This window comes from Pseudochelatococcus lubricantis, from assembly GCF_011762225.1.
Classification (GTDB): domain Bacteria; phylum Pseudomonadota; class Alphaproteobacteria; order Rhizobiales; family Beijerinckiaceae; genus Pseudochelatococcus; species Pseudochelatococcus lubricantis.
The window spans coordinates 1-57671 of the sequence record NZ_JAASQI010000002.1; the positions used below are offsets into that span (position 1 = coordinate 1).

Genomic DNA, 57671 nt, shown 5'->3' on the forward strand with positions numbered 1-57671 from the left:
ACGACAAGCTCATAGCAAACTTCATGGGCTTCGTCATGCTCGCCGCAATTCATATCCAATTGCGATAAAACTTAATTCCTCACTACGACCTAGAGCGTTTTCAAGCAAAGTGGAGATCAGTTTGCGTGAAGAAAGCGCGTAATATCAAAAACTTATAGCATTTCGGCGTTTCAATGAAATGTCGAAATGCTATAGCGGCCGTTACTTCGCCTGCGCCGCGGTGTCAGGCACCAGCTCCGTCTCGATGACGAGCTTCACGTCGTCGCCGATCTGGGGAACGAGGAAGTTCAGCCCCCATTCGCTGCGGCGGATCGTTCCGGTGGCGGAGAAGCCGAGCGTCGCGAGCTTCGAGACGGGGTGCGCGGCCATCGAGCCGTTGAAGGTGACGTCGAGCGTTGCCGGGCGGGTCTCGCCACGGAAGGTCAACTCGCCCTCGACGGTGCCGGTCTTGTCGCCGGTGACGCGGATCGTCCTGGAGACGAAGCGGATCGGCTTGCCGGCGAGGAAATCAGCGTCGCCGCCGACCTTGGCATCGAAGTTCTCCTTCTCAGGCCACGGGTAATCGGTGCGGACCGAGAGCGGATCGATGTCGACGGTGAGCACCGAGGCTTCGGGTTTCTTCGGATCCCATTCAAGGCGTGTGTCCACCTTGACGAACCGGGCGGTGTAGTTCGACAGCCCCAGATGGTTGAGCGACCAGGTAAGGCTCGTGTGCGACGGGTCGTTCCTGTAGACGCCGGCGGGCGCCCCGGCGTCGGGTCCCGCGGCGAGGGCGGCCGTCGCCGGGAGAATGAGGGCGGCGCAGAATGCTGCGATGCGGAGCATGGTGTGTTTCCTTTGCTGCGGTTGTCGGGCGGCGCGATGCGGCACGGGTGATAAAGGGCACGAAAGGCCAAAATATCAAGCGACCAAAATGTCGAGCAGCGTCGTGCGCCGCGGCATGACAGGCAGCGGGAAATGCATCACACCAGAACCGCCGCGACGGGGCGGCGTGGCGAGAACGGCAGCGAAGGGCCGTAGCCGAAGCGCATCACGATATCGGGCCGCAGTCCGCTCTCGCCCGCGAGCGCGGCGAGTTCCGGCCGCAGCCGTGCGACTTCGACCGCCTGGTTGACGAAGGCGTGGCGCAGGCCGAGGCCGGTTGCCGTGAGTGCGAACCGCTGGCAGGCGCGGCCCACGGCGATCCAGTGCGCCCGGTCCTCCCCCTCGGCGAGGAAGACCGCGACCCCGGCCGAGGAATCCATCTGGCGCGCGTATTTGTCGCGTTCACCGGCAGCGGTGAAGAACAGGTCGAGAGCGATGCCGCCGAGCGGCTCCGGCAGGACCGGGTTGCCGGTCGTCGCCGAGAACAGCCCGTCGCCGGAGGCCATGGCGGCACGTGGGCTGAAGCGCAGCCAGTGCTTCAGCTCTGCGATGAAGGCCGGATCGGCCATCTGCGCGTCGTTGCCGGCGATGACGAGGTCGCGCAGGCGGTCGATCTGCGTCCTCTCCGTGAAAAGGACGAGGCGCACGCCCGGCATGTCGGCCGCTGCGCGCAGCTTGTCGAGATCGGCGGCCGCCAGCGGCCGCCCGTCATAGTCGGCGCGCGTCGACTGGCGCGCCGGAATTGCGGCCAGCAACGGGTCGGGCCGCGCCTGAGCTGTGGAAAAAGCGTAGCGCACGCTCTCGCCTTCAACCGACAGCGCGCCGGGGCGCCCGCTCGCCGTCGCCGCGATCAGCAGGTTTTCGGCCGCGCAGCCGAGGCTGACGAACAGGTGATGATCGTCCGGATCGACCGCCGGCGTCCGGCGTGAGGGATCGGGCAGAATGTCGATGGTGCCGCCGTCTGCGTGGAAGCGCCACGGCTGGGTGTTGTGGCTGTTGGCGGCAAGCGTCGCGTAGCGGATGAGATCGAGGATCTGCGGCTCCGGCGCCAGCGCGGCGCGCAGGCGGCTCGCGTAGGCCTCGTAGCCGGCCATCGAGCCGACGGAGGATCGCCAGCCGTAGACGCCGAGGCCGGTAAGCAGGAGCGTGCCGCCGGCGACAGTGAGCAGGTTGCGTCTGTTCATGCGGCGGCCTCCTCGATGCCGGGAGCGTTTACGGCACCAGCACCGCCGCGCCCTGGAAGCGGCCGTGGCGCAGGTCGTCCAGCGCCTCGTTGGCGCGGGTCAGCGGGTAGACGGCGGTCTCGGCCCTGACGCCGGCCTTCGGCGCGAGGGCGAGGAACTCCGTGGCGTCGGCGCGGGTGAGGTTGGCGACCGAGACGATCTGCCGCTCTTCCCAGAGGATGCTGTAGGGGAAGGAGGGAATGTCGCTCATGTGGATGCCTCCGCAGACAACGCGCCCGCCCTTCCTCACCGCCCGCAGCGCCGTCGGCACCAGCGCGCCGACGGGCGCGAAGATGATGGCGGCGTCGAGCAGCACGGGCGGCGGCTCCTCCGACGCGCCCGCCCACGCCGCGCCGAGGCGTAGTGCCAGCGCCTGCGCGCCGGTGTCACCGGCGCGGGTGAAGGCGTAGACCTCGCGTCCCTGCCACTGCAGAACCTGCGCCAGCAGATGCGCCGCCGCGCCGAAGCCGTAGAGGCCGATGCGCTTGCCGTCTCCGGCCATTTTCAGCGACCGCCAGCCGATCAGTCCGGCGCACATCAGCGGCGCGGCGGCGATCGGATCGTCGAAGCCGTCCAGCGGGAAGGCATAGGCCGCGTCGGCGATGACGTGCGTGGCGAAGCCGCCGTCGCGGGTGAAGCCCGTGAATTCGGGCGCGTCGCAAAGGTTTTCGCGGTCCTGCGCGCAGTAGGGGCAATGGCCGCAGGTGTGGCCGAGCCACGGCACGCCGACCCGTGTTCCCGCCGCCGGCCCCTCGACGCCCGGCCCCAGCGCGTCGACGCGGCCGACGATCTCATGTCCGGGCACGACGGGCAGCTTGCCCTCCGGCAACTCGCCGTCCACCACATGAAGATCGGTGCGGCAGACGGCGCAGGCCTCGATCCGGACGCGGATTTCGCCGGCGCCGGGTGCGGGCAGGGGGCGCTGTTCGAGAACGAGCGGCGCGCCGGTGCTGTGCAGAACCATGGCGCTCATTGTGCCGTCGGTCGCCGCTGCCGGGTCAGATTGTCGCTGTGCGGTCATCATCCGTCCCTCCGGTCCTGCGCATGGACGAGTACCGGCGCGCATCCTGCCACGGCGAGGACAGGGAGCCAATACGCCACGCGCCGGAATGACCGCGACAAAGGGCGCGGAGCACTCCCGCCGGCTTTGGCCACGTCGCGATGTCCACAGGCTTCATCCAGCCTCCGGACTGCCACATTCCGCCGGTGTCTGCTGCGCAAAAGGGCGTCATATGGACCCCGGATGCGACGTCGTGACTCATTTTAAGGCAACCGTCGGCCTGCGTTCCGGGCATACTGTGGCAAAGAAGCGATAGGCGCCTCAAGCAACCCGTGCTTTAATGGCTGAGTTAATACAGAGTCAAAAAGCCAGATTGGATATCTTCTACTTTGCCTTATTGGAGGCGGACCCATGATAAAATTAACCCGCCACTTGCTGGGAGGAGCGGCATGTCTTGCCGCAGTCTCTTCTGCATCGGCCGCCGATCTGCCCGTATCGAAGAGCGCGCCGGTCGAATACGTGCGCGTATGCTCCGCGCATGGTGAGGGCTTTTTCTATGTGCCGGGCACCGATAGCTGCATCAAGATTGGCGGCCGCTTGCGCACGGATTTCGCCTATACGCAGCCCAAGGGCTCTACCGTTACCGAAACCGATGGAAACGGCAACGTGACCGCCGCGTGGCGCGACGGCCGCTATCGCGACGCCACCGGCATGAGGGCGCAGGCGCGCCTGGAGGTGGACGTGCGCACGCCGACAGATTACGGCACGCTGCGTGCCTTCCTGCGCTACGAAATCGAAAAGAACACCGGGATCTTCAGCGATGACGAGAGCGGCGCGCTGGTCGACAGCGCCTATATCCAGTGGGCGGGCGTGACGGCAGGCCGCCTCCAGTCGTTCTTCGATTTCTATGCCTCGGACCTTAACTTCGGCAACGGTTTGCAGGGCACGTTCGGCTCGGATACGATTAACAACCTGCTCGCTTATACGGCGACCTTCGGCGCCGGCTTCTCCGCGACGATCTCGCTCGAAGACCGTGGCACCCGCAATGTCGGCGAGGACTGGTACGACGTCGCCGGCCAGCGCCTGCCGGATGTGGTCGCGAACCTGCATGTGGAGCAGGACTGGGGCTCGGCGCAATTGTCGGGCGCGCTGCGCCAGCTCAACTCGGGCGCGCTCTACGGGCCGTTCGCTCAACGGGTTGATACAACCTATGGCTGGGCCGTTCAGGGCGGCGTGAAATTCTCGTTGCCGACACTCGCCGAGGGTGACGTGCTGTGGCTGCAGGCAGCCTATGCCGACGGTGCGCTCACCTATATCGGCGCGGGCGACATCGAGACGGGGGACTTCCTGTCGATCGCGGCGGACGGCGCCATCGTCAACGGCGATATCAAGACGACGCGCGGCTGGAACGCGACGGCGTCCTTCCTGCACTACTGGACGCCGTCTGTGCGGCAGAGCCTGTGGGGCAGCTATACGGACGTGAGTTACGACAACGCGGTCAAGGCGGACTATGCGGCGCTGCGCAACTTCGATGTCTGGACGGTGGGCTCGAACCTGATCTGGTCGCCGGTGAGTTCCTTCGATATCGGCGTCGAGGTGCTGTATTCGAAGGCCGAGCGGAAGAGCTTCGCCGGCGAGATCATCGACAGCCGCCAGAAGTCGGAAGATCAGGTGCAGGCGCGCCTGCGGCTCCAGCGCGAGTTCTGAGCGTCAGCGGCCGAAACGGGGCCTGATAAAAATAGAGCCCGGATCGTCCTGCTGGACGGTTCGGGCTTTTTGCCAGAACTATAGAGCGCCAGACGTTCCGGTGGAATGAGACCGTGCGCTCTAAAGTTTATATTTTGCCGCAAATTTTCTTAAAATTGATGGATCGACTTGAATGCAAATTGCTCCAGACGGTGTGGTCATGTCATAGAAACGGTGACACTTTCCAGTTTTTATTTTTACGCAACTCCAGCAAAAGTGGCGCCCGCTTTTGCTGGAGTTGCTTTGGAGCAAAATTCCGTCTCAAGTCGAATGCATTTTACTCTGGCGTGGATCAGGCCGCAGCGCCCGGCCCGGTCCTGCGGTCAGGGCTGGTCGTCCTCATCCTCGTCGCGCCGGGTGCTGGAGAAGACGTCACCGAGATTGATCTTGTCGTCCGCGTGCGTCGATTCATCGTCCGCATCGGCATCGTCGTCGCGCTTGAGTGTCTTGAGCTTGGCAAAGACGCTGTCCACGTCGATATCCTCGTCCTCGCGCCGCTTGGACGGCGCGCTGCCGAAGGACGAGGCAAAGCCGGGCTGCTCGTCGGGCGCCGTCGAAACCTCGGTGGGCAGCAGGCTCTGGCCACCATCGACCTGCGGACGTGCAGGCGCATCCTTGGCGGAGCGCGACACCTCGAAATCGAGGTCGATCTGCGAGCACAGGCCGAGCGTCACCGGGTCGGCGGGCGTGAGGTTGGCCGAGTTCCAGTGCGAGCGGTCGCGAATCTGCTCGATCGTCGTCTTGGTGGTGCCGACGAGGCGCATGATCTGCGCATCCTTGAGTTCGGGATGGTTGCGCAGCAGCCACAGGATGGCATTGGGACGGTCCTGGCGGCGCGAAACGGGCGTGTAGCGCGGGCCCCGGCGCCGTTTGGCCTCCGGCAGCTTGACCTTGGGCGCCGACAGGCGCAGCACGTGCGACGGATCGGCCTCGCCACGGCCGATTTCCTCGCGTGTCAACTGGCCGGTAACGGTCGGATCGAGTCCCTTGATGCCGGCGGCGACCTCGCCGTCAGCGATGCCCTTCACCTCAAGCGGATGCAGCTTGCAGAACTCGGCGATCTGCGAAAAGGTCAATGCCGTATTGTCGACGAGCCAAACGGCGGTTGCCTTGGGCATCAGCGGTCCGGTGCTCATAGGGGGCGGCTCCTTGCGTTGTCCATCGCGGCCTGGCGATGGCGCGGATATTCGGTCGTCGGGCGGAAGATGCCGCCTGCCCGATGTCTCACGCGACTTGTCGGCCAGGCAAAATATCCCGCTTTCCGGCCCGGCCTCTCCGGCCGGGGCGGTCAACGACCACCAGATTGATGGGAAGACTTTTCGGAATATAGGGAAGGGCGGCCGAAATGGCAATTGATCGTTCACGCAAAAATGCGGAACGCGCCAAAAACCGCCTTTCCCCCCGCCGCCTTTCCCCCCGCCGCCTTTCCCCCCGCCGCCTTTCCCCCTGCCGCCTTGCCGGCCGCAGCCCCCTCCCGGCCCGGGCTGGCGTCATTCCGCCAGCTTGGCGAGCAGCGTGTCGGAGAACTGGGCGTTGGTGTAGACGTTCTGGACGTCGTCGCCGTCCTCCAGCGCCTCGATGAGGCGCAGCACCTTCTCGCCCGCCTCGTCATCGACGGCGACGTCGTTCTGCGCCTTCCAGATCAGACGGGAGGCGCGCGGTTCGCCGAACGTGGCCTCAAGCGCCTTGGAGACGGCGGCGAGCGATCCCTGCTCGCAGTAGATCTCGTGGGTTTCCTCGTCCGAGACGACGTCGTCAGCGCCGGCCTCGATGGCCGCTTCCAGCACCGTGTCGGCGTCGCCGACGCTGGCGGGGAACTCGATGAAGCCGACGCGGTCGAACATGAACGACACCGCTCCGGTTTCCGCAAGGTTTCCGCCTGCCTTCGTGAAGGAGGAACGCACGTCGGAGGCGGTGCGGTTGCGGTTGTCGGTCATCGCCTCGACGATGAGCGCCGTGCCGCCGGGGCCATAGCCCTCGTAGCGGATTTCCTCGTAGTTCTCGCCGTCGTTGCCGGCTGCCTTCTTGATGGCCCGCTCGATGTTGTCCTTAGGCATGTTCTCGGCGCGTGCGGCGAGGATGGCGGCGCGCAGGCGCGGGTTCATGGTGGGGTCGGGCAAGCCGAGCTTCGCGGAGACGGTGATTTCACGCGCAAGCTTGGCGAAGAGCTTGGAGCGCATCGCGTCCTGCTTGCCCTTGCGGTGCATGATGTTCTTAAACTGCGAATGTCCTGCCACGGGTGCCTCCGGAATGCGGGCGGCTCGGCAGGGCGCGGTCAGCCCGGGCGGCCGGCCCGGATAGTACGGTTGATGCTTGTGTTACTGCGCATAACCGCAAAATTCCGCCCGCGCAACCCGGCCCGGCGGGAATGAAGGCCGCCGGGCCGGGATCGGGCGGTCTGGCGTCAGGCCGCCAATTATCAGGCCGCCAGTTATCAGGCTACCTTGGGGCCGATGGCGAGCGTGAGCGGTTCCAGCCCTTCCACGCTGGCGACGAGGTTGTCGCCGGGGACCAGCGGGCCGACGCCGTGCGGCGTGCCGGTCAGGATGACGTCGCCCGGCGCCAGCTCGAAAAAGGCCGAGAGGCGCGCGATGATTTCCGGAATTTTCCAGATCAGCAGGCCGATGTCCGATTCCTGCGCGACAACGCCGTTGACGGAGAGCGCGATGCGCCCTTGCGTGAGCAGCCCGGTTTCGGAAACAGGGCTCAGCGGCCCCGCGGGGAAGGAGCGGTCGAACGCCTTGGCGATCTCCCAGGGCTTGCCCTCCCGGCTCTGGATGTCGCGGCGCGTCAGGTCGAGACCGACGCCATAGCCCCAGATGTGGCCATTGGCCTCATTCTCCGCTATGTCGTGGCCCGCCTTGCCGATCGCCACGACCAGCTCGACCTCGTGGTGCAGATTGTTCGTCTGCGACGGATAGGGGATGGTCGTGCCCGCGTCCACGACGGCGTCCGCGGGCTTCTGGAAGAAGATCGGCGGATCGCGGTCTGCATGGCCTCCCATCTCGGCCACATGGGCCGCGTAGTTGCGGCCGATGCAGTAGATGCGCCGTACCGGAAACCGCGACCGGCTGTGCGCCACCGCGATGCTCGGCTGCGGGGGCGCGGGGATGACATAGTCGGGCGTATCTGTCTGCGTTTGCGAAGTCATGCCAATTGCCTCATGAAGGACTGCGGGACGCGCATTGTTCACCGCGTGGCGCCCGGATTTCAACCGTGCCGCCGGGCCGTGCGTTCGGCATCGTCGGGCAGGTCGATGCCACGCCGGTAACGCCGGCGAATCGCGCATGGAAGAAGGGCGGTTCCAAGCAGCGGTTCCATGCAAAAGCCCGGCGGCAGGGTGCCGCCGGGCCGGAAGGCCGGGCCTGGCGCGATGCGCCTTACCGATCCTTGAACGCGGGTGCGCGCTTTTCGATGAAGGCGGTCATGCCTTCCTTCTGGTCTTCAAGCGCGAAGAGCGAGTGGAAGACGCGCCGCTCGAACCGCAAGCCTTCCTCCAGCGTCGTCTCCGACGCGCGGTTGACGGCTTCCTTGGCGATCAGCGTCACCGGCAGCGAGTGGAAGGCGATGGTCTTCGCGGTCTTGAGGGCGTCGTCGAGCAATTCCGCCGCCGGCACCACGCGCGCGACGAGACCGGCACGCTCGGCCTCTTGAGCGTCGATGAAGCGGCCGGTGAGGACGAGTTCCATGGCCTTGGCGCGGCCGATGAGCCGGGTGAGGCGCTGGCTGCCGCCCATGCCGGGAATGACGCCGAGCTTGATTTCCGGCTGGCCGAACTTCGCCGTGTCGGCGGCGATGATGAAGTCCGCCATCATGGCAAGCTCGCAGCCGCCGCCCAGCGCGAAGCCCGCGACCGCCGCGATGACCGGCTTGCGAACGGCGGGCAGGCGTTCCCACGCGCCGAACCAGTCGGCGAGGTACATATCGATGTAGCCCTGCGGCTGCATCTCCTTGATGTCGGCGCCCGCAGCGAACGCCTTCTCCGAACCGGTGATGACGATCGCGCCGATGGAGGGGTCGGCGTCGAAAGCCTGCGCGGCGGCGAGCACTTCCTCGGTCAACTGGCGGTTGATGGCGTTGAGCGCCTTCGGGCGGTTGAGCGTGATCAGGCCGACGCGGCCGCGCTCGCCCTCGCCGTGCACTTCGGTGAGAATGGTCTCATAGGTCATGGGGCTTGCTCTCCTTCAATTCCCGCCGCCCGTTCCGCCGCGAAGGAAGCGGATGATGGCGGAGAAATCCTCATTGCCATGGCCCAATTTATCGAACAGGTCAAACAGTTGTGTGGCGTGCGCGCCGAGCGGCGTCGCCGCGCCCGACGACAGCGCCGCGTCCTGAGACAGCTTCATGTCCTTGAGCATCAGCGCCGCCGCGAAGCCGGGCCGGTAGTCGCGGTTGGCGGGCGATGTCGGCACCGGCCCAGGCACGGGGCAGTTGGTGGTCAGCGCCCAGCACTGGCCCGAGGACGTGGAGGCGACGTTGAAGAGCGCCTCGTGGGTCAGCCCCAGCTTTTCGCCGAGCACGAACGCTTCCGCGACGCCGATCATCGAGATGCCGAGGATCATGTTGTTGCAGATCTTGGCGGCTTGCCCGGCGCCCGCTTCTCCGCAATGCACGGCGCGCTTGCCCATGGCGAGCAGGATGGGCTCCGCCCGCGCGAAGGCCGGCTTGCTGCCGCCCGCCATGAACGTCAGCGTCGCCGCCTGCGCGCCGACCGTGCCGCCGGACACCGGCGCGTCGAGCGTGAGATGGCCGCTCGCGGCGAAGAGGCCATGGGCGTTGCGGGCGCTGTCGACGTCGATGGTCGAGCTGTCGATGATCAGCGCCTCCGGTTTGACATGCGCCGCGATCTCGTTCCAGACGCCGAGCACCAGTCTGCCGTTGGGCAGCATGGTGACGATGACGTCCGCCTCCGCCACGGTCTCCGCGGCGGAGGCCGCGATCACGACGCCCGCTTCCTTTGCCGCCTCGCGTGCGGCGGGCGCCACGTCGAAGCCGGTGACCTTGTGATGCGCCTTGACCAGATTGGCCGCCATCGGCCCGCCCATGTTGCCGAGCCCGATAAAGCCGATCGTGCTGCTCATCCGTTCTCTCCCCTGGTTTTCTTGTGACTGTCGTCCATACGCGGCGGCCGGCGTGTTCACCGGCCGCCCGCCAGATTCAGCGCATCGTCGGGATGACGAATTCCGCGCCGTCCTTGATGCCGGACGGCCAGCGGGAGGTCACGGTCTTCGTCTTGGTGTAGAAGCGGATCGAGTCCGGGCCGTGCTGGTTGAGGTCGCCGAAGCCCGAGCGCTTCCAGCCGCCGAAGGTGTGATAGGCGATCGGCACCGGGATCGGCACATTGATGCCGACCATGCCGACGTTGACGCGCGCGGCGAAGTCGCGTGCCGCGTCGCCGTCGCGGGTGAAGATGGCGACGCCGTTGCCGTATTCATGGTCGGAAGGAAGCGCCAGCGCCTCCTCGTAATTGTCGGCGCGGACCACGGAGAGCACGGGGCCGAAGATCTCCTCCTTGTAGATGCTCATCTCCGGCGTGACGTTGTCGAACAGCGAGCCGCCGATGTAGAAGCCGTTCTCATAGCCCTGCAGCTTGAAGCCGCGTCCGTCGACGAGCAGTGACGCGCCCTCCTTCACGCCGGCCTCGATGTACGATTCGACGCGCTCCAGCGCCTGCCGGGTGACCAGCGGGCCGTAGTCGGCGGCTGCGTCCGTCGCCGGGCCGATGCGCAGCTTCTCGACGCGCGGCACGAGCTTTTCCGCGAGCCTGTCCGCCGTTTCCTTGCCGACGGGCACCGCGACGGAGATCGCCATGCAGCGCTCGCCGGCCGAGCCGTAGCCCGCGCCGATCAGCGCGTCGACCGTCTGGTCGAGATTGGCGTCCGGCATGATGATCGCGTGGTTCTTGGCGCCGCCGAAGCACTGCGCGCGTTTGCCGGTTTCGGCGGACCGCGTGTAGATGTACTGCGCGATGGCCGAGGAGCCGACGAAGCCGACAGCCTTGATGTCGCGATCGTCGAGAATGGCGTCGACGGCCTCCTTGTCGCCGTTCACCACATTGAGAACGCCCGCCGGCAGGCCCGCTTCGAGGAAGAGTTCGGCAATGCGCAGCGGCACGGACGGGTCGCGCTCGGACGGCTTCAGGATGAAGGCGTTGCCGCAGGCGAGTGCGGGAGCGGCCTTCCACAGCGGGATCATGGCCGGAAAGTTGAAGGGCGTGATGCCCGCCACCACGCCGAGCGGCTGGCGCATCGAATAGACGTCGATGCCCGTGCCGGCCGATTCCGTGTATTCGCCCTTGAGCAGATGCGGGATGCCGACGGCGAACTCCACGACTTCGAGCCCGCGCTGGATGTCGCCCTTGGCGTCCGGCACCGTCTTGCCGTGCTCGCTGGCAAGCAGTTCGGCGAGAGAGTCGTACTCCTTGTGTGCGAGTTCGAGGAACTTCATCAGCACGCGGGCGCGCTTCTGCGGGTTCTGTGCCGCCCAGCCGAGCTGGGCGGCCTTCGCGTTTTCGATGGCCTCACGCAGTTCGTCGCGGCTCGCCAGCGCCACGCGCGCCTGCACCTCGCCGGTCGACGGATTGTAGACGTCCGCGAAACGCCCGCTGCGGCCGGCCACGCGGCGGCCGCCGATGAAATGTCCGATGTCGCTCATGGTGTCGCTCCCGAATGCGATGCGAAACCGCCGGTTTCGCATTTCTTGTCGTTGCAATTGGTACGGTTTGTTTGGCATGGATTCATGCATGGCGGTACCGGTAAAATTCCTGCATCGTTGTGCATGAATTCCCATAAGGAGACACGCGCTTGGTCCAGCCCTTCAACTGGGATCTGTTGCAGTCCTTCCTCGCCATCGCACGCACGGGGCGGCTCACGCTTGCGGCGAAGCGTCTCGGCGTCGACCACTCCACCCTGAGCCGCAGGCTGTCGGCGCTGGAGGGTGCGCTGGGCGCGACCCTGTTCGAGCGCACCATGGCGGGCTACGCGCTCACCACGCACGGGGAACATCTGCTGCGGCATGCCGAGAGCGTGGAGAGCACAGTGATCGCGCTGCAGTCCGAACTCGCGGACAGCCGTTCCACCGTGTCGGGCGCGGTGCGGATCGGCGCGCCGGACGGCTTCGGCACGGCCTTTCTCGCCCCCGCCGTCGGGCGTCTGTCGCAGGCGCATCCGGAACTCGACATCCAGATCGTGGCGACGCCGCGCAACTTCAGCCTGTCGCAGCGCGAGGCCGATATTGCCATCACGCTCTCGCGCCCCTCGCACGGGCGGCTGCACGCGCGGCTGCTGACGGATTACGCACTCGGGATCTTCGCGGCCGCCAGCCGGCCGGATTTGTGGCGCGACGTGGCGGGCGCCGAGGATTGCGCCGCGAAGCCCTTCATCAGCTATATCGATGACATGATCTTCACGCCGGAACTCGACTACCTGTCCTCTATCGCGCGTGACATCACGCCGCGCATCAGGAGTTCCAACCTGATCGCGCAATATCAGGCGACGGTCGCGGGCGCGGGGCTTTGCGTGCTGCCCTGCTTCCTGGCGGCGGGCGACAGCCGCCTCGTGCGCGTGCTGCCGGACCTGCAGTTGACGCGCAGCTTCTGGCTGTTGGTGCACAGCGACATGCGCGACCTCGCGCGCATCCGCGTCACCGCCGATTTTATCGCCGACGAGGTGCGCCGCGCGAAATCGCTGTTCCTGCCCACGTCAGACTGACGCGGCGCCCGCGCGTTTCTGCCGGCGGTAGGCGCCCGGCGTCAGCTCCGTCCATTTGTGGAAGGCGCGGTGGAAGGCGCTCGGCTCCGCGAAGCCGAGGTCGGCGGCGATGTCGCCTATCCGCCTGTCCGTCGAGACGAGTGCGGCGAAGGCCCGGTCGCGGCGGATTTCGTCCCTCATTTCCGCGTAGCTCTCCCCCTCGCGGCGTAGGCGGCGGCGCAGGGTGGAAGGCGGCACGCGCAGGAGCTTCGCCATGCCCTCGAAATCAGGCCACAGCGCTGGCGCCATCTCGTGCAGGCGGGCGCGCACCTCGGCGTTGATGCCGGAATCGTAGCGGTAGCGGATGAGGATATTCGCCGGCGCGCGGCGCAGGAACTCCTTCAGCGCCGCCTCCGTGCGGTTGACCGGCAGGCGCAGGAAGCGCGCGTCGAAGACAAGGAGGCTCGCCGGGCAGCCGAAGGTGACAGGCGCGCCGAAAAACAGGCGGTAGTCGGCGCCGCCGCTCACCGGCTCCGGCCCGCGAAAATCCACGCGGCGCAACGGCAGCCTGCGCCCGGCCAGCCAGCACGCAAGGCCGTGCAGCATGATCCAGTACGCGCGATAGGCGAAGGCGGAGCGGGCGGGAGACGTCTCGTGCAGGGTGATCGTGGCGAGGCCTTTCTCCACGGTGAGTTCCCCGCGCGGCTCGTCGATGACCAGCGTGAGGAAGCGCAGCGCGCGGCGCAGGGCGCGCTCCAGATTGGGACTGTCGAGCACCGCCCGGCCGATCATGGTGAAGCTGCCCGGCCGCATGGCCCGCGCGCCGAAGCCGAAATACTCGTCCTGCAGGGCGGCCGCGATGCCGAGCCACAGCGCGCCGTACTGGTCCGCCGTGACCTGCCCGTCCGGGCGCGACAACTCCTCCGGCGCGATCCCCGCTGCGGCGAGCACCGGGGCGACATCGAGGCTGCGCTCGCGCATCGGCTCCAGCGCTTCCAGCACGAAGCCCACCGTGATCATCCGCCGCGGCGCCTGGCTTCCCGTCTGCATCCCGTCTCCAGCCATGCAATGTGGCAAAACCGATCACATCATTCCATCAGGTTCAGTCATTGAATGCCACATCGTTGCGCGATAGCACAGTGGCAATCAGAAGTTTTACGTGTGACTATTCCCGGCGGCACACGTCGAACAATAAACACCATACGATGGGAGGCCAGTATCGTGGTTCAGCAAACCAGCCCCTTTGAGTGCGATTACGCGCAGGCCTACGCGGCTTTCGATCTGGACGCGGAGGCCGCTACGCTGGCGGGGAGTCTCGCCGGCGGCATCAACGCCTGCGTCGAGACGATCGACCGCTACGCCGATACCGGCCGCGTCGCCTTCTACTGGGAAAGCCAGGACGGGCGCTCGGCGCAATACACCTTCGCGGAATTGCAGGCGCTGTCGGCGCGGTTCGCCAATTTCCTGACGGCGCACGGCATCGGGGCCGGCGACGTGGTGGCGGGCCTGCTGCCGCGCACGCCCGATCTGCTGGTCACCATCCTTGGCGCCTGGCGGGCGGGCGCCGTCTATCAGCCGTTGTTCACCGCCTTCGGCCCCAAGGCGATCGAGCACCGCCTGCGCACCAGCGGCGCGAAGCTCGTCGTCACCGACAAGGCGAACCGGGCGAAGCTCGACGAGGTCGAGGGGCTCGCGTTCAAGATCGCGCAGGCGTCTTCCGACGCGCCGCTTCCCGAGGGCGACATCGACCTCGGGACGGAGCTGGACCGGCAATCGGAGACCTTCGCGCCGGTGCAGCGTCGCGGCAGCGATCTCTTCCTGCTGATGTCCACGTCGGGCACCACCGGCCTGCCCAAAGGCGTGCCGGTGCCGCTCGATGCGTTGCTGAGCTTTGCCGACTATATGCGCGAGTCGGTCGACCTGCGGCCCGACGACGTATTCTGGAACATCGCCGATCCGGGATGGGCCTATGGCCTTTACTACGCCGTCACCGGGCCGCTTCTCCTCGGCCATGCCACGATGTTCTACGATGGCGGCTTCACGGTGAAGGACACCTACCGCGTCATCAAGAAGCATGGCGTCACCAATCTCGCGGGATCCCCCACCGCCTTCCGCCTGCTGATCGCGGCGGGGCCGGAAGAGGCGGCGGTCGTCAAGGGCCAGTTGCGCGCCGTCAGCAGCGCGGGCGAGCCGCTCAACCCCGAGGTGATCCGCTGGTTCGCCGAGCATCTCGACGCTCCGATCTACGATCACTACGGCCAGACGGAACTCGGCATGGTGGTCTGCAACCATCATCGCCTCAAGCACACCGTGCATCCGGGCTCCGCCGGGGTGCCGCTGCCGGGATACCGGGTCGCCATCCTCGACGAGAACCACAAGGAGCTGCCGCCGCACACGCCGGGCGTTCTCGCGGTCGATATCGCGCGCTCGCCGCTGCTGTGGTTCACCGGCTACCTCAACCAGCCTACCCCTTCCATCGTCGACGGCTACTATCTCACCGGCGACGTGATGGAAATGTCCGAGGACGGCAGCGTCGCCTTCGTCGGCCGCTCTGACGATGTGATCACGTCCTCGGGCTACCGTATCGGCCCGTTCGACGTGGAAAGCGCTCTTATCGAGCATCCCGCGGTTGTGGAAACGGCCGTCGTCGGCAAGCCGGACCCGGAGCGCACGGAGATCGTCAAGGCATTCGTGGTGCTGTCGGACAAGTATGCGCCGTCGGACGAGCTGGCGGAGGAGCTGCGCCAGTATGTGCGCAAGCGCCTCTCGGCCCACGCCTATCCGCGCGAGATCGAATTCGTCAATGAGTTGCCGAAAACGCCGAGCGGCAAGCTGCAGCGCTTCATCCTGCGCAATCAGGAGATCGCCAGGGCGAAAGAAAAACAGGGCGCGTGAGCGAAAAGGGAAATCGACATGCAGATCAGCGATCGGGTTTTTCTGGTCACCGGCGGCGCATCCGGGCTCGGCGCGTCCGTCGCGCGCCATCTCGCCGCGCGGGAGGGCAAGGTGGTGATTGCCGATGTCAGCGACGCTGCGGGTGCCGCCATCGTGGCGGAACTCGGCAACAACGCCCGCTTCGCGCGCACCGACGTGACCGACGCGGCGCAGGCGCAGGCCGCGGTACAGCTTGCCGTCGACGCTTTCGGCCGCCTCGACGCTCTCGTGAGCTGCGCGGGCGTGGCGCCCAGCGAGCGGGTCGTCGGCCGGCAGGGGCCGCATGCGCTGGAGAGCTTCGCCCGCGTCGTCAGCATCAACCTGATCGGCACCTTCAACGTGCTGCGGCTTGCGGCGGAGGCCATCGCCCGCAACGAGCCGGGCGAGGACGGCGAGCGCGGCGTGATCGTCAACACCGCTTCCGTCGCGGCCTTCGACGGGCAGATCGGGCAGGCGGCCTATGCGGCCTCCAAGGCCGGCGTCGCCGGCCTCACGCTGCCCGTGGCGCGTGAACTGGCGCGCTTCGGCATCCGCGTCGCCACCATCGCGCCCGGTGTGTTCGAGACGCCGATGATGGCAGCGATGTCCGAGGAGGTGCGCACCTCGCTGGGCAACACGGTGCCGTTTCCGCAGCGCCTCGGCAAGCCGGACGAATTCGCGGCCCTCGTGCAGCACATCATCGAGAACCGCTATCTGAACGGCGAGGTCATCCGCCTCGACGGCGCGCTGCGCATGGCAGCGAAGTGACGGCATAACGCCGGAGCGCATTCCTGCCAGATGGAAGCATCCGATTGACGGGAATTCGCTCGGAATCCAAGGAATTGGAGCATGTCAGCGTTTCCGTGAAACAATGGCATGCTTCCGGGCAGACTCGGGAGGAACAGTCATGACAACACAGGATCCGGTCGTCATCGCGGGCTACGCACGCACGCCGATGGGCGGTTTTCAAGGCGATTTCAAGGATGTGACGGCCTCGCAGCTCGGCGCCGAGGCGATCCGCGCGGCGTTGTCGCGCGCCGGCGTGGGCGGGGAAACGGTCGAGGAAGTCGTCTTCGGCTGCGTTCTTCCGGCCGGGCAGGGGCAGGCGCCCGCCCGCCAGGCGACGCTCGGCGCGGGCCTGCCGCTGTCGACGGGCGCGACCACCGTCAACAAGATGTGCGGCTCGGGCATGAAGGCCGCCATGTTCGCCCACGACCTCATCCTCGCCGGCAGCGCGACGGTGGCGGTTGCCGGCGGCATGGAGAGCATGAGCAACGCGCCCTATCTGCTCGACCGCGCCCGCGCCGGCTACCGCATGGGCCACGGCAAGGTCATCGACCACATGTTCCTCGACGGTCTTGAGGACGCCTACGACAGGGGGCGCCTGATGGGCACCTTCGCGGAAGACTGCGCGGAGGCCTACCAGTTCACGCGCGAGGCGCAGGATGCGTTCGCCATCGGCTCGCTGACGAAGGCGCAGAAGGCCATTACCGATGGCCTGTTCCGCGACGAGATCGTGCCCGTGACGGTGAAGGCCGGCAAGGCGGAGCGCCTCGTTTCGGACGATGAACAGCCGCCGAAGGCGAAGCTCGACAAGATTCCGACGCTGCGTGCCGCTTTCCGCGAGGGCGGCACGGTGACGGCGGCGAACTCCTCCTCCATTTCGGACGGGGCGGCGGCGCTGGTGCTGCTGCGTCTGTCGGAAGCGGAAAAGCGTGGCCTGACGCCGCTCGCCGCCATTCGCGGCCACAGCACCCACGCGCATGCGCCGAACCTGTTTCCGACCGCGCCCATCGGCGCCATCGAAAAGCTCTTCGAGCGCACCGGCTGGTCGAAGGACGACGTCGACCTTTACGAGATCAACGAGGCGTTCGCGGTCGTCGCCATGGCGGCGATCCACGACCTCGGTCTCGATCCCGACAAGGTCAACATTCACGGCGGCGCCTGTGCGCTCGGCCATCCCATCGGCGCCTCGGGCGCGCGCGTGATCGTCACCCTGCTCGGCGCGCTGAAGACGCGCGGCCTGAAGCGCGGGGTCGCGTCGCTGTGCATCGGCGGCGGCGAGGCGACGGCGATCGCGGTCGAACGGCTGAACTGACGCCGGAGAAGGGGGAGAACATCATGATCCTGACGGAAGACCAACTCGCCATTCAGGAGGCCGCGCGCAGCTTCGCGCAGGAGCGGCTGAAGCCCTTCGCGGAGGAATGGGACCGCAAGCACGAGTTTCCGCGCGATGCGATCCGGGAACTCGGGGAACTCGGCTTCCTCGGCATGCTGCTGCCGGAGGAATACGGCGGTTCCGACACCGGGCAGGTGGCGTATGCGCTCGCCGTGGAGGAAATCGCCGCCGGCTGCGGGCCGATTTCCACCATCATGAGCGTGCATTCGTCCGTGGGCTGCATGCCGATCTACCGTTATGGCACGGAGGAGCAGAAGCAGCGCTTCCTGCCTGCGCTGGCGAGCGGCGAGGCCATCGGCGGCTTCGCGCTCACCGAGCCTCAGGCGGGCTCCGACGCCAGCGCGCTGAAGACGCGCGCCGTGAAGGACGGCGAATACTATGTGATCAACGGTTCAAAGCAGTTCATCACCTCGGGCAGGAACGGCAGGACGATCATCGTCTTCGCGGTGACGAATCCGGAGGCGGGCAAGAAGGGCATCAGCGCCTTCATCGTGCCCACCGACACCCCCGGCTACGAAGTCGTGCGGGTGGAGCTGAAGCTCGGCCAGCATCTGTCCGACACGTGCCAGCTCGCCTTCAACGACATGCGCATCCACGAGAGCCTGCTGCTCGGCAAGGAAGGGCAGGGCTACGCCATCGCCCTGTCCAATCTGGAGGGCGGGCGCATCGGCATCGCCGCGCAGTCGGTCGGCATGGCGCGGGCGGCCTTCGAGGCGGCACGCGACTATGCGCGCGACCGGGTGGCCTTCGGCAAGCCGATCATCGAGCATCAGGCCGTCGCTTTCCGCCTGGCAGACATGGCGACGCGGATCGAGGCGGCGCGCCAGCTCGTGCTCTCGGCCGCGGCGCTGAAGGAGGCGGGCCTGCCTTGCCTGAAACAGGCGAGCATGGCCAAACTCTTCGCCTCGGAAATCGCGGAAAGGGTCTGCTCGGACGCCATCCAGATCCACGGCGGATATGGCTATCTGGCGGATTTCCCGGTCGAGCGCATTTACCGCGATGTGCGCGTATGCCAGATATACGAGGGCACGAGCGACGTGCAGCGCATCGTTATCGCCCGCGACCTGTGAGGAGACCGGCATGAACGGACCGTTGACCGGGGTGAGGATCGTCGAGATGGTCGGCCTCGGGCCGGGGCCGTTCGCCGCGATGATGCTGGCGGACATGGGTGCGGACGTGATCCGCATCCATCCGAAGAACGCGCGCCCGGCGCTGTCGTTCCTCAATGGACCCTACGACCTGCTGGCGCGCGGGCGGCCCTCCATCGCCATCGATGCGAAGTCGGAGGCGGGGCGGGAGGCGCTGTTCGCCTTGATCGGAGGGGCTGATGCGCTGATCGAGGGCTTTCGCCCGGGCGTCATGGAGCGCCTCGGGCTGGGGCCGGATGTGGTGCTCGCGCACAACCCGCGCCTCGTCTACGGCCGCATGACGGGCTGGGGACAGACGGGCAGGCTCGCGAAAACGGCCGGGCATGACATCAACTATCTGGCGCTCACCGGCGCGCTCAACGCCATCGGCGCGCAGGGCGGGCCGCCCGCCATCCCGCTCAATCTCGTGGCCGATCTGGGCGGCGGCGGCATGTATCTCGCCTTCGGCGTCGTCTGCGCGCTGCTGGAGGCGCGCGGGTCCGGCCAGGGGCAGGTCGTGGATGCGGCCATGGTCGACGGTGTGGCGGCCCTTTCCGCCATGATCTTCGGCATGCGCCAGGCCGGGCTGTGGAGCGGCGGGCGCGGCGAGAACCAGCTTGACGGCGGCGCGCATTATTACGGCGTCTACGAATGCGCGGACGGGAAGTGGCTCAGTATCGGCGCTATCGAGCCGCAGTTCTATGCGAAGTTTCTGGAGCTGGCCGGGCTGAGGATCGAAGACTTCGCCGAGCAGGATAACCAGGAGCTGTGGCCCGTCTACCGCGAGAAGATCGCCGCCTGCATCCGCGAGAAGACGCGGGACGAATGGGCGGCGATCTACGACGGCACGGATTGCTGCGTGGCGCCGGTGCTGGACTGGGAAGAGGCGCCTGCGTATCCCCATTACAGGGACCGCGAAACTTTCGTTGAAATTGAAGGGGTTACGCAGCCCGCGCCCGCGCCGCGCTTCAGCCGGACGCCGGGCAGGGTGTCCGGCCCTCCGTCCCGCCCGGTGGACGGCGCGGGACCGGAGGGGGAAGAGCTTCTCAGGCGATGGGGCGTGCCGGAAGAGCGGATCGCGGCGCTGCGTGAAAACGCGGGCGCCTGACGCCCCGGCGGCCATCGCAAAAAATTTGCCGGCGAAGCCTCCCGCTCAGAGAAAGTTCGCCGGCTTTTCTTTTTACTTGTAGTCGCGCTCGTCAGCGATCACCTTGCCGTCGCCCGGCAGCTCGCCGGGCGCAACGATCTCGACCGTTCCGCGCACCTTGGTGATGTTCTGCAGCGTCGCCGCCAGCGCGGCGATCAGCGCCTTCGCTTCGGCCGGGTTGGTGACGGGCGATTCGGCGCGCAGCGTCATGTGGTCGGCCTCGTCGGCGCGGGTGACGACGAGGCGCAGCCGGCCGAGTTCCGGATGCACGCGGCCGACCTCGGCGATCTGCTCGGGGCGAATGAACATGCCCTTGACCTTGGTCGTCTGGTCCGCCCGCCCGAGCCAGCCCCGGATGCGCTGGCCGGTGCGCCCGCAAGGGCTGATGCCGGGCAGGATGGCGGAGAGGTCGCCCAGCGCGAGGCGGATGATCGGATGCAGCGGGTCGAGCGCCGTCACCAGCACCTCGCCGATCTCGCCTTCCGGAACCGGGTCTCCGGTGCCGGGGCGCACGATCTCGACGATCAGCCCCTCGTTGACGATCAGCCCCTCGCGGGCGGAGGTCTCATAGGCGACGACGCCGCATTCGGCGGTGGCATAGGCCTGATAGGCCTCGACGCCGCGCTCTGCGATCTCCTTCTGCAGCGATGGCGGGAAGGCCGCGCCCGACACCACTGCCTTGCGGATGGAGGAAATGTCCGCGCCCTTGTCGCGGGCGGTATCGAGCAGGATCTTCAGGAAGTCCGGCGTGCCGGTGTAGCCGGCGGGGCGATAGGCCTCGATGAGCTGGAGCTGGGCCTCGGTGTTGCCCGGCCCGGCCGGGATCACCGGGCAATCGAGCGCGTTCGCGCCGGAGTCGAAGATGAAGCCGCCGGGTGTGAGATGGTAGGAGAAGGTGTTGAGCACGATCTCACCCTCGCGGAAGCCCGCCGCATAGAGGGCGCGCGCTGCCCGCCAGGCGTCGCGGCCGTTGACCTCCGGCTCGAAGATCGGGCCGGGGGAAGCGAACAGGCGGCTGTAGACCGGCGAAGGCGGCGCGAGCAGGCCGCCGAAGGGCGGGTTCGCGGCATGGAGGGACGGCAGGTTGGACTTGCGCAGCACCGGCAGGCGGGCGAGCGCCGCGCGGTCCCTGATCTCGGTCGAATCGATGCCCGCGAGCCGCTCGGCCCAGGCAGGCAGTTCCCGCGCCGCGTCGAGCACGGCGGGAAGGTTGGCGAATAGATCGGCTTCCCGCTCCGCGGGATCGCGGGTCTCGATCTGGTGATTGAAGGCGGTCATGCCGTTTCTCCGGTTTTTTTGAACACGGGATTTTCCGGGAGTCGGCGCCCGATGGCGCCGGCGGTCGCTTGCTCAGGAAAGCCAGCGCTTCCTGCGCTTGTAACTTTTCACCTCGCGGAAGGATTTGCGGTCGCCGCCGCCGACGCCGAGATAGAACTCCTTCACGTCCTCGTTCTCGCGCAGCGCCGCCGCCTCGCCATCCATGACGATGCGGCCCGTCTCCATGATGTAGCCATAGGTGGCGTAGCGCAGAGCGATGTTGGTGTTCTGCTCGGCGAGGAGGAAGGAAACGCCTTCCTTCGTGTTAAGCTCGCGCACGATCTCGAAGATTTCCTCCACCACCTGCGGCGCCAGGCCCATGGAAGGTTCGTCGAGCAGGATCATGGAAGGCTTCGACATCATGGCGCGGCCGATGGCGCACATCTGCTGCTCGCCGCCCGATGTGTAGCCGGCCTGTGAGTTCTTGCGCTGGCGCAGGCGGGGAAAGTAGTCGTAGACCTTCTCCATGTCGCGCTTCACGGCGGCCCAGCCGTCTCGGCGGGTGAAGGCGCCGGTGAGCAGGTTTTCCTCGATGGACAGATGGCCGAAGCAGTGGCGGCCCTCCATCACCTGAATGCAGCCGCGCCGCACCAGCTCGTTGGGCGACAGCTGGTCGACACGGTCGTCCTTGAACTGGATGGAGCCCTTGGTGACCTCGCCGCGTTCGGCATGAAGCAGGTTCGAGATGGCCTTGAGCGTTGTCGTCTTGCCCGCGCCATTCGCGCCGAGCAACGCCACGATGCCGCCCTTGGGCACGGTCAGCGACACGCCCTTGAGCACGAGGATGACGTGGTCGTAGATGACCTCGATGTTGTTCACCGACAGGATGCCGTCGCCTGCCGGCTCCGGCGCGGGGATGCTTGCGGGATTGAGGCTCATTGAAAAACCCTCCGTCCCTCTCCCGCAAAGGGAGAGGGACCTGCAAAGAGACGGTTACGCAGGCGCGTCGCAGGCTTCCGTGCGCTTCGGCCAGCCGGAGTTCTTTTCTGCGTATTCCTTGGCGGCGGCCTTGAGCAGCGGCTCGACGCGGTCGTGCAGCGGCTCGACGAGATCGGTCGCGCGCACCCACTTTTCGCCGTCCCACTCCTGCAGGAAGGTTGCCTTGTGGCCGTTGTGGTCGGTGCAGGAGAGCTTCAGCGGCTCGGCGAAGCCTTCGAGGCCGAGTTCCTTCAGGCGCTCGGGGGTGATGTTGATGGCTTCGAGACCGCGGCGCACGTCCTCGCCCGTGACCACCTTCTTGCCGGTGATCTTCTGGGCGTTGGCGATGCCCTCCGCGATCAGCAGCGAGTTGTAGACGCCGCGGTTGTAGAGCACGTCGCCGACCTTGTTCTTGTCGGTCTTGCTCTTGCCGGCGTCGACGAGGTGCTTCTTGATGTCATCGAGGGCGGGGAAGTTGGCGCCCACGCCATGCCAGTTCAGCGTCTTGAAGCCCTTGGCGCCGGGGCCTGCGGAGCGCACGTCATCCTCGCCCGGCCACCAGATCGAGACGAACTTGTCCATGGGATAGTTGATCTTGACGGCTTCCTTCACGGCGGTGGGGTTGAGCGCCCCCCAGCCGAACAGCACCATGTAGTCCGGCTTGTCGCGACGCACGCTGAGCCACTGCGAGGACTGGTTCTGGATGTTGTCGGCGGGCACCGGGTAGAGCTTGAGATCGAAGCCGATTTCCTTCGACAGCGATTCCAGCAGCGGAATGGGCTCCTTGCCGAAGCCGGCGTCGAGGTAGATGTAGCCGATCTTCTTGCCCTTCAGCTTTTCGAGCCCGCCTTCCTGGGAGCCGATGTAGGACAGGATCATGGAAGCGCCGTCCCAGTAGGTGTTCGGCGGGTTGAAGATCCACGGGAACGTCTGGCCGTCGGCGGAGGCGGAGAGGCCGTAGGCCATCGACAGCACCGGCACCTTGTCGACGCCGGCCTTGGGGATGAGCGACAGCGTCGTGCCCGTGGACCACGGATTGACCACGACCGGCCCCTTGCCCTTGACGGCTTCGTAGCACTCCACGCCCTTCTTGGCGTCGTAGCCGGTCTCGCACTCCTCGACGCGCAGCTTGACGCCGCCGATGCCGCCGTCGCGCTCGTTCAGCAGCCGCAGGTAGTCGTGCATGCCGTTGGCGATCGGAATGCCGGACCCCGAGAACGGGCCGGTGCGGTAGGTGAACAGCGGCACGTAGATCTCATCCTCGGCGCGCGCCTGCGTGGGCGCGAAGGCGCTGAGGGCGGTGGTGGCGGCGAGAACGGCGGTCAAGGCCAAGGTCTTGTATGTTCCGGACATTTTTCTCTCCCTAGGATGAAGCCTTGCTGGCTCCTTTATCTGGCGCGTTCTCAGTAGGGGAACGGCCACGTTCTCAGTTTCTGCTTGGCCGTCTGCCACAGTCGGGCAAGGCCATGCGGCTCCACGATCAGGAAGGCGATGATGAGGGCGCCGATGATCATGTAGTTGAGGTGTTCGATTGTTGCCGCGCCGACCGAAAAGCCGAGGCTTTGCGGCAGGTAGCGCAGCACGATGGGCAGGATGAAGATGAACGCGGCCCCCATGAAAGAGCCGATCAGGCTGCCAAGGCCGCCGATGATGACCATGAACAGGATCAGGAACGACAGGTTGATGGAGAAGGCGTCCGGCTCCGCAGAGCCGAGGTAGAGGAACACCATCAGCGCCCCGGCAACGCCGGCGTAGAAGGACGAGACGGCGAAGGCGAGCAGCTTCGTCGGCAGCAGCCTGATGCCCATCAGTTCGGCGGCGATGTCCATGTCGCGCACAGCCATCCACATGCGTCCGACACGGCCGTGCACGAGGTGGGCGGCGACGAGCGTCAGCAGTGCCACGACGGACAGCACCACGAGATAGCGCACCTCCGGCGCGGCGTTGGGGCCGGTGATGGCGATGCCGAACAGCGTGCGCGTGGGCACCTCGATGGCGCCGGAGATGTTATGGTTCGTCAGCCACGGGATGCGCACGAAGCACCATTGCAGGAAGAACTGCGCCGCGAGCGTGGTGACGGCCAGATAGAAGCCCTTGATGCGCAGGCTCGGCAGGCCGAAGATGACGCCCACCCCCGCCGAGAAAAAGCCCGAGACGAGGAGCCAGACGATGATGTTCACCTGCGGGAAGACGGTGGTGAGCTTGTAGCAGGCGAAGGCGCCGACGCCCATGAAGCCTGCATTGCCGAGCGACAGCAGCCCGGTGTAACCGGTGAGCAGGTTGAGCCCGATGGCGGCGAGCGCGAAGACGAGGAAGGGGATCATCACCGCATTGATGAAGAAGCTGCCGCCCAGCAGCGGCACGCCGACGAAGGCGGCGGCGATGATGACGGCGACGCCGATCTTGTCCTGAAGGATCGGAAAGATCGCCATGTCGTCGGCGTAGTTGGTCTTGAACTGGCCGGCCTCACGGTAGAACATGTCGGGCCTCCCTCAGATACGTTCGATGATCTTGTCGCCGAACAGGCCCTGCGGCCGGAACAGCAGGAAGACAAGGGCGATGAAATAGGCGAGCCAGCTCTCGATGCCGCCGCCGACGAGCGGGCCCCAGTAGAACTCGCCGAGCTTCTCGCCGATGCCGATGATGAGGCCGCCGACGATGGCGCCCGGCACGGAGGTGAAGCCGCCGAGGATGAGCACCGGCAAGGCCTTGAGGCCGACGATCTGGAGGGCGAAGGACACGTCCGAGCGCGCGCCCCACATGATGCCCGTGGTCAGCGCCACGACGCCCGCGGTGAACCACACGATGACCCAGATCTGGTTGAGGGAGATGCCGACCGACAGCGCGGCCTTGTGGCTGTCCGCCACCGCGCGCAGCGCCCGGCCGATGCGCGTCTTCTGGAAGAAGACGGCAAGCCCGGCCACCATGATCGAGGCGATGAGGGCGGCCGCGATGTCGAGCTTCTGCAGCGAGACGAAGCCGCCGAGCATCTCGATATCGACCGAGCCCGTGGGCAGGTAGAGTTCCTGCGTGATCATGGATTTCGGATTGCCGCCGAACACGAGTTCGCCGAGCCCGATCAGAAAATAGGTCAGGCCGAAGGTGGCCATGAACAGGATGATGTCTGGCTGGTTCACGAGCGGGCGCAGCATCACGCGCTCCACGCCGACGGCGAGCAGATACATCACGCCGACGGTGAGCACCAGGGCGAGGAGGGCGGGCACGCCGATCTCGAACAGGCCGACGAGCGTCAGCGCCGCGAACACGACCATGATGCCCTGGGCGAAGTTGAACACGCCAGACGCCTTGAAGATCAGCACGAAGCCGAGCGCGATCAGTGCGTAGAGCACGCCGGAGACGAGGCCTTCCCAGAGGGTCTGCACCAGCAGATCGGGCGCGCCGGCCATCTGCACGAAGGGATCGAGGAAGATGTTGTACAGAATTTCCATGGCCTCCTCCTCAATGGGCCACGCCGAGATAGGCGTCGATGACCTTGCTGTCGTTCTTGACCTCGTCGGGCACGCCGTCGGCGATCTTGCGGCCGTATTCCAGCACCACGATGCGGTCCGAGAGGTCCATGACGACGCCGATGTCGTGCTCGATGAGCGCGATGGTGGTGCCGAACTGGTTGTTGACGTCGAGGATGAAGCGGCACATGTCCTCCTTCTCCTCCAGGTTCATGCCGGCCATCGGCTCGTCGAGCAGCAGCAGCTCCGGCTCCATGGCGAGGGCGCGGCCAAGTTCGACGCGCTTCTGCAGGCCGTAGGGCAGGCGGCCGACCGGCGTCTTGCGGATCGCCTCGATCTCAAGGAAGTCGATGATTTCCTCGACGAACTTGCGGTGTTCGATTTCCTCGCGGAAGGCGGGGCCGTGGCGCAGCACCTGCCAGAAGAAGCCTCGATGCATCTTCAGCGTGCGCCCGGTCATGATGTTGTCGAGCGTCGACATGCCCTTGAACAGCGCCACGTTCTGGAAGGTGCGGGCGATGCCCTGGCTCGCGGCGACGGACGGACGCATGCGGTTGCGCGTCGCGCCCTTGAAGGTGATGCGGCCTTCCTGCGGGTTGTAGAAGCCGTTGATGACGTTGAGCATCGATGTCTTGCCGGCGCCATTCGGCCCGATGATGGCGCGGATTTCGCCCTTGCGGATGTCGAAGGAGACGTCTGTGATGGCTTTGACGCCGCCGAAGCGCAGGGAGACGTTCTCGACGCTGAGCAGGATGTCGCCCTTGTGTATCGCGCCGGCTCCCCCGCCCGCGCCGCCCCAGTTAGGCGTCCCCATGCTCGCGGCTCCCGTGATGTCTGGCGTTCTCATGTTTCCCCCCTCATGCCGCCTGTTTCGCCGGGGCGGGCGGGACCACCGCCACGTCGCGGATCTGGACGCGGGCGGAGATGGAGCCCTTTCGGCCGTCCTCGAAGGTCACCTCGGTGGTGATGTCCTCTTCCGTCTTGCCGGCATAGAGCGCGTCGATCAGCGGCTTGTAGCGGTCAGCGATGAAGGAGCGGCGCACCTTCTGCGTGCGGGTCAGCTCGCCGTCGTCGGCATCGAGTTCCTTGTGCAGGATGAGGAAGCGGTGTACCTGCGCGCCCGCCATCAGCGGCTCTTTCGCCAGCGCCCGGTTCACTTCCTCGACGTTCTTCTGCAGCATCTCGTAGACGCGCGGATGGCTGGCGAGTTCCTGATACGAGGCGTAGGAGACGTTGTTGCGCTCCGCCCAGTTGCCGACGGCGGTGAGGTCGATGTTGAGGAAGCAGGTGACGAAGTCGCGCCCGTCGCCGAACACCACGGCTTCCTTGATGTTGTGGAAGAACTTCAGCTTGTTCTCGACGTATTTCGGCGGGAACAGCGAGCCGTCCGACAGCTTGCCCACGTCCTTCGCGCGGTCGATGATCTTGAGGTGCCCGTCCGGCTCGAAGAAGCCGGCGTCGCCCGTCTTGACGAAGCCGTCCTCCGTCAATGTCTCGGCGGTCTTTTCCGCGTCCCTGTAGTATTCGCGGAACTGGCCGGGCGAGCGGAACTGCACCTCGCCGCTCTCCGCGATGCGGATCTGGACGTTGGGCGTGGGCGGGCCGACCGTGTCGGCGCGGATCTGGCCGTCCGGCTGCGCGGTGACGTAGAGGAAGGCCTCCGTCTGGCCGTAGAGCTGCTTCAGGTTCAGCCCCAGCGAACGATAGAAGGAGAACAGGTCCGGCCCGATGGCCTCGCCCGCCGTGTAGGCGACGCGGATGCGGGTGAAGCCGAGCACGTTCTTGAGCGGCTCGTAGATGACGAAACGGCCGAGTCCGTAGAGCAGCCGCCCGCCGAGTGGCACGGATTCGCCGTTCAGGAGCTTCTCGCCGTATTTCTTCGCCACGCCGATGAAGTAGTGGAACAGCCTGCGCTTCGTCGGCCCGGCGTCCTCCATGCGGATCATGACGCGCGTCAGCAGCGCCTCGAACACACGTGGCGGCGCGAAGTAGAAGGTGGGGCCGATCTCGCGCAGGTCGTGCTCGGCGGTCTCGGGCGATTCCGGGCAGGCCATGCAGAAGCCGGCGACGAGCCCTTGCGCGTAGTTGAGGTAATGGTCGCCGACCCAGGCGAGCGGCAGATAGGCCAACACCTCGTCGCGGTCGGTCAGCCGGTCGAACGTCACGGTGTCGGTGGCGGCGTCGATACAGCCCTTCGCCGTCAGCACCACGCCCTTGGAACGGCCCGTCGTGCCGGACGTGTAGAGGATGATGGAGACATCGTCGCCCGATCCCTGCTCGATGCCCTCATCGATGCGCTCGCGCACGGCGTTCTCCGTCAGCGCGTCGCGGCCGATGCCGATGATCTCGTCGATGGAATGCAGCTTCTCGTGATCGTAGTCGCGCAGGCCGCGCGGCTCGTCGTAGAAGAGATGCGCGAGGTTCGGCAGGCGGTCGGAAACCGACAGCAGCTTGTCGACCTGCTCCTGATCCTGCACGGCGGCGAACTTCACCTCGGCGTTGGCGAGCACGTAGGCAAGCTCTTCCGCCACCGCGTCGGCATAGACCGGCACCGGGATCGCGCCGAGCATCTGCGCGGCCGTCACGGACCAGTAGAGCTTGGGGCGGTTGGTGCCGACAATGGCGATGGCGTCGCCGCGCCGCACGCCGATGCCGGACAGGCCGGCCGCGTAGGCACGGACGATCTCGTAGCTCTCCGCCCACGTCCACGTTTGCCAGATGCCGTAGTCCTTGTGGCGGATGGCGGGCCGCGTTCCACGCACGGCTGCATTGCGCGCAAGGAGCTTCGGAAAGGTGTCAGGACGTGCGGAAGCACTCGTCGTCATGACGTCAAACCCTCCTGTAAAGCCTTGAAAGGCTTGATGGCGTTTCCTCCGGAGGCCGTGGCGCGAGCGCCCGGACCTCTCTCTTGTGTCGCAAAATCGCGCGAATTGGTTTTTTCCGCAACCGTTCGCTTGACAGACAGAGCGGGTTATTTCATTGTATCATTGCGTGTTATGTGCCTTACGCGAAATTTCCTTTCGTATTCCCGTGTGCCGCACCACGGCGCCGTTTTGCTCAGCCGGCGCCGTAGCGCGACAGCTCGGCGAGGTCGATGACACGGACGCCGTTGCGCTCCATGGCGAGCAGGCCCTCTTCCTCCAGCTCCTTCAGGCTCTTGTTGACGGCTTGCCGCGACAGGCCGCAGATGAGGCCGAGTTCCTCCTGGCTGATGTCGAGCCAGTTGCCCACGCCCGGATACAGCACCGGATTGAACAGCCAGCCCAGGGCGCGGGCCACGCGGGCGCGCGCATCGAGCAGGCGGTCGTAGCCGACCGTGGCGATGAACTGGCCAAGCCGCTCGTTGAGCTGGCGCACCAGAAAGCGGTTGAAGCCGACGGAGTTCTCGAAAAGCCAGTGGAATGTCGCCTTTTGCATCAGCGCCACGCGCGAATCGCGCACGGCGACGATGTCGTACTGGCGAATTTCGTCCTTCAGCACGGACCCTTCCCCCACCCAGCCGCTGGTGGGGACGCCGGAGAACGTCACCGCCTTGCCGCTGGTGGAGACAGTGCCGACCTTGATGATGCCGCTCGCCACACCGCACCAGTAGTTCATGCGGTCGCCCTCGTGGCAGATGTAATCGCCCTTGGCGAAGTGTTTCTCCACGGTGCCACGGGCCGCGCGCTCGCGCTCGGCCGCCGTCAGGTCGCCGGCCCAGGGGGCGATTTTGGACAGATAGTCGGCCGTTATCAAATGGCTACCCGCTCCTTGCCCGTGGTTCCGTCTGGTATCGCGGCGGATGCTTCTTGTGGCAATGTATTGCTTTTTTCCGGATGGCCGCGTTAGAACCGGAGTATTATCCGCGCCGGGGATTTGCTCAAGTCCCCATATAGTTTAACGTGAAAGAAGAAAATCCTTCGAGGGAGACGGTCATGCTGCAGGCACGGCGTTCCACGCTCTTGCTGGTCGATTTTCAGCAACGGCTTGCGCCTGTCATTGACGGCGCGCAAGAGACGATCGAACAGGCGGAGCGTCTGGCGCGCGCGGCGCAACTCGTGGGCGTGCCCGTGCTCGCCACCGAGCAGATCCCGGAGAAGCTCGGCGCCACGGCGGACGCGCTGCTGCCGCTCCCCGAAAAAATCATCGCCAAGCTGAGTTTCGACGCGACGGGCGAACCGGGGCTGCGCGAGGCGCTGGACGAAAGGCGCGAGACCGTGCTGGTGACGGGCTGGGAGGCGCATGTCTGCGTGCTGCAGACGACGTTCGGCCTTGTCCGCGCGGGCTTCACGCCGGTGGTGGTTGCCGACGCCGTCGCCTCGCGGAAACCCTTCAGCAAGGATATCGCGCTGCGGCGGATCGCGGCGCGCGGTATCGAGATCGTGACCGTGGAGATGGCTATCTTCGAATGGCTGGAGCGTGCCGATCACCCACGCTTCCGCGAAGCGCTCCCGCTCATCAGGTAAGTCAAGCGGTCGCGGCGCTGGAGCAAAACCCGCATGCGCGCGGCCGGTGACCGGGAGCGTCGGTATCAGCCCGCCCGTTTCGCGAGAATCGCATTGGCAACGTTCGAGCCGTTGGTCCGGCCGAGGTGCCGCGAGATGAACGCGCCGGCATCCACCAGCGCGTCCAGGTCGACGCCGGTCTCGATGCCGAGGCCGTCGAGCAGATAGACGACGTTCTCCGTCGCCACGTTGCCGGTCGCGCCCTTTGCGTAGGGACAGCCGCCGAGGCCGGCGACGGAGGCGTCGAACTGGCTGATACCGAGTTCGAGCGCCGCATAGATATTGGCCAGCGCCTGCCCGTAGGTGTCGTGGAAATGGCCTGACACATCGCCGATGTCGTACACGGCGAGGGCCGCTTCCAGCGCCTTGCGCGCCTTGCGCGGCGTGCCCACGCCGATGGTGTCCGCGATGCCGACGTGCTGAACGCCGATATCCTTCATCAGCCGGGCGACGTAGGTGACTTTCTCCGCCGCGATCTCGCCCTCGTAGGGGCAGCCGAGCGCGCAGGAGATGGCGCCGCGCACGCGGATGCCCGCGGCCAGCGCGGCCTCGACCACGGGAGCGAAGCGCTCGATGCTCTCGGCGATGGAACAGTTGATGTTCTTCTGGCTGAAGGCCTCGCTCGCCGAGCCGAACACCTCGACCTCGCCGGGCTTCGTCGGCAGGGCCGCCTCATAGCCTTTCATGTTGGGCACGAGCACGGAATAGACGACGTCGTCGCGGCGCACGATGCCGGCCATGACGGCGGCGTTGTCGGCCATCTGCGGTACCCATTTCGGGCTCACGAAGCTCGTCGTCTCTATGTGCCTGAGACCGGCCTCCTGCAGGCGGCCGATGAGTTCCACCTTGACGGCGGTGGAGACGAAATTCTTCTCGTTCTGCAGCCCGTCACGCGGGCCGACCTCGACGATCCTGACTTTCGACGGGAGCGCGCCCATGGTTTACTCCGCTTTCTGCAATGGTTCGAGCCGCAGCAGTTCCGCGCCCTCGCTGAGCTGGTCGCCGATGCCGTAGAGCAGTTCAGAGACGGTGCCGTCGATGGGGGCCTTGATGGTGTGCTCCATCTTCATCGCCTCCATCACGGCGAGCGGCTGGCCCTTCGCGACCGTTTCTCCCGCTTCGACCAGAAAGGCCACGACCTTGCCGGGCATCGGCGCGGTAAGGCGCCCGGCTTCCGTCTCGGCCTCGCCCGCATGCGCCAGCGGATCAGCGAGACGGACGGCGGCGCTGCCGCTGCCGGCGAAGACGGAAAACAGCTCGCCCGTGCGGTAGGTCGCGACGTGCAGGGGCCGGCCGTCGAGAGCGATATCGTCGGCGCCGTTCAGCGTCAGGAGGTGAGTGGCATCACCGATGCCGAGGCGGATGCTGTCGCGGTCCAGCGGCGTGAAGGCGGCGGTGTCCGCCGTCTCGCCGTGCTCGATGAGCAGCCGGCGCGTCACCGGCCCGCCGATGCGCCAGCCATCGCGGTGCGACCACGGGTCGGCGTTCGCGAGGGCGCGCTCGGCCTGCACGATGTGGGCGACGATGGCCCCCGCCGTCACCGCGAACGGCAGGCCGAACGGGCGCTCGCTGCCGAAGAGCGCATCATGCTCGCGCCGGATGAGCGCGGTGTCGAGATCGGCCTGTGCGAAGGAGCGGCACGCGGCCGTGCGGCGCAGAAAGGCGACGTTGTTGGCGACGCCGACGATGTGCGTCTGTGCCAACGCCGCGTCGAGCCGCGCCAGCGCCTCCTCGCGGGTGGCGCCGTGCACGATGAGCTTGGCGATCATCGGATCGTAGAAGGGCGAGATGTCGCCGCCTTCCCGCACGCCGGAATCGACGCGAACGCCGTTGCCGTTGACGGCGAAGGCCGTATGCTCCGGCAGGCGGAAAACATCGAGACGCCCGGTCGCGGGCAGGAAGTCGTTGTCGGGATTTTCGGCGCAGATGCGCGCCTCGATGGCGTGGCCGCCAATGGCAAGCTCGTCCTGATGCAGCGGCAGCGGCTCGCCCGCCGCGACCCTGATCTGCCATTCCACGAGATCGAGACCGGTGATGGCCTCCGTCACCGGATGCTCCACCTGCAGGCGGGTGTTCATCTCCATGAAATAGAAGTCGATGTCGCCGTCCGCCGCCGGCTCGGCGATGAACTCGACCGTGCCCGCGCCCACATAGCCCACGGCGCGCGCGGCGGCGATGGCGGCCTCGCCCATTTCCCTGCGCCGCGCGGCGCCGAGGCCGGGGGCGGGGGCTTCCTCCAGCACTTTCTGGTGACGGCGCTGCACGGAGCAGTCGCGCTCGAAGAGATAGACGTAGTTGCCGTGGGAATCGCCGAAAACCTGGATTTCGATGTGGCGCGGGCGTTGCACGTAGCGCTCGATCAGCACGGCCGCGCTGCCGAAGCTCGCGATCGCCTCGCGCTGGCAGGAGGCGAGGTTTTCGGCGAAATCCTCGTGGGCCTCGACAATGCGCATGCCCTTGCCGCCGCCGCCGGCGCTCGCCTTGATCATCAGCGGATAGCCGATGCGCTCGGCTTCGGCGGCGAGCAGGTCGAAATCCTGTTCCGCGCCGTGGTAGCCCGGCACAAGCGGCACGCCGGCCGCTTCCATCAGGCGCTTCGATTCCGCCTTGAGGCCCATCGCCGCGATGGCGGAAGCGGGCGGACCGATGAAGACGAGCCCGGCCTGCGCGCAGGCCGCCGCGAATTCGGCGTTCTCGCTGAGGAAGCCGTAGCCCGGATGGATGGCATCCGCGCCCGTGGCCTTCGCGGCGGCGATGATCTTGTCCTGCCGCAGGTAGCTGTCCTTCGGCGCGGCTCCGCCCAGCGAGACCGCCTCGTCGCAGGCCGCCACGAACCTGGCGCGGGCATCGACATCCGAATGGACGGCGACTGTGCGGATCGCGAGGCGGCGGGCGGTCGCCGCCACCCGGCAGGCGATCTCGCCCCGGTTGGCAATGAGGATTTTTCTTATTTCTTGCTGTGTCATTGGTCCCCCGCCAGCCATGAAGGTTTCGTCTTGTTGAGGAAGGACTGCACGCCCTCTCGGCCCTCATGCGAGGCGCGGATGTCGGCGATGCGCCTGGCGGTATCGGCGACGAGCGCGTCGTCGACGGCGCGCCCGCCCGCTTCCCGCAGCAGGCGCTTGCCGGCGGCGAGCGCGGCGGGCGAGGCATTGAGGAATGCCTGAACGTAGCGCGCCACCGCCGCGTCAAGCGCCTCCGCGCCCGCTATTTCATGCACGAAGCCGGTCCGCGCGGCGGTTTCGGCCGAAAAAACCTCGGCGGTGAGGACGAAGCGTTGCGCCGCGCGCGGGCCGAGTGCCGCGATGACATAGGGCGCGATCGTCGCCGGGATGAGGCCGAGCTTCACCTCGCTGAGGCAGAAACGGGCGCTGTCGACCGCAACCGCGATGTCGCTCGCTGCGACGAGACCCATGCCGCCCGCGAAGACATCGCCCTGTACGCGCGCGACGACCGGCTTCGGGCATTCGTGGATCGTGCGCAGCATGGTGGCGAGGGCGGTCGCGTCCGCGAGGTTTTCCGCATGCGTGTAGTCCGCCATGCGGCGCATCCACGCCAGGTCCGCGCCGGCGCAGAAGGCCTTGCCGCTGGCGGCGAGCACGACGACGCGGATTTGCCCGTCGCCGCCGAGTTCGGCGAAGGCTTCAGTCAGCGCGGCGATCAGCGCGTCGTCGAAGGCGTTGCGCACCTCCGGCCGGTTCAGGGTCACGGTGGCGACGGGGCCGTCGCGGGCGATCAGAAGGCTGGTCATGGCTGGCCTCGCTCACATGCGGAACACGCCGAAGCGCGGCTCGGGGATCGGGGCGTTGAGGCTGGCGGAAAGGCCGAGCGCCAGCACGCGGCGCGTGTCGGCGGGGTCGATCACGCCGTCGTCCCACAGGCGGGCGGTGGCGTAATAGGGGTGGCCCTGATGCTCGTATTGCTGGCGGATGGGCTCCCGGAAGGCGGCTTCCTCCTCCGCGCTCCAGGTGCCGCCGCGTGCCTCGATGCCGTCCCGGCGCACGGTGGCGAGCACCGAGGCCGCCTGCTCGCCGCCCATGACGGAGATGCGCGCGTTCGGCCACATCCACAGGAAGCGCGGCGAATAGGCGCGCCCGCACATGCCGTAATTCCCCGCGCCGAAGGAGCCGCCGATGATGACGGTGAATTTCGGCACGTTGGCGCAGGCGACCGCCGTCACCATCTTGGCGCCGTGGCGGGCGATGCCCTCGTTCTCGTATTTCTGGCCGACCATGAAGCCGGTGATGTTCTGCAGGAAGACGAGCGGGATGCGCCGCTGGCAGCACAGCTCCACGAAATGCGCGCCCTTGGCCGCGCTTTCCGAGAACAGGATGCCGTTGTTCGCCACGATGCCGACCGGCAGGCCCTCGATATGCGCGAAGCCGGTGACGAGTGTGGGGCCGAAACGGGCCTTGAACTCGTCGAACGCGGAAGCGTCCACGATGCGGGCGATGATTTCGCGCACGTCGAAGGGCTTTCGCGTGTCGGTGGGGATGATGCCGTAGATCTCGCGCGGGTCGTATTTCGGCGGGCGTGCCTCGATGATGTCGAGCGGGATTTTCTTCGAGCGGTTGAGATTGGCGACCGACCGGCGTGCCAGCGCCAGCGCGTGGGTGTCGTCGTTGGCGAGATGGTCCGCGACGCCGGACAGGCGCGTGTGCACGTCGCCGCCGCCCAGCGCTTCCGCGCTCACCACCTCGCCGGTCGCGGCCTTGACCAGCGGCGGGCCGGCCAGAAAGATCGTGCCCTGATTCTTCACGATGATGGTCTCGTCGCTCATCGCCGGCACATAGGCGCCGCCGGCGGTGCACGAGCCCATGACGACGGCGAGCTGGGCGATGCCGTCGGCGCTCATGTTGGCCTGATTGTAGAAGATGCGGCCGAAATGGTCGCGGTCGGGAAACACCTCGTCCTGGTTGGGCAGGTTAGCGCCACCCGAATCCACCAGATAGACGCAGGGCAGGTTGTTCTGGGCCGCGATCTCCTGCGCGCGCAGGTGTTTCTTCACTGTCAGCGGGAAATAGGTGCCGCCCTTCACGGTCGCGTCGTTGCAGACCACGACGCATTCGCGCCCGGCGATGCGCCCGATGCCGGCGATGATGCCGGCGGAGGGGGCGGAATCGCTGCCGTCCTTCTCCTTGTAGACGTTGAAGGCCGCCATGGGCGCGATTTCGAGGAACGGCGTGCCGGGGTCGAGCAACAGCTCCACCCGCTCGCGCGGCAGCAGCTTGCCGCGCGCCACGTGTTTCTCGCGTGCCGCCTCGCCGCCGCCCAGCGCCACCTGCGCGAGGCGCTGGCGCAGGTCTTCCACCAGCGACTGCATGGCATCGGCGCTGGCCTGGAACTCCGCGCTGCGCGGGCTGATCCTGCTGTCGATCGCGGCCATGGTCAGTTTCCGGTTTCGTTGAACAGTTCGCGGCCGATCAGCATACGCCGGATTTCCGAGGTGCCGGCGCCGATCTCGTAGAGCTTGGCGTCGCGCCACAGGCGCTCTACCGGGAAATCCCTGGTGTAGCCGACGCCGCCGAGCGTCTGGATGGCCTCGCCCGCGATCCAGGTCGCTTTCTCGGCGGAATAGAGGATCGCGCCGGCGGCGTCCTTGCGCAGGGTGCGGGCATGGTTGCCCCGGTCGCAGGCCTTGCCGACCGCGTAGACATAGGCGCGGCACGCCTGCCACGTGGTGTAGATGTCCGCCACCTTGCCCTGCATGAGCTGGAATTCGCCGATGCTCTGGCCGAACTGCCTGCGCTCGTGGATATAGGGCACGATGGCGTCGACGGCCGCTGCCATCAGCCCCAGCGGCCCGCCCGAGAGCACGGCGCGCTCGTAGTCGAGGCCGGACATCAGCACCCGCACGCCGTTGCCCACGCCGCCCAGCACGTTCTCCTCCGGCACCTCGCAATTGTCGAAGAACAGCGGATAGGTGTTGGAGCCGCGCATGCCGAGCTTGTCGAGCTTCGCACCGGCCGAAAAGCCCGGAAAGCCCTTCTCGACGATGAAGGCGGTGATGCCCTTCGCCCCGGCTTCCGGGTCCGTGCGCGCGTAGATGACCAGCGTGTCGGCATCGCCGCCGTTGGTGATCCACATCTTGGAGCCGTTGAGCACGAAGCGGTCGCCCTTCCTTTCCGCGCGCAGCTTCAGGCTCACGACGTCCGACCCCGCGCCGGGCTCGCTCATGGCGAGCGCGCCGACATGCTCGCCGGAGACGAGCTTCGGCAGGTATTTCTCCCGCTGCGCGTCCGTGCCGTTGCGGTGGATCTGGTTCACGCACAGGTTGGAATGCGCGCCGTAGGAGAGGCCGACGGAGCCCGAGGCGCGCGAGACCTCCTCCATGGCGACGATATGCGCCAGGTAGCCGAGGCCGGTGCCGCCATAGGCCTCGCCGACGGTGAGGCCATGCAGGCCGAGTTCGCCGAGCTTGCGCCAGAGAGGGGCGGGGAAGGCGTTGTCGCGGTCCACCTCGGCCGCGATGGGCGTTATCTCCTTTTCCGCGAAGGCGCGCACGGCCGCGCGGAGCGCGTCGACGTCCTCGCCGAGATCGAAATCGAGGCCCAAAGCCGGAAATGTCATGGCGTCTTTCCCTGTCGTTCGTCAATGCCGGTTTCCCCGGCTTGTTGCAGACGAGACTAATGCGTGATGCCCGCCGATTGCTGCCACAATGGTTGCAAATCCTGCCATCATGCGGAATGATGAAACCATGAAGGACAGCCATGGAAACGGGCCTAGAGCCGTCACGCCGATTGCCTTTGTGAACGCTGTTTCAAGGGCTTACGAAGGCTATGGCGTGCCGTTCGAAGGGGCGCTGCGGGCGGCACGGATTGCGCCGCGCCTGCTTGGCGATCCGCAGGCGCGCGTGACGGCGGAGCAGTTCGAGGCGCTTTCCGGCCATGCCATGCGCGAACTCGACGACGAGGCGCTGGGCTGGTTCTCGCGCCGTCTGCCGTGGGGCAGCCACGGCCTCCTGTGCCGCGCGGCGGTCACGGCGCCCGATCTCGGCATTGCCCTCAAGCGCTGGTGCCGCTGCCATGGCTTACTCACAGAGGATATCCGGCTCATGCTGACCGTCAAGGCGGGAACGGCGAGCCTCGTGATCCAGGAGCGGCGCATGCCGGCGGAACTGCGCGAGTTCTGCCTCGTCTCGGTGCTGCGCATGGTGCACGGCTTCGCCTGCTGGCTGATCGACTCGCGCATTCCCTTGAACGACCTGTCGTTTCCGTTCCCGCGCCCCGCGCATGCCGCCTCGTACCGGGCGATGTTTCCCGGCGAGGCGCGGTTCGGCGCGGAGGCGGCGGGCTTCAGCTTCGACGCCAATTATCTGGCGCTCGCGCCCGTGCGCGACGAGGCGGCGACGCGGGCCATGCTGCAGAAGGCGCTGCTGCTGACCGTGCTGCAATACCGGCGCGACCGTTTGCTGGTGGACCGCGTGCGCATGCTGCTGCGGGCGCGGATGTCGGGCCGCGGCCACGCGCCGGGCCTGCCAAACGCCGAGGAACTGGCAGGGATGCTGAACATATCGGGCCGCACCTTGCATCGGCAGCTGAACGAGGAAGGGGCGTCCCTGCAACAGATCAAGGACGACGTCCGCCACGAACGCGCCCTGGAGCTGATCCAGCGCAGCAACAGGCCGCTGAAGCAGATCGCGCATCTCGTCGGCTTCCGCAGCGAGAAGAGCTTTTCGCGCGCGTTCCGCCTCTGGACGGGCGCGGCCCCCGGGCAATTCCAGCGCCAGCGCCAGCGGGCGCAGGGCTGACACGCATTGCGTTTTCTTCCACTGACGCTCACGCTGTCGTCAAAACGTCATCCGTCCGTCAACTAATCATCATCGCCTCAGCCTATGTCCGAGCTAATGATGCACACCTGCGCCTCGCGGGATCGTGTGGCTTTGGGAGAATGACAATGGCGAACAAGGTTGTGACTTCGGTTGTGGCGCTCGCCGCCTCTCTGGCGCTGACCGCGCCGGCGCTCGCGGTGACGGAAATCCAGTGGTGGCATGCGATGGGCGGCGAGCTTGGCGTCAAGCTCGAGTCGATCGCCAAGGGCTTCAATGAATCGCAGTCCGATTACAAGATCGTGCCCGTCTACAAGGGCTCCTATCCCGAGACGCTGACGGCCGCCATCGCCGCCTTCCGCGCCAAGCAGAACCCGGCCATCGTGCAGGTGTTCGAGGTCGGCACCGGCACCATGATGGCCGCCAAGGGCGCCGTCTACCCGGTCTACAAGCTGATGGCCGATCACAACGAGCCTTTCGACTCCAAGAGCTACCTCGCGCCGGTCGTGGGCTATTACTCGGACACGCAGGGCAACATCCTCTCGCTGCCGTTCAACTCCTCGACCCCGATCATGTATTACAACAAGGACGCCTTCGAGAAGGCCGGCCTTGACCGCAATACGCCGCCCAAGACCTGGGCCGAAGTCGAGTCGTTCTCGAAGAAGATCAAGGAATCGGGCGCGGCCAAGTGCGGCTTCACCACCGGCTGGGTGTCGTGGGTGCAGCTCGAAAACTTCTCCGCCCTGCACGACAAGCCCTACGGCACGCTGGAGAACGGCTTCGGCGGCCTCGGCACGCAGTTCCAGTTCAACGGCGACGCACAGATCAAGCATTTCGCCAATCTGAAGAAGTGGTCGGACGAGGGCATCTTCCAGTACGGCGGCCCGGTGGGCGGCAACGACGCCCCGCCGAAGTTCTACTCGGGCGAATGCGCCATCTACTTCAACTCCTCGGCCTCGCGCGCCGGCGTCGTCGCCAACGCCAAGACCTTCGCGGTCGGCTTCGCGCCGCTGCCCTATTACGACGACGTGATCAAGGAGCCGAAGAACTCCATCATCGGCGGCGCCACCCTGTGGGCGCTGCAGGGCCGCCCGGCCGAGGAATATAAGGGCGTGGCGAAGTTCTTCTCCTACCTGTCGAAGCCCGAGGTGCAGGCTGACTGGCACCAGTTCACCGGCTACCTGCCGATCACGTACGCTGCTTACGAACTCGGCAAGACGCAGGGCTATTACGAGAAGAACCCCGGCTCGGACATCGCCATCAACCAGATCACCCGCGGCGAGCCCTCGGTTAACTCCAAGGGCATCCGCTTCGGCAACCTCGCCCAGGTGCGCGACGTGATCGACAGCGAGTTCGAGGCCCTGCTCGCCGGCAAGAAGAGCGCGAAGGAAGCGCTCGACGCGGCTGTCGTCGGCGGCAACCGCATCCTGCGTGACTTCGAGGCCGCCAACAAGTAAGGCGCGCCCGCCGCGATCATGAAGCCCGCGCTCCTTCCGGCGCGGGCTTTCCGCCTTTGCCCCAGGGCGCTCTCGGACCGGATGGCACCATCTGACCGGAAAGCGCCCGAATCGAAAGCTTGCAGAGCGTGATCCGGTGTCATCAAGCCGGATCATGCTGCAGACCGGCCGGCCCCGCATGCAGACGAAGCGCACGATCTTCCCGAACAAAGTCCTGCCTTACGCGCTGCTCGCGCCGCAGATCGCCATCACCGTGGTGTTCTTCCTGTGGCCCGCCGGGCAGGCGGTCGTTTCTTCCTTCCTGCGCGAGGACCCGTTCGGCCTGGCATCGACCTTCGTGTGGTTCGAGAACTACACGCGGCTGTTCGAGGATCCGGCCTATGTCGACTCGCTCAGGGTGACGGCCGCCTTCGCCATTGCCGTGACGTTCTGCTCGATGACGTTCGCGCTGCTGCTGGCGGTGGCGGTCAACCGCCTCATCAGGCTGGGCGGCGTCTACACCACGCTGCTCGTGTGGCCCTATGCGGTCGCGCCCGTCGTGGCGGGCGTGCTGTGGTGGTTTCTCTTCAACCCCACCATCGGCATCCTGCCCTATCTGCTGTCCTTCATGGGCGTGCACTGGAACCACCGCATCAACGGCAACCATGCCATGATCATGCTGGTGGTGGCGGCGAGCTGGAAGCAGATTTCCTACAATTTCCTGTTCTTCGTCGCCGGGCTGCAGTCCATCCCGCGCTCGCTGATCGAGGCGGCGGCCATCGACGGTGCCGGGCCGATGAAGCGCTTCTGGACCATCATCTTTCCGCTGCTGTCGCCGACGACGTTCTTTCTGCTGATCATCAACGTCAACTACGCCATGTTCGACACCTTCAGCATCGTGGACGCCACCACGGGCGGCGGGCCGGCGGGGGCGACGAACATCCTCGTCTTCAAGGTGTTCGCGGACGGCATCCTGGGCCTCAATATCGGCTCGTCCGCCGCGCAGTCGGTGATCCTGATGATGATCGTCATCGCGCTTACGTTCGTCCAGTTCCGCTACGTCGAGCGGCGCGTGCAGTATTGAGGGGCGAGACATGATCGAGAACCGTCCCTGGCTGAACGTCTTCACCCATCTGGTGCTGATCCTCGGCGTCGCCATCGTCATCGCGCCCGTCTATCTCGCCTTCGTCGCCTCCACGCACGGGGACGGCGCCTTCGTCAGCGGTGTGATGCCACTGTGGCCAGGTTCCGAGATGGCCGCCAACTACGGCTCCATGTTCACCACCGGCATGGCGAAATCCGGCGCGCCGCCGCTGGCGCTGATGATGTGGAACGCGCTGGTGATGGCGGTCGTCATCACCGTGGGCAAGATCGCCATTTCCATCATCTCCGCCTATGCGATCATCTATTTCCGCTTTCCCGGCCGCGTGCTGTTCTTCTGGATGATCTTCATCACGCTGATGCTGCCGGTGGAGGTGCGCATCGTGCCCACGTTCAAGGTGGTGGCCGATCTCGGCATGCTCAATTCCTACGCGGGCCTCACACTGCCGCTGATCGCCTCCGCCACCGCGACCTTCCTCTTCCGCCAGTTCTTCATGACCCTGCCGGACGAACTGACGGAAGCCGCGCGTGTGGACGGCGCCGGGCCGATGCGCTTCTTCCGCGACATTCTGTTGCCGCTGTCGCGCACCAATATCGCGGCGCTTTCCGTGATCCTGTTCATCTATGGCTGGGTGCAATATCTGTGGCCGCTGCTTGTGACGACGGACCCGCGCTATTACACCATCGTCATGGGCATCAAGCGGATGGTGGCGGTGGCGGAGGCCGATCCACAATGGAACCTCGTCATGGCCGCCGTGATGCTCGCCATGCTGCCGCCGGTGCTCGTCGTCATCCTGATGCAGCGCCTGTTCGTCAAGGGCCTCGTCGAGACGGAGAAGTAATGTGGCCACTATCGCAATCGAGAATGTCCGCAAGACCTATCCGGGCGGCATCGAGGTCATCAAGGGGCTAGACCTTTCCATCGCCGCGGGCGAACTCGTGGTGCTGGTCGGCCCCTCGGGCTGCGGCAAGTCCACCCTGCTGCGCATGATCGCCGGGCTGGAGAGCATCACCGCGGGTGAGATCGCCATCGGCGGGCGCGTCGTCAACAACCTGGAGCCGGCCGAGCGCGACATCGCCATGGTGTTCCAGAACTACGCGCTCTATCCGCACATGTCGGTGCGCGGCAACCTGGAATACGGCCTGAAGAACCGCGGCACCCCGCGCGCCGAGATCGACGCGCGCGTGAAAGAGGCGGCGCGCATCCTCGAAATCGAGCCTTTCCTCGACAGGAAGCCGCGCCAGCTCTCCGGCGGCCAGCGCCAGCGCGTCGCCATGGGCCGCGCCATCGTGCGCAAGCCGCAGGCGTTCCTGTTCGACGAGCCGCTGTCCAACCTTGACGCCAAGCTGCGCGGTCATATGCGCGTGGAAATCCGCCGCCTGCAGCGCACGCTCGGCACTACACTCGTCTATGTGACGCACGATCAGCTTGAGGCGATGACGCTCGCCGACAAGCTCGTCGTCATGAATGGCGGCGCCATCGAGCAGCAGGGCTCGCCGCTGGAGCTTTACGGCGATCCCCAGACGCTGTTCGTCGCCGGCTTCATGGGTTCGCCGGGCATGAACCTCATCGACGTGGCGCAGTTGCGCGCCGCCGGCGCCACCCTGCCGGACGCGGTACCGGCGGGCACGGGGGTCATCGGCATCCGTCCGGAGGACGTCTTTCTGGAAGCGGGCCGCGTCGACGGGCCGGCGATCACGCTGCCCGCCCGCATCGAGGCGGTGGAGATGGTCGGCGCCGAAAGCCTCGCCTATGCGGCGGTCGGCGGGCTGTCGCAGAGCGTCGTGCTGCGCATTCCCGGCGCATGGACCGGGCACGCCGACACCGCCGCCGACCTGCACCTGCCCCTCACGCGCCTGCATTGCTTCAGCAAGGAAACGGGGCGGAAGGTGCCCCTGTCCGCCCCGGCGCTTGCTGCGTGAACGGCCGTTATCCGGCCGTTCTGCCCGCCGGTTTCCTGATCCGCCGCGGTTCGACCGGGTATCACGGTCGCCCGCCACGGATCGAGAATACCGGCGGTTGTTGCCTGGTTATCCGCCGTTCACCACGCCGTTGACGACGGGCAACAGTTCAAGCAGGCCGCGGTAGATCATCTCCAGCGCCACATAGAGGATGATGGCGAGGCCGACATACGCGATCCAGCGGAAGCGGTGCAGCAGCTTGGCGATGTAGCTCGCCGCCACGCCCATCAGGGCAACCGAGAGCACGAGACCGAAGATCAGGATTTCCGGGTGCTCGCGCGCCGCGCCCGCCACGGCGAGCACGTTGTCGAGCGACATCGACAGGTCGGCGAGGACGATCTGCCACGCGGCCTGTGCGAAGGTTTTCCGCGGCGCCCTTCCGGAAACCGCGCCGTCCTTGTTGATGTCTTCCTCGTTCAGCGCCTCGACGGCGTCCATTTCTTCGTGCTGCTGTACGCGCAGCTCGCGCCACATCTTCCAGCAGACCCACAGCAGCAGCACGCCACCGGCGAACAACAGGCCGACGATCTGCAGCAACTGCGTCGTTATCGCCGCGAAGAATATGCGCAGCACGGTCGCCGCCGCGATACCGATGAGGATGGCCTTGCCGCGCTGTTCCTTGGGCAGGCCGGCGGCCGCGAGGCCGATCACGATGGCGTTGTCGCCCGCCAGCACCAGGTCGATCATGATGACCTGCAGCAGCGTGTAAAACGCATCGGGAGTGAGTAGATAATTTATAGTTTCAGCCATATGGCACCCGCTATGAAGGGCGCCTGTCGTCGTTGGGCCGAAATGGCCGCCGCGAGGCCCGCCGCGCCTCCGATTTCAGGGGGTGACCCATGAAAGGGCTGCGGCAGGGCGCGAAGCTTCGGCAATGTCGGAGAAAAATCCCTGCGCTCCAGGCCACCCGGTTTCAGATATCCAGTCCGACATCACAGTTCATCGAACTGCCAGAGGGGCCCGGGCTGGAGGCCTTGTCTATACCGCCGGATGCGTGGGGTTTCAAGGGAGCGGCGGGGAAAATCGTCGTCGAAAAAGTGTCATCCGGCCTGCTCAGACCCGCCCCTCCAGATGGCGCGCCTTGCGCAGCTGCGGGAACCACCAGGCCCACAGGCCCGCGACGAGGATGGAGCCGACGCCGCCGAACACCACGGCCGGCATCGCGCCGATCATGGCGGCCATGACGCCGGCGCGGAACTCGCCCAGTTCGTTCGAGGCGCCGACGAACACCGAGTTGACGGCGTTGACGCGCCCGCGCACGTGGTCGGGCGTCCACAGTTGCAGCAGGGTCTCGCGTATATAGACGCTGACCATGTCTGCCGCGCCGACGAGCGCGAGCATGGGAATGGAGAACCACGCCAGGGTAGAGACGCCGAAGGCGGCGGTGAACAGCCCGAACAGGCCGACGCAGCCGAACATGATGAGCCCGGCATGATCGCGGATGGGATGGCCGGTCAGCCACAGCGCGGTGGCGATGGCGCCGATGCCCGGCGCCGCGCGCAGCATGCCGAGCCCCCACGGCCCCAGCTCCAGGACATCGCGCGCATAGACCGGCAGCAGCGCGATCGTGCCGCCGAGCAGCACGGCGAACAGGTCGAGCGAGATCGCGCCGAGCACGATCTTTTCCTTCCAGATGTAGCGGAAGCCCGCGAGCAGCGTGTCGACGGTTGCCTTGTCGCCGACGATGTGCTGGCCGGCGGCGGAAATCGAGAAGGTGAGCACCGTGCCCGTCAGCAGCATGATGGCCGCCGTCGTATAGGCGGCGACGGGCGAGAGGCCGTAGAGCAGCCCGCCCGCGACCGGGCCGACGATGGTGGCGATCTGCCACGCGGAAGCGTTCCACGACACCGCGTTGGCGAAATGCTCCGGCGGCACCAGATTGACCACCAGCGAGGCCGAGGAAGGCGCCAGAAAGGCCCGCGCGATGCCGAACCACAGCAGCGTGACGAACACCGCTGCCGGCTGGAACAGACCGGTGAGCGTCAGCGCGAGCAGCGCGAGCGCGCACAGCCCCTCCAGCCCCAGCGAGAGGCCCATGATGGTGCGCCGCCCGAAGCGGTCCGCCGCCACGCCCGTGACCAGCACCAGCACCAGCGCGGGCAGGAACTGCACGAGACCGACCATGCCGAGGTCGAACGGGTCGCGCGTCAGGTCGTAGATCTGCCAGCCGACGGAGACGCTGACGATCTGGATGGCGAAGGAACCGAGAAAACGTGCCAGCCAGTATCGCGCGAAGGCGCTGTGACGGAAGGCTGTATAACGGTCGGCGCGCGCCGCGGCTGCGTCATCGGAGACAAGCATCTTAAGGCCACAGGTGAGGAGCGGGGGAGCGGGCGAACGCCCCTTGAGGCGGGGCCCGGAGAACCGGGGTCCGGAGAGAAGGCAGGGTTGGAGACGGTAACATCTGCGACGACCGCTGCCCCAGATGGCCATGGCCCGATAGCGCTTGTCAATCTGCGCCCGCTGCAATGCTGATGTGCGGCGGGATGCTGCGCCGTCGCGCGGCGCTTTCACGCCTTGCGCAAGCTCCGTGCAAGCTTGCGGGTGCATCTTGCGTATCACGCTGGTGGGCCGGGATTGGAGCTTCGCGCGCCTTCAGGGCATGCGTCGATGTCCGATTCTCCGGAGACATGATGTCGTTCCCGCCAGGCCGGTTCCAGCCCGGTATGTCCCAAATCATGTGTTCTTGACCTGAGAAGGGATCGCTATAATGGCCAGCTTGTTTACGAACTCCTCCGCGCAGACCGCCCTGCAGACGCTGACGGCGGCCTCCAAGAGCCTGTCAGCCACGCAGAACCGCGTTTCCACCGGCTACCGCATCAACACGGCGGAAGACAACGCCGCCTACTGGTCCATCGCCACCACCCTGCGGTCTGACGTCGGCGCGCTCGGCGCGGTGAAGGACGCTCTTGGCCTCGGCGGCGCCACCATCGACACTGTCTACACCGGCATCAACGACACCAAGGATCTGTTGGACCAGGTGAAGTCCAAGCTGGTCGCGGCGAGCCAGACCGGCGTGCCGCGCGCTCAGGTGCAGGCCGAAGTCACCCAGCTCCAGAACCGCCTGAAGGACACGTCGAAGTCCACCGTCATCAACAGCGAAAGCTGGCTGACGCAGAATTCGTCGGCGAATGGCTACAACAGCACCAAGAGTGTGGTCGGCTCCTTCACCCGCGCCGCCGGCGCGGTGACGATCGAGAACATCGACATCGATATCGGCAAGACCAAGCTGTACGAAACCAGCGACTCGGCGCAGACCACCGTGACGACTGCGCTGGACAACTCCGGCGCGGGCGCGTTGATGACCTATAGCACCGCCTTGGGCGCCATCAAGAGCGTTACTGCGGCAACGGATTCCGCATGGAATGCCTCGGCCCTCGACGCGGCGACCGGCGACGCGGCAAGTGCTGCGAAGGTAGGCGCTCCCGCCGCCGCGCGCATATCGGGCGCGATTGCGACGGGTACTGCCGTTCAGACGGCTTCCGCCGCGGTTCATACTGTGACTGCAGGTGAACTCGATGCCGCGCTTGCCGTTTTCGCGGCCGACTACACGAATGGCGGTGCTGCTTTCGTTGCTTCGCTGACGACCAAGCAAAAGACGGACTTGCTGGCTGAGGTCAACAAGGCGGGTACCGAATACAAGACGGAGCTGGAGAGCATCGCCGATGCCGCGACCGGCGGCGACACCGGCACGACCGCCGAGGCGTCGTCTGCCGATGCAGCGAAGGTTGCAGCCACTGCATACGATGCAGCCGTCGCGACCGCGTTCGGGAAAGTCCTGTCGACTTCCGCGCGTGACGCCTTCGTGGCCAAAACCGGTAAGGATGCGCGTGTTGCTTATGAAGCCACGGCAACCGTAAGCACGGACAACCAGAAACTCGGCATCTTCGACAAGGTGAGGACGGTCGTCTCCTCGAAGGACGGCACGGAAGCCAAGGCTGTCCGCGTGTCGGACATCGACATCTCCAAGCTGACGGATACAGATTTCGACAAGGGCGTGCTCTCGGCCTATATCTCCGCTGTTGACGATGCACTGCAGGAGCTGACCTTGTCAGCTTCTATCCTCGGTGCCGCCAAATCCCGCGTCAACGGTAACCAGACCTTCGTCCAGAACCTGATCGACGCCAACAAGCGCGGCATCGGCCAGCTCGTCGACGCCGACCTCAACGAGGAGTCCTCCAAGCTGAAGGCCCTGCAGGTGCAGGAGCAGCTCGCCGTTCAGGCGCTTGGCATCGCCAACAACTCCACCCAGAACATCCTGTCGCTCTTCCGGTAAGGCGCGTCCGGCCGGAATCGTTCCGGAAAAGGCGGAAGCATCTTCCGTCCATGGTTACACCCCTCAAGGGGTGTAACTTTCTGGAGCTGCACCCCGCGAGGAGTGCAGCTTTTTTTATGGCATTCCCTGGCCGGCACGCTCGCCGGCGAAACGTCGAACGGGGGATTGACTCCCGCATAAGTACATGGAACGTTCCATAAACAACGGATAAGTTCCAGGGCGATTCCGTGGCCTGTGTCCATAACGGGCGCGGGCAATCTGCGGAGTAACGGGTATGCGTGAGGTTTCAGCCTTGCGGGAGCTGCGGGCGGTCATCGCCGGCATCGAGGGGCGGTCCGGCGGTTCCGCCGCTGCGCGCCGGCGGGCCATCCTGCCCTTCGGCGAAACCGCTATCGATGGGCATCTGCCCGGTGGGGCGGAGGGCAATCCGGAACGCGGCCTGCGTATCGGCGGTCTGCATGAAGCTTGCGGCGCGGGGCGTGATGCAGGAGCTGCCGCCGCGCCGGCGCTGTTTGTCGCATCCATCGTCGGGCGGCTGGGGGGCGATGTCCTGTGGTGCGCCCGCAGCATCGATGTGTTTCCCGCAGCCCTCGCGGCGGTGGGGCTTGAGCCGGGGCGGGTCGTCTGGGCAGCGTGCGGATCGCGCCACGATGTGCTGTCGGCGATGGAGGAGGGGTTGCGCTCCTCCGCCATCTGCGCGGCGGTGGCGGAGGTGTTCGACCTGAAATTCCTCGAATCTCGCCGCCTTGGCCTCGCCGCCGAAGCCTCGGGCGTCATGGCGTGGGTGGTGCGCCATGGCGAGGATGCGCCGGAAGGGCGCGCCGGTGCGGCGCCGGCGAGGGCCCCCGCCAGCGCCGCGCTGACACGCTGGCGGGTGGGGGCGTCTCCTTCGCCGCCGTCGTCTTCCCTGCTTACACTGCGCCCGCTGTGGCTGCTGGAACTCCTGCGTTGCCGCAATGGCCTTCCCGGACAATGGATTGTGGAGGCTCCCGATGAGCATGGCCTTTTATCCGCCGCACGAGACCCTGTTGCATGGATGCCCGCCCGCCCGCCAGCGGGTGGCCTCGGTCTTTCTCCCCACGCTGGGGACGGACAGGCTGCGCCGGCGCGCCGGCGCGCGGGCTGAGGGCGAGGCGCCCTTCGCCACGGTGCGCAGCGATGGCGGCCGCCGGCTGCTGGCCTGCGTCGACGATCGCGCCCGCCGCTGCGGCCTTGCGCCGGGCATGACAGCAGTGCGCGCCCACGCGCTGGCGCCCGGCCTCGCGCTGGCCGACCACGATCCCGCCGCCGACAGGGAGGCGCTGGAGACCATCGGCCGCTGGCTGCTGCGTCGCTACAGCCCCGTCGTCGGCATCGATGACGGCATCGACGGGGAAGGGGAGGCGGACGGCCTGCGGCTGGACATCGCGGGTTCGGCGCATCTCTTCGGCGGCGAGGTGCGACTCGTTGCCGATCTGGCGGTGCGCCTTGCCCGCAGCGGCTTTGCCGCCCGCGTTGCGGTGGCGGATACCGCGGGGGCGGCGCATGCGCTGGCGCGCTTCGGCTCTTCCGGCACGGTCGTCGTCCCGCCGGGGGAGGCGCTCGCGGCGCTGTCCGGCCTGCCGGTCGCAGCGTTGCGCCTGCCGCCCGCCGCCGTCGAGGGGCTGGAGCGGATGGGGCTCGTGCGCATCGGCCAGTTATACGGGATGCCGCGCGCTCCACTGGTCCGCCGCTTCGGGGAGGCACTCGCCTGCTGCCTCGACCGGGCGGCAGGTGCGCGGGCGGAGCCGTTTACCCGCCTCGACAACCCGGAACTGCTCGCCGTGCGCCGGCGCTTCGCGGAGCCGATCGCCGACCCCGGACAAATTCTGCATCAGGTGCAATCGCTGTGCGCGCGCCTTGCGGACAGGCTCGCGGCAGCGGGTGCGGGCGCGCGGCGGCTCGATCTCGTCTGCGGGCGGGTCGACCGCTCGCACGCGGGCCTGAGCCTCGGCCTCTCGGCGCCGGTGCGCGACCCGCGCCGGCTCTCCGCGCTGCTGCAGGAGCGGCTGGCGCTGGTCGATCCCGGCTTCGGCATCGAGGATATCCAGCTTGCCGCGCCGCAGACGGAAGCGATGGCACAGGCGCAAATCCGGCTTGGCGCGCGCGGCGCCGACGGAACGGACGGGAGGGCTGATCTGGCCATGCTGGTCGACCGCCTCCACGCCAGCGGCAAGGCGCGGCTGCTGTTCCGCCTTGCGGCGCGGGAAAGCGACCTGCCCGAGCGCTCCTTCGTGCGGGTGGATGCGCTGACGCGCCCGCCGCCCGGCACCTTCGCCGCCGCCGGTCCCGTCCGGCTGCTGGCACATCCCGAGCCCGTCTCGACGCTGGCGCTGCTGCCCGATTATCCGCCCCGGCGCTTCGCCTGGCGCGGGCATACGCATGACGTCCGCCATGCAGACGGCCCGGAGCGTATTTACGGCGAGTGGTGGCGTGCGGCTGACGAGGGCGATGCGGTGCGGGATTACTTCATCGTCGAGGATACGGCCGGGCACCGCTTCTGGCTGTTCCGCGCCGGCGACGGCGAGCACGGGGAAACCGGCCCGCAGCGCTGGTTCATCCACGGCCTGTTCGGATAGTGCCGATGCAGACCGGAGCAGCTTACGCGGAATTGCAGGTCACCACCAATTACAGCTTCCTGCGCGGGGCCTCCCACCCCGAGGAGTTGGTGGGCGAGGCGGCGCGCCTAGGCCTCGCGGCCATCGCCGTCACCGACAGGCAGAGCGTGGCGGGCGTCGTGCGCGCCCACCATGCGGCGAAGGAGGCGGAGCTGCGCCTCGTCGTCGGCTGCCGGCTCGACCTCACGGACGGCCCCTCCGTGCTGGTCTATCCGACGGACCACGCCGCCTGGTCGCGCCTCACCCGCCTGCTGACCGTGGGCAACCGGCGGGCGGGCCACGACAGCCTGGTGAAGGGTGAGCGCTGTCTCGCATGGGCGGACCTCGCGGCTGCCGGCGAGGGGCAGATCGTCACCCTGCTGCCCGATGCGGCGGACGAGGCCGCCGATGCCGACATGCGCCGCCTGCGCGATACCTTTCCCGGCTTCGCCTATGTGGCGCTGTGCCTGCGCCGCCGCCATCACGACACGCACCGGCTGCTGGCGCTGGAGGAGGGCGCGCGGGCGCTCGGCCTGCCGGTCGTCGCGGTCAACGACGTTCTCTATCATGCGCGCGAGCGGCGCATCCTGCATGACACGCTGACAGCCATCCGGCACAACTGTACCATCGATGCGCTGGGCTTCCGGCGCGCGCGCTTCGCCGACCGCTTCCTGAAGGCGCCCGGCGAGATGGCGCGCCTCTTCGCCGCGCATCCGCAGGCAATCCGCAACACGCTGGAGATCGTGGACCGCTGCCGCTTCTCGCTCGCGGAAATCCGCTACCAGTATCCGGTCGAGACGGTGCCGGAGGAAGGCACGCCGCAGGAAGTGCTGGAACGTCTCGTGCGGGAGCGCACCGCCGAACGCTATGGCGACCGGGTGCCGGAGCGCGTCGCCCGCCTGCTGCGGCACGAACTCGCCCTCATCGGCGAGAAGGACTATGCGCCTTATTTCCTGACGGTGCATGCCATCGTGAGCTTCGCCCGTTCGCGTGGCATCCTCTGCCAGGGGCGCGGGTCGGCGGCCAACTCGATGGTGTGCTTCGTGCTCGGTATCACGTCGGTGGATTTCACGGCCCCGCATTTCAACGGCGCCGAGCCGTTGTTCGAGCGTTTCATCAGCAGCGCCCGGCAGGAGCCGCCCGATATTGATGTCGATTTCGAGCACGACCGGCGCGAGGAAGTCATCCAGTGGATTTTCGAGCGCTACGGGCGCGACCGGGCGGCGCTTGCGGCGAGCATCGTGCGCTATCGCCGCCGGGGTGCGCTGCGCGATGCCGGCAAGGCGATGGGCCTGTCCGAGGATGTGCTGTCGGTGCTTGCCCGCCACTACGCGGGCGCCGAGACGCCGGAGGCACGGTGCGCGCAGCTTGCGGCGCTCGGCCTCAACGCCGACGACCGGCGGCTGCAGCTCACGCTCGAACTGGCGGACGGGCTGAAGGGCTTTCCGCGCCACGCCTCCCAGCATCCGTGCGGCATCGTCATCTCCCGCGACCGGCTCGACTCCATCGTGCCTATCGCGCCCGCCGCCATGCAGGACCGGCAGGTGATCGAATGGGACAAGGACGATATCGATCGCATGGCCATGATGAAGGTCGACGTGCTCGGCCTCGGCATGCTGGGCGCCATCCGGGGCGCGTTCGCGCTGCTGCGGGCGCACAAGGGCATCGATCTCGACATGTCGCGCATCGAACAGGACGACGTGGATGTCTATGAGATGATGGGCCGGGCCGACACCATCGGCGTCTTCCAGATCGAATCGCGCGCGCAGATGTCCATGCTGCCGCGACTGCGGCCCCGACACCTTTACGACCTGACGATCCAGATCGCCATCGTCCGCCCCGGCCCCATCCAGGGCAACATGGTGCACCCTTACCTGCGCCGGCGGGGCAGGCCGCCCGGCTCGGTGAAATATCCCAGTCGAGCCTTCGAGAAGGTGCTGGGCAGGACGCTGGGCGTGCCGCTGTTTCAGGAGCAGGTGATGCAGCTTGCGGTCGATTGCGCCGGCTTTTCTCCTGACGAGGCGGACGAACTGCGCCGCTCGATGGCGACGTTCCGCGCCCCCGGCACCATCGAGCGGCTGCGCCAGCAGGTCATCGACGGCATGGTGAAGAACGGTTACACGGCGGAATTCGCGGCCCGGACCTTCACGCAGCTACAGGGGTTCGGCGCCTACGGCTTTCCAGAAAGTCATTCGGCGAGTTTCGCGCTGATCGCCTATGTCTCCGCCTGGCTGAAATATCATCATCCGGAGGTGTTCTGCTGCGCGCTGCTCAATGCCCAGCCCATGGGTTTCTATGGCGTCGCCCAACTGGTGCGGGATGCGCGCAACCACGGCGTCGCGGTGCGGCCGGTCGATGTCAACCGCAGCCATTGGGATTGCACGCTTGAAAGAGAGGCGGCGGACAGGGGGGCGGTGCGGCTTGGCCTGCGGATGGTCAAGGGGCTGACGGAGGCGGAGGGCGGGCGGCTCGTCGCCGGCCGTGGCGACAGGCCCTATGAAACGGTGGGGGAGTTGGCCGGTCGTGGCGGTGCCTCGCGCGGGGCGCTCATGGCGCTGGCCCGCGCGGATGCCCTCGCTGGCCTTGAGGCGGAGCGGGAGGCAACCGCGCGCCGCCCCGCGCTCTGGGCCATCGCGGGCATGGAGGGGCGCGGCGACGGCAGCACGCTGCCGCTGTTCGGAGATCGCCCGTTCGCCGCCCCCCTTGCCGGCCTGGTGCGCGAGCCGCCCGTCGTGCTGCCCGCCATGCCCTTCGGCCGCGAGATCGTCGAGGATTACGACAGCGTGGGGCTCAGCCTGCGGGGGCATCCCGTGGCGCTGGTGCGCCGGGAACTGGCGCGCGCCGGCTACCGCTCCTGCAGGGATCTTGCCGCGAGCCGAGACCGGCAGTGGATGGCTGTCGCCGGCCTCGTGCTGGTGCGCCAGCGGCCGGGCTCGGCGAAGGGCGTGATGTTCATGACCATCGAGGACGAGACGGGCAACGCCAATGCTGTGTTCTGGCAGGATATCCAGCAGCGCTTCCGTCCCGTCATCCTCGGCGCGTCGCTCATCGGCATCCGCGGCCGGGTGCAGCGGGAGGGGCAGGTGATCCATCTCGTCGCCCGCTCGGCCGTCGATCTCGGGCCGCTGCTGCGCTCGTTCGCCGGGCGCGCTGCGGACGGGCGCCCGTCATCCGCTCCAGGCGCCGCCGGCCCGGTACTGGACGTGAGCGCGCGCGATTTCCGGTGACGTGAAAGGACGCGCGCCGATGGGAAATGGATGCAAAGGAGCGAGGTTTTGCGTATGGTGGCCCGTCGTTTCGAACCGGGGGCGACGTGTTGCGTTTTGACTTCACAAATACTGTCTGAATCTCAAAGCTGGAATTTCGCAAGACGGGAGAAAGCCGGACATGATCCGCGCCATCGCTTCACGCTTCAGGACAAATGCCGCTGCCGCGCTTGCCGCCGGCGCCTCGCTCGCCCTCCTCATGCTCGCCGGCCCCGCCGCCGCCCAGCAGAAGACGGTGCACGTCTACAACTGGTCGGACTATATCGACCCCGACACCCTCGATGCGTTCACCAAGGAAACCGGCATCAAGGTCGTTTACGACACTTATGACAACAACGAGATCGTCGAGACCAAGCTGCTCACCGGCAAATCCGGCTATGACGTCGTCGTGCCGTCGGGGCCGTTCCTGCAGCGGCTGATCAAGGCCGGCGTGTTCCAGAAGATGGAGCCGGCAAAGATCCCCAACACGAAGAACCTGTGGCCGGAGATCGCCGAGCGCCTTGCGGTGTTCGACCCCGGCAACCAGTTCGCCATCAACTACATGTGGGGCACCACCGGCATCGGTGTGAATGTCGCCAAGGTGCGCGAGCGCCTCGGTGCCGACGCCGTGCTCAACACCTGGGACCTCGTGCTGAAGCCGGAAGTGGCCGAAAAGCTCAAGGACTGCGGCATCTATATGCTGGATTCGCCGGAGGACCTGCTGCCCGGCGTGCTCAACTACCTCGGCCTCAATCCCGATTCCAAGGACGCGAAGGACCTGCAGAAGGCCGCCGATGCTCTCATCGCCGTGCGGCCCTTCATCCAGAAGTTCCACTCGTCGGAATACATCAACGCGCTCGCCAACGGCGACATCTGCGTCGCGGTGGGCTACTCGGGCGACATCCTGCAGGCGGCAACCCGCGCGAAGGAAACGGGGAACGGTGTCGAGATCAGCTACCGGGTGCCGCGCGAGGGCGCGCTGATGTGGTTCGACAGCTTCGCCATTCCCGCCGATGCACCGCATCCGGAGGAGGCGCGCGCCTTTATCGACTTCCTGAACCGGCCGGAAATCGCGGCGAAGAACGCGAGCTTCGTCTCCTACGCCAGCGGCAACCTGGCCGCCCGTCCTCTCGTCGACGCTGCAGTGCGCGACAACCCGGGCATCTATCCCGACGACGAGACGCTGAAGCGCCTGTTCACCAACACCGCCTATGACGACCGCACCCAGCGCACCGTCACGCGGCTGTGGACGCGCATCAAGACCGGCCGCTGACGCATTGGAATCTGTCCTGTTTACGTTGAAACAGGACAGATTCTATTTCCGTTATTTTGAGCGAATTCTGTTCGGAGCGCGCTCTATAGCATTTCGACATTTCATTGAAACGCCGAAATGCTATAAGTTTTTGGTATTACGCGCTTTCTTCACGCAAACCGGTACCCGCTTTGCCTGAAAACGCTCTAATACCGTACTTCAACGAGGAAAATTCATCGAAGTGCGGCCAAGCCTGTGCGGTGCTTGAGCAAAGACCACACGCGAGCGGTCGAAGGCCATGCGCGCGTTGATATATTAGATGAATGGAACGGCCTGCACGGGTGCAAACCGCTCCAAAAGGCCTGCCCGCCTTGGGCGCCCGCTTCCGGACGGGCCGTCAGCCTGCCCGGAAACGATATGAAGACGATGATGACGGTGTGTCAGCCCGAAACGGCCTTGCCGCTTTCGGCGCCCGGCGTTTCATGGGTGAGGATGGCGTAGATCGCGCTCGCATCGCGGGCGGAGCGCAGCCGGTCGAGATTGCCGGGTTCGCGCAGAAGCCGCGCGACGCGGGCAAGGGCCTTCAGATGATCCGCACCGGCGGATTCAGGGGCGAGCAGCAGAAAGATGATATCCACCGGCTGGCCATCGATGGCCTCGAAGTCGATCGGCTTTTCCAGCCGGGCGAACAGGCCGAACAGCCTGTCGATCCGCGCCGGCTTGCCGTGGGGAATGGCAATGCCATCGCCGATGCCTGTCGAACCGAGGCGCTCGCGCTGGAGCAGCGTCTCGTAGATTTCACGTTCGTCAAGGCCGGTGAGATGGGCGGCTCTGGCCGCAATCTCCTGCAACGCCTGCTTCTTGCCGCTCGCTTTCAGCGAGGGCACGATTGCGTCGGGTGTGAGGATATCGGTCAGGGGCATATCTCGAACACGCGCAGCCGCGGGTCGCTCCTTCAGTGCAGGTCCGGGAGGCGTGCATACGCGCGCCGAGCCATGCAATCTACCACAGATATGAGCACCGGACGCCTGCCCGAGAGCAGAAAATCCGATGCTCGCTCAATAGTCGGACGGAACCCGCCGCGACCGGTCAGCCCTGGGTTTGCGAACCCGCGGGCGGATCGATCCAGCCGATGGTGCCATCGTGACGGCGGTATACGATATTTACCCGGCCACTGCCAGCATGTCTGAACACAACTACGGGAGCGCCGGTCAGGTCAAGCTCGACGACAGCCTGACTGACGGAAAAGCGGTGGAGAGCGGCAATATTTTCCGCCACGATCACGGGATGGAAGCTCTCGTCGACCTCGATCTCCTCCTGCGGGGCCTCGATGACATAGGCGCGCGCCTCTTCCGGCTCGGCCAGCGGCAGGTGTGCGAGGTCGGCGGAGCCGGGCTGGGCGCGTTCCTTCAGGCGGCGGCTGTGGCGGCGCAGCCGGCGCTCGAAACGGTCGGCGGTGTGGTCGAAGGCCGCGTAGGCATCCGGCGCGGCGCCGGTCGCCTCCAGGGTGAGGCCGGTGTTGAGATGCAGCACACCGACCGTGCGGAAGCCGTTCCCCTCCTTTTCCACAACCACATGGCCCGAATAGCCGGTGTCGAAATATTTGGCGATGGCGGACGAAACGCGGGCTTCGATCTGCCCCCGCAGCGCATCGCCGATGTCGATATTCTTTCCGGTGATCCGTAACGCCATTGCAATCTCCTTCCCTGATACACTTCTTCGGGCCGGTCCGGCGGAAGACCGCATGTTCCCGGGCCGGCCCGTCAAGCCTGCGCCCAACACAGCACGGCGCAAGTGTTCAGCTTATGATCATGATCAATCGCCGGCTAGCGTTATTTGTCGCGCCCCGCTCCCGGCGCTTGCGCGCGCTTTTCGTCGCCGCGTCACGTCCTGGCGGCGAGCGCGCGGCGGCGGTCCACCGACGAGGGAATACGTAGCGATTCCCGGTACTTGGCAACCGTGCGCCGCGCCACCTCGATGCCTTCCTCGCGCAGTTTCCGGACGAGGGCGTCGTCGGAGAGCACGTCGCGTGGCCCGGTTTCCGCGCCAATCAACTGGCGGATGCGATGGCGGACCGCCTCAGCCGCGTGGGTGTCGCCGCCATCGGCGGCGGCGACGGCAGCGGAGAAGAAGTACTTCATGGGGAAAACGCCCCTGTCGGTGCCGATGGCCTTGTTGGCCGTCACCCGCGAGATGGTCGATTCGTGCATCTCGATGGCGTCGGCCACCGTTTTCAGGTTGAGGGGGCGCAGATGCGCCGCGCCGTGGCGGAAGAACCCCTCCTGCTGGCGCACGATCTCGCTCGCCACCTTGAGAATGGTGCGGGCGCGCTGCTCTAGGCTGCGGGTCAGCCAGTCGCCGCTCTGCAGGCATTCGGAAAGGAACGCGCGGTCGGCGTCGGAGCGGGTGCCCTGCATCAGCTTCACATGGTAGGCGCGGTTGAGCAGCACGCGCGGCAAAGTGTCCTCGTTCAGCTCTACGACGAAGCCGCCGTCACGGGCGCGGCGCACGAAGACATCGGGCACCAGAGTCTGCGCGGGCTCGTTGCCGAAGCCGCGCCCCGGCTTGGGATCGAGCTGGCGCAACTCGGCGAGCATGTCGGCGAGGTCCTCCTGATCCACCCCGCACACCTTGCGCAGCGCCGCGTGATCGTGGCGGGCGACGAGTGCCAGGTTGGCGACAAGCGCCTGCATGGCGGGGTCGTAGCGGTCGCGCTCGCGCAATTGCAGCGCCAGGCATTCGGCGAGACTGCGCGCCCCGACGCCCGTGGGCTCGAAACTCTGCACCAGCGCCAGCACGCCCTCCACGCGCGCCTCGTCGACGCCAAGCCGCGCCGCGATGTCTGCCGTGGTCTCGACGAGATAGCCGGCGGCATCGATGGCATCGATGAGGAAGCGGCCGATCAGGCGCGCCTGCGCGTCCGTCGTGGCGAGATCGAGCTGGGCCGCGAGATGGTCGTAAAGGCTGATGCCGGCGGCGAGCGTCGCCTCCAGATCGGGTGCGTCGTCGAGATTGTGGCTGCCGCCGGACAGCGGCGGCGAGGACGACACCATCAGCCCCTCGTCGGCCGCGAGCGCCTCCGCTCGCGGCTGGCTGCCGTCGTCCTGGAACACGTTGTCGAAGGAGGTGCCGAAATCGGCCTCGATCGAATCGCGCTGCAACTGCGGTTCTTCCGGCGACCAGTCGCGCAGGCTCTCCAGATCCGTTGAGTCCGATTCCGCGAAGTCCGCCTCCGACGTGTCCGGATCCAGCGGCGTGCCGGGAGATGCGGCGTCGATCTCGTCCGGTCTGTCGCCAGTGACGTCCTGCGAGGTGTCTCGCGCGTCCGGCAGTTCCTCGCGTGCCAGTTCCCGCGTCGTTTCGTCGCGGCCTGTCTCGTCCGGCGCGGAGGCGTCGTCGACACGTTCGAGCAGCGGGTTGCGTTCGAGTTCGGTTTCGATGTGGGAGACGAGTTCGAGATGCGACAGCTGCAGCAAGCGGATCGCCTGCAGCAGTTGCGGTGTCAGCACGAGCGACTGGCTTTGGCGCAACTCCAGCCGGTGGGAAAGTCCCATTGGCGCAACCCCGATTTCCCCTGCCGCCGGGCCTCAGAACCGGACAGCGGCACGCTTCTTGCTTGAAGTCTCTTTTCGTTATCTAGCGCCTTTGCGAGGTTCCGTCAAAGCTGCATTTGCTAAAGCTGGAAATCCTCGCCCAGATACAGGCGGCGCACGTCGGGGCTGGCGATGATTTCGGCGGGCGTGCCCTCCATCAGCACGCGGCCGGAGTGGATGATGTAGGCGCGGTCGATCAGGCCCAAGGTCTCGCGCACGTTGTGGTCGGTGATCAGCACGCCGATGCGGCGGCGTGTGAGGTGGCGCACGAGGTTCTGGATATCGCCCACGGCGATGGGATCGATGCCGGCGAAGGGCTCGTCGAGCAGCATGAAGGCCGGATCGCCCGC

At 66.6% G+C, this 57671-nt stretch carries 47 protein-coding genes (1 of these 47 running past the window's edge); 18 read left to right on the top strand and 29 right to left on the bottom strand.

All coding sequences use genetic code 11. From position 1 onward, the window contains the following. Positions 1-201 precede the first annotated feature (201 nt). The 3 genes from FHS82_RS03825 to FHS82_RS03835 form a co-directional block, all read right to left on the bottom strand. Positions 202-825: a YceI family protein gene (locus FHS82_RS03825; RefSeq protein WP_166949002.1), complete on the bottom strand. Its 624-nt coding sequence runs from the start codon at positions 823-825 to the stop codon at positions 202-204. 137 nt (positions 826-962) lie between these two features. Further along, positions 963-2048, bottom strand: a complete 1086-nt coding sequence (locus FHS82_RS03830) for an Acg family FMN-binding oxidoreductase (RefSeq protein ID WP_166949004.1) — start codon at positions 2046-2048, stop codon at positions 963-965. Positions 2049-2076: 28 nt separating this feature from the next. After that, entirely contained in the window at positions 2077-3060 is a 984-nt protein-coding gene (locus FHS82_RS03835) for a zinc-dependent alcohol dehydrogenase family protein (protein WP_166949006.1), read from the bottom strand. 438 nt (positions 3061-3498) lie between these two features. Here FHS82_RS03835 and FHS82_RS03840 point away from each other — a divergent pair, with 438 nt between their 5' ends. Further along, positions 3499-4794, top strand: coding sequence for a porin (locus FHS82_RS03840; RefSeq protein ID WP_166949008.1), 1296 nt, complete (start codon positions 3499-3501; stop codon positions 4792-4794). A 362-nt stretch (positions 4795-5156) separates the two neighbouring features. Here FHS82_RS03840 and FHS82_RS03845 read toward each other — a convergent pair whose 3' ends face one another. The 6 genes from FHS82_RS03845 to FHS82_RS03870 all read right to left on the bottom strand — a co-directional run bounded on the left by FHS82_RS03845 (position 5157) and on the right by FHS82_RS03870 (position 11487). Continuing rightward, positions 5157-5969: a DUF1013 domain-containing protein gene (locus FHS82_RS03845; RefSeq protein ID WP_166949010.1), complete on the bottom strand. Its 813-nt coding sequence runs from the start codon at positions 5967-5969 to the stop codon at positions 5157-5159. Between the two features lie 354 nt (positions 5970-6323). Beyond that, complete coding sequence (locus FHS82_RS03850; protein ID WP_166949012.1) at positions 6324-7070, bottom strand: YebC/PmpR family DNA-binding transcriptional regulator; 747 nt, start codon at positions 7068-7070, stop codon at positions 6324-6326. A gap of 197 nt (positions 7071-7267) precedes the next feature. Further along, positions 7268-7984 carry a fumarylacetoacetate hydrolase family protein gene (locus tag FHS82_RS03855; protein ID WP_166949014.1) on the bottom strand — a complete coding sequence of 239 codons (717 nt, stop codon included), beginning with the start codon at positions 7982-7984 and terminating at the stop codon, positions 7268-7270. A 229-nt stretch (positions 7985-8213) separates the two neighbouring features. Next, entirely contained in the window at positions 8214-9002 is a 789-nt protein-coding gene (locus tag FHS82_RS03860) for an enoyl-CoA hydratase (protein ID WP_166949016.1), read from the bottom strand. Positions 9003-9017: 15 nt separating this feature from the next. Beyond that, the gene (mmsB, locus tag FHS82_RS03865) at positions 9018-9974 is read right to left on the bottom strand and encodes a 3-hydroxyisobutyrate dehydrogenase (protein ID WP_343042498.1); all 957 of its coding nucleotides are present in this window, start codon (positions 9972-9974) and stop codon (positions 9018-9020) included. A gap of 16 nt (positions 9975-9990) precedes the next feature. Continuing rightward, entirely contained in the window at positions 9991-11487 is a 1497-nt protein-coding gene (locus FHS82_RS03870; RefSeq protein WP_166949020.1) for a CoA-acylating methylmalonate-semialdehyde dehydrogenase, read from the bottom strand. A 149-nt stretch (positions 11488-11636) separates the two neighbouring features. Here FHS82_RS03870 and FHS82_RS03875 point away from each other — a divergent pair, with 149 nt between their 5' ends. Further along, positions 11637-12542 (top strand): LysR family transcriptional regulator, encoded by a 906-nt coding sequence (locus FHS82_RS03875; protein ID WP_166949022.1) that lies wholly within the window; start codon positions 11637-11639, stop codon positions 12540-12542. Here the strand turns inward: FHS82_RS03875 and FHS82_RS03880 are convergent. Next, the gene (locus FHS82_RS03880; protein ID WP_208394089.1) at positions 12534-13571 is read right to left on the bottom strand and encodes an AraC family transcriptional regulator; all 1038 of its coding nucleotides are present in this window, start codon (positions 13569-13571) and stop codon (positions 12534-12536) included. The two genes, FHS82_RS03875 and FHS82_RS03880, sit on opposite strands and share 9 nt — an antisense overlap. Positions 13572-13742: 171 nt before the next feature. On the opposite strand from FHS82_RS03880, the gene FHS82_RS03885 reads away from it, so the two are divergent. The 5 genes from FHS82_RS03885 (at position 13743) to FHS82_RS03905 (ending at position 19848) form a co-directional block, all read left to right on the top strand. Further along, entirely contained in the window at positions 13743-15416 is a 1674-nt protein-coding gene (locus FHS82_RS03885) for an acyl-CoA synthetase (protein ID WP_377699791.1), read from the top strand. Positions 15417-15434: 18 nt separating this feature from the next. Beyond that, the gene (locus FHS82_RS03890) at positions 15435-16202 is read left to right on the top strand and encodes a 3-hydroxyacyl-CoA dehydrogenase (RefSeq protein ID WP_166949026.1); all 768 of its coding nucleotides are present in this window, start codon (positions 15435-15437) and stop codon (positions 16200-16202) included. Between the two features lie 139 nt (positions 16203-16341). Further along, positions 16342-17532, top strand: a complete 1191-nt coding sequence (locus FHS82_RS03895) for an acetyl-CoA C-acyltransferase (protein ID WP_166949028.1) — start codon at positions 16342-16344, stop codon at positions 17530-17532. Between the two features lie 23 nt (positions 17533-17555). Further along, the gene (locus FHS82_RS03900) at positions 17556-18683 is read left to right on the top strand and encodes an acyl-CoA dehydrogenase family protein (RefSeq protein WP_166949030.1); all 1128 of its coding nucleotides are present in this window, start codon (positions 17556-17558) and stop codon (positions 18681-18683) included. 10 nt (positions 18684-18693) lie between these two features. Further along, positions 18694-19848, top strand: a complete 1155-nt coding sequence (locus tag FHS82_RS03905; protein ID WP_166949032.1) for a CaiB/BaiF CoA transferase family protein — start codon at positions 18694-18696, stop codon at positions 19846-19848. 72 nt (positions 19849-19920) lie between these two features. Here the strand turns inward: FHS82_RS03905 and FHS82_RS03910 are convergent, their stop codons facing one another. The 8 genes from FHS82_RS03910 to FHS82_RS03945 form a co-directional block, all read right to left on the bottom strand. Next, positions 19921-21165, bottom strand: coding sequence for a phenylacetate--CoA ligase family protein (locus FHS82_RS03910; RefSeq protein ID WP_166949034.1), 1245 nt, complete (start codon positions 21163-21165; stop codon positions 19921-19923). Between the two features lie 72 nt (positions 21166-21237). Continuing rightward, on the bottom strand, positions 21238-22083 hold the full coding sequence (locus tag FHS82_RS03915) for an ABC transporter ATP-binding protein (RefSeq protein ID WP_166949036.1): 846 nt from the start codon (positions 22081-22083) through the stop codon (positions 21238-21240). A 54-nt stretch (positions 22084-22137) separates the two neighbouring features. Further along, a complete protein-coding gene (locus FHS82_RS03920; RefSeq protein WP_166949038.1) occupies positions 22138-23475 on the bottom strand; it encodes an ABC transporter substrate-binding protein in 1338 nt (445 codons plus the stop codon). 50 nt (positions 23476-23525) lie between these two features. After that, positions 23526-24602: a branched-chain amino acid ABC transporter permease gene (locus tag FHS82_RS03925; protein WP_166949040.1), complete on the bottom strand. Its 1077-nt coding sequence runs from the start codon at positions 24600-24602 to the stop codon at positions 23526-23528. Between the two features lie 12 nt (positions 24603-24614). Beyond that, the gene (locus FHS82_RS03930) at positions 24615-25571 is read right to left on the bottom strand and encodes a branched-chain amino acid ABC transporter permease (protein ID WP_208394090.1); all 957 of its coding nucleotides are present in this window, start codon (positions 25569-25571) and stop codon (positions 24615-24617) included. A gap of 10 nt (positions 25572-25581) precedes the next feature. Beyond that, complete coding sequence (locus FHS82_RS03935) at positions 25582-26403, bottom strand: ABC transporter ATP-binding protein (RefSeq protein WP_166949042.1); 822 nt, start codon at positions 26401-26403, stop codon at positions 25582-25584. 43 nt (positions 26404-26446) lie between these two features. Beyond that, on the bottom strand, positions 26447-28414 hold the full coding sequence (locus FHS82_RS03940; RefSeq protein WP_166949044.1) for an AMP-dependent synthetase/ligase: 1968 nt from the start codon (positions 28412-28414) through the stop codon (positions 26447-26449). Positions 28415-28646: 232 nt separating this feature from the next. Further along, positions 28647-29324 (bottom strand): Crp/Fnr family transcriptional regulator, encoded by a 678-nt coding sequence (locus FHS82_RS03945; protein WP_166949045.1) that lies wholly within the window; start codon positions 29322-29324, stop codon positions 28647-28649. 179 nt (positions 29325-29503) lie between these two features. Between FHS82_RS03945 and FHS82_RS03950 the strand changes: the two genes are divergently transcribed. Beyond that, positions 29504-30034, top strand: a complete 531-nt coding sequence (locus FHS82_RS03950; RefSeq protein WP_166949047.1) for an isochorismatase family protein — start codon at positions 29504-29506, stop codon at positions 30032-30034. A gap of 65 nt (positions 30035-30099) precedes the next feature. On the opposite strand, the gene FHS82_RS03955 is transcribed toward FHS82_RS03950, so the two are convergent. From FHS82_RS03955 to FHS82_RS03975, 5 genes are read right to left on the bottom strand one after another with little or no spacing between them, the layout of a single operon-like run. Beyond that, positions 30100-31011, bottom strand: coding sequence for a hydroxymethylglutaryl-CoA lyase (locus tag FHS82_RS03955; protein ID WP_166949049.1), 912 nt, complete (start codon positions 31009-31011; stop codon positions 30100-30102). 3 nt (positions 31012-31014) lie between these two features. Next, complete coding sequence (locus FHS82_RS03960; RefSeq protein ID WP_166949051.1) at positions 31015-33039, bottom strand: acetyl/propionyl/methylcrotonyl-CoA carboxylase subunit alpha; 2025 nt, start codon at positions 33037-33039, stop codon at positions 31015-31017. After that, positions 33036-33824 carry an enoyl-CoA hydratase/isomerase family protein gene (locus tag FHS82_RS03965; protein ID WP_166949053.1) on the bottom strand — a complete coding sequence of 263 codons (789 nt, stop codon included), beginning with the start codon at positions 33822-33824 and terminating at the stop codon, positions 33036-33038. Before FHS82_RS03965 ends, FHS82_RS03960 begins: the two co-directional genes overlap by 4 nt. A gap of 12 nt (positions 33825-33836) precedes the next feature. After that, positions 33837-35459, bottom strand: coding sequence for a carboxyl transferase domain-containing protein (locus FHS82_RS03970; RefSeq protein ID WP_166949055.1), 1623 nt, complete (start codon positions 35457-35459; stop codon positions 33837-33839). A 2-nt stretch (positions 35460-35461) separates the two neighbouring features. After that, positions 35462-36643 (bottom strand): isovaleryl-CoA dehydrogenase, encoded by a 1182-nt coding sequence (locus FHS82_RS03975; protein WP_166949057.1) that lies wholly within the window; start codon positions 36641-36643, stop codon positions 35462-35464. A gap of 127 nt (positions 36644-36770) precedes the next feature. On the opposite strand from FHS82_RS03975, the gene FHS82_RS03980 reads away from it, so the two are divergent. From FHS82_RS03980 to ugpC, 5 genes are all read left to right on the top strand, one after another. Continuing rightward, positions 36771-37823: an AraC family transcriptional regulator gene (locus FHS82_RS03980; RefSeq protein ID WP_166949059.1), complete on the top strand. Its 1053-nt coding sequence runs from the start codon at positions 36771-36773 to the stop codon at positions 37821-37823. Positions 37824-37969: 146 nt separating this feature from the next. Next, positions 37970-39298: a sn-glycerol-3-phosphate ABC transporter substrate-binding protein UgpB gene (gene ugpB / locus FHS82_RS03985; RefSeq protein ID WP_166949061.1), complete on the top strand. Its 1329-nt coding sequence runs from the start codon at positions 37970-37972 to the stop codon at positions 39296-39298. Between the two features lie 178 nt (positions 39299-39476). Then, positions 39477-40361, top strand: a complete 885-nt coding sequence (ugpA, locus tag FHS82_RS03990) for a sn-glycerol-3-phosphate ABC transporter permease UgpA (protein WP_166950183.1) — start codon at positions 39477-39479, stop codon at positions 40359-40361. Between the two features lie 10 nt (positions 40362-40371). Further along, positions 40372-41220, top strand: a complete 849-nt coding sequence (gene ugpE, locus FHS82_RS03995) for a sn-glycerol-3-phosphate ABC transporter permease UgpE (protein ID WP_166949063.1) — start codon at positions 40372-40374, stop codon at positions 41218-41220. A gap of 1 nt (position 41221) precedes the next feature. Beyond that, positions 41222-42301, top strand: coding sequence for a sn-glycerol-3-phosphate ABC transporter ATP-binding protein UgpC (gene ugpC, locus FHS82_RS04000; RefSeq protein WP_166949067.1), 1080 nt, complete (start codon positions 41222-41224; stop codon positions 42299-42301). A gap of 108 nt (positions 42302-42409) precedes the next feature. Here ugpC and FHS82_RS04005 read toward each other — a convergent pair whose 3' ends face one another. Further along, a complete protein-coding gene (locus FHS82_RS04005) occupies positions 42410-43090 on the bottom strand; it encodes a TerC family protein (protein ID WP_166949069.1) in 681 nt (226 codons plus the stop codon). 303 nt (positions 43091-43393) lie between these two features. After that, positions 43394-44641 carry an MFS transporter gene (locus FHS82_RS04010; protein ID WP_166949072.1) on the bottom strand — a complete coding sequence of 416 codons (1248 nt, stop codon included), beginning with the start codon at positions 44639-44641 and terminating at the stop codon, positions 43394-43396. Positions 44642-45050: 409 nt separating this feature from the next. On the opposite strand from FHS82_RS04010, the gene FHS82_RS04015 reads away from it, so the two are divergent. The 5 genes from FHS82_RS04015 to FHS82_RS04030 all read left to right on the top strand — a co-directional run bounded on the left by FHS82_RS04015 (position 45051) and on the right by FHS82_RS04030 (position 53749). Beyond that, the gene (locus FHS82_RS04015; protein ID WP_166949075.1) at positions 45051-46616 is read left to right on the top strand and encodes a flagellin N-terminal helical domain-containing protein; all 1566 of its coding nucleotides are present in this window, start codon (positions 45051-45053) and stop codon (positions 46614-46616) included. A 274-nt stretch (positions 46617-46890) separates the two neighbouring features. After that, positions 46891-47742 (top strand): ImuA family protein, encoded by an 852-nt coding sequence (locus FHS82_RS21030; protein ID WP_246225068.1) that lies wholly within the window; start codon positions 46891-46893, stop codon positions 47740-47742. A gap of 22 nt (positions 47743-47764) precedes the next feature. Then, positions 47765-49213, top strand: a complete 1449-nt coding sequence (locus tag FHS82_RS04020; protein ID WP_343042522.1) for a Y-family DNA polymerase — start codon at positions 47765-47767, stop codon at positions 49211-49213. Between the two features lie 5 nt (positions 49214-49218). Next, positions 49219-52458 carry an error-prone DNA polymerase gene (locus FHS82_RS04025; protein WP_166949077.1) on the top strand — a complete coding sequence of 1080 codons (3240 nt, stop codon included), beginning with the start codon at positions 49219-49221 and terminating at the stop codon, positions 52456-52458. Positions 52459-52618: 160 nt separating this feature from the next. Continuing rightward, the gene (locus FHS82_RS04030) at positions 52619-53749 is read left to right on the top strand and encodes a polyamine ABC transporter substrate-binding protein (protein ID WP_166949080.1); all 1131 of its coding nucleotides are present in this window, start codon (positions 52619-52621) and stop codon (positions 53747-53749) included. 419 nt (positions 53750-54168) lie between these two features. On the opposite strand, the gene ptsN is transcribed toward FHS82_RS04030, so the two are convergent. The 4 genes from ptsN to lptB form a co-directional block, all read right to left on the bottom strand. Continuing rightward, a complete protein-coding gene (ptsN, locus tag FHS82_RS04035) occupies positions 54169-54651 on the bottom strand; it encodes a PTS IIA-like nitrogen regulatory protein PtsN (protein WP_166949083.1) in 483 nt (160 codons plus the stop codon). Positions 54652-54817: 166 nt separating this feature from the next. Next, the gene (gene hpf, locus FHS82_RS04040; protein ID WP_166949086.1) at positions 54818-55420 is read right to left on the bottom strand and encodes a ribosome hibernation-promoting factor, HPF/YfiA family; all 603 of its coding nucleotides are present in this window, start codon (positions 55418-55420) and stop codon (positions 54818-54820) included. Between the two features lie 191 nt (positions 55421-55611). Beyond that, a complete protein-coding gene (gene rpoN / locus FHS82_RS04045; protein WP_166949088.1) occupies positions 55612-57282 on the bottom strand; it encodes an RNA polymerase factor sigma-54 in 1671 nt (556 codons plus the stop codon). Positions 57283-57401: 119 nt separating this feature from the next. Continuing rightward, positions 57402-57671, bottom strand: partial view of an LPS export ABC transporter ATP-binding protein gene (gene lptB, locus FHS82_RS04050; RefSeq protein ID WP_208394116.1) — the final stretch only. It continues 504 nt past the right edge of the window; only the last 270 of its 774 coding nucleotides appear in the window; its start codon lies off the right edge, out of view; the stop codon is at positions 57402-57404.

Bases quoted from the DNA above. Each gene is read 5' to 3' on its own strand.
- FHS82_RS03825 (WP_166949002.1), bottom strand. From the start codon at position 825: ATGCTCCGCATCGCAGCATTCTGCGCCGCCCTCATTCTCCCGGCGACG.
- FHS82_RS03830 (WP_166949004.1), bottom strand. From the start codon at position 2,048: ATGAACAGACGCAACCTGCTCACTGTCGCCGGCGGCACGCTCCTGCTT.
- FHS82_RS03835 (WP_166949006.1), bottom strand. From the start codon at position 3,060: ATGAGCGCCATGGTTCTGCACAGCACCGGCGCGCCGCTCGTTCTCGAA.
- FHS82_RS03840 (WP_166949008.1), top strand. From the start codon at position 3,499: ATGATAAAATTAACCCGCCACTTGCTGGGAGGAGCGGCATGTCTTGCC.
- FHS82_RS03845 (WP_166949010.1), bottom strand. From the start codon at position 5,969: ATGAGCACCGGACCGCTGATGCCCAAGGCAACCGCCGTTTGGCTCGTC.
- FHS82_RS03855 (WP_166949014.1), bottom strand. From the start codon at position 7,984: ATGACTTCGCAAACGCAGACAGATACGCCCGACTATGTCATCCCCGCG.
- FHS82_RS03860 (WP_166949016.1), bottom strand. From the start codon at position 9,002: ATGACCTATGAGACCATTCTCACCGAAGTGCACGGCGAGGGCGAGCGC.
- FHS82_RS03870 (WP_166949020.1), bottom strand. From the start codon at position 11,487: ATGAGCGACATCGGACATTTCATCGGCGGCCGCCGCGTGGCCGGCCGC.
- FHS82_RS03880 (WP_208394089.1), bottom strand. From the start codon at position 13,571: ATGCAGACGGGAAGCCAGGCGCCGCGGCGGATGATCACGGTGGGCTTC.
- FHS82_RS03890 (WP_166949026.1), top strand. From the start codon at position 15,435: ATGCAGATCAGCGATCGGGTTTTTCTGGTCACCGGCGGCGCATCCGGG.
- FHS82_RS03895 (WP_166949028.1), top strand. From the start codon at position 16,342: ATGACAACACAGGATCCGGTCGTCATCGCGGGCTACGCACGCACGCCG.
- FHS82_RS03900 (WP_166949030.1), top strand. From the start codon at position 17,556: ATGATCCTGACGGAAGACCAACTCGCCATTCAGGAGGCCGCGCGCAGC.
- FHS82_RS03905 (WP_166949032.1), top strand. From the start codon at position 18,694: ATGAACGGACCGTTGACCGGGGTGAGGATCGTCGAGATGGTCGGCCTC.
- FHS82_RS03910 (WP_166949034.1), bottom strand. From the start codon at position 21,165: ATGACCGCCTTCAATCACCAGATCGAGACCCGCGATCCCGCGGAGCGG.
- FHS82_RS03915 (WP_166949036.1), bottom strand. From the start codon at position 22,083: ATGAGCCTCAATCCCGCAAGCATCCCCGCGCCGGAGCCGGCAGGCGAC.
- FHS82_RS03920 (WP_166949038.1), bottom strand. From the start codon at position 23,475: ATGTCCGGAACATACAAGACCTTGGCCTTGACCGCCGTTCTCGCCGCC.
- FHS82_RS03925 (WP_166949040.1), bottom strand. From the start codon at position 24,602: ATGTTCTACCGTGAGGCCGGCCAGTTCAAGACCAACTACGCCGACGAC.
- FHS82_RS03930 (WP_208394090.1), bottom strand. From the start codon at position 25,571: ATGGAAATTCTGTACAACATCTTCCTCGATCCCTTCGTGCAGATGGCC.
- FHS82_RS03935 (WP_166949042.1), bottom strand. From the start codon at position 26,403: ATGGGGACGCCTAACTGGGGCGGCGCGGGCGGGGGAGCCGGCGCGATA.
- FHS82_RS03940 (WP_166949044.1), bottom strand. From the start codon at position 28,414: ATGACGACGAGTGCTTCCGCACGTCCTGACACCTTTCCGAAGCTCCTT.
- FHS82_RS03950 (WP_166949047.1), top strand. From the start codon at position 29,504: ATGCTGCAGGCACGGCGTTCCACGCTCTTGCTGGTCGATTTTCAGCAA.
- FHS82_RS03955 (WP_166949049.1), bottom strand. From the start codon at position 31,011: ATGGGCGCGCTCCCGTCGAAAGTCAGGATCGTCGAGGTCGGCCCGCGT.
- FHS82_RS03960 (WP_166949051.1), bottom strand. From the start codon at position 33,039: ATGACACAGCAAGAAATAAGAAAAATCCTCATTGCCAACCGGGGCGAG.
- FHS82_RS03965 (WP_166949053.1), bottom strand. From the start codon at position 33,824: ATGACCAGCCTTCTGATCGCCCGCGACGGCCCCGTCGCCACCGTGACC.
- FHS82_RS03970 (WP_166949055.1), bottom strand. From the start codon at position 35,459: ATGGCCGCGATCGACAGCAGGATCAGCCCGCGCAGCGCGGAGTTCCAG.
- FHS82_RS03975 (WP_166949057.1), bottom strand. From the start codon at position 36,643: ATGACATTTCCGGCTTTGGGCCTCGATTTCGATCTCGGCGAGGACGTC.
- FHS82_RS03980 (WP_166949059.1), top strand. From the start codon at position 36,771: ATGAAGGACAGCCATGGAAACGGGCCTAGAGCCGTCACGCCGATTGCC.
- ugpB (WP_166949061.1), top strand. From the start codon at position 37,970: ATGGCGAACAAGGTTGTGACTTCGGTTGTGGCGCTCGCCGCCTCTCTG.
- ugpA (WP_166950183.1), top strand. From the start codon at position 39,477: ATGCAGACGAAGCGCACGATCTTCCCGAACAAAGTCCTGCCTTACGCG.
- ugpE (WP_166949063.1), top strand. From the start codon at position 40,372: ATGATCGAGAACCGTCCCTGGCTGAACGTCTTCACCCATCTGGTGCTG.
- FHS82_RS04005 (WP_166949069.1), bottom strand. From the start codon at position 43,090: ATGGCTGAAACTATAAATTATCTACTCACTCCCGATGCGTTTTACACG.
- FHS82_RS04010 (WP_166949072.1), bottom strand. From the start codon at position 44,641: ATGCTTGTCTCCGATGACGCAGCCGCGGCGCGCGCCGACCGTTATACA.
- FHS82_RS04015 (WP_166949075.1), top strand. From the start codon at position 45,051: ATGGCCAGCTTGTTTACGAACTCCTCCGCGCAGACCGCCCTGCAGACG.
- FHS82_RS21030 (WP_246225068.1), top strand. From the start codon at position 46,891: ATGCGTGAGGTTTCAGCCTTGCGGGAGCTGCGGGCGGTCATCGCCGGC.
- FHS82_RS04025 (WP_166949077.1), top strand. From the start codon at position 49,219: ATGCAGACCGGAGCAGCTTACGCGGAATTGCAGGTCACCACCAATTAC.
- FHS82_RS04030 (WP_166949080.1), top strand. From the start codon at position 52,619: ATGATCCGCGCCATCGCTTCACGCTTCAGGACAAATGCCGCTGCCGCG.
- ptsN (WP_166949083.1), bottom strand. From the start codon at position 54,651: ATGCCCCTGACCGATATCCTCACACCCGACGCAATCGTGCCCTCGCTG.
- hpf (WP_166949086.1), bottom strand. From the start codon at position 55,420: ATGGCGTTACGGATCACCGGAAAGAATATCGACATCGGCGATGCGCTG.
- rpoN (WP_166949088.1), bottom strand. From the start codon at position 57,282: ATGGGACTTTCCCACCGGCTGGAGTTGCGCCAAAGCCAGTCGCTCGTG.